The organism is Brevundimonas faecalis, assembly GCF_040549405.1.
Lineage (GTDB): Bacteria > Pseudomonadota > Alphaproteobacteria > Caulobacterales > Caulobacteraceae > Brevundimonas > Brevundimonas faecalis.
This window is the reverse complement of the sequence record NZ_JBEPTF010000002.1, coordinates 325,368-381,361: the sequence shown is the minus strand read 5'-3', so window position 1 is coordinate 381,361 and position 55,994 is coordinate 325,368. Positions and strand designations below refer to the sequence as shown.

The following is a 55,994-nucleotide window of genomic DNA, read 5'->3' as shown; positions in this document are numbered from 1 at the left end:
CCTGGCGCCACTGGTGACGGAAGAGAGCGACAAGCTGCTGGATCAGGAAAGCCTGACCAAGGAGGCCCTGCTGCTGGCCGAAAACGAGGGCATCGTTTTCCTGGACGAGATCGACAAGGTGGCGGCGCGTCAGGGCGCCTCTGGCGCCGACGTGTCGCGCGAAGGCGTGCAGCGCGACCTGCTGCCCCTGATCGAGGGCACGACGGTTTCGACCAAGTACGGGCCGGTGAAGACCGACCACGTCCTGTTCATCGCTTCGGGCGCCTTCCACGTCGCCAAGCCGTCGGATTTGCTGCCCGAACTTCAGGGCCGCCTGCCGATCCGGGTCGAACTGAAGGCCCTGACCCGCGACGACTTCAAGCGCATCCTGACCGAGCCCGAGGCCAATCTGATCCGTCAGAATCAGGCCCTGCTGGAAACGGAAGGCGTGACCCTGGTCTTCACCGACGACGCCGTCGAGGCCATGGCCGACGCCGCCGTGGCCGCCAACTCCACCGTCGAGAACATCGGCGCGCGTCGTCTTCAGACGGTGATGGAACGGGTGCTGGAGGAGACCAGTTTCAAGGCCTCGGACCTGTCGGGCCAGACCCTGACCTTCGACGGCGACAAGGTGCGCGAGAAGGTCGGCGACCTGGCCAAGAACGTCGACCTGAGCCGGTTCATCCTGTGACGGCCTGATCCGTTGTCATGGCGGTGCGGGTCAGCCCCGCATCGCCTCCACCGCCTCGACCAATCGCTCCAGATCGGCGGGGCTCGACAGCCGGTGGTCGCCGCCCTCGATCAGGTCGAGGCGCAGGTCGCCGCCGGTCAGGCGTTCGGCTAGTTCGACCTGATGACGCCACGGTACAACATCGTCGGCGCGGCCCTGCAGCACATGGACCGGCGCCGTGATCTCGATCCGGCCGTCCAGCAGCAGCCAGTCGCGGGCCTCCTCGAACATTCGCTGCGTCAGGACGTAGGACCCCAGTCCCTCCTCCGTGATGACCGTCTCGCCTTCGCGCAGGATGGCTTGGCGCTCGTGATCGGCCAGCCCCGGCCACATCAGCTTTTCGGTGAAGTCCTGGGCCGGGTTGACCAGGACCAGGCCCTTCACCCGCTCCGGTCGCGCCAGGGTCGCCAGCAGGGCCGCCCAGCCGCCCATGGACGAGCCGACCGGAATGACGGGACCGTCGAGGCTGTCGATCAGGGCGACGGCGTCCTCGCGCCAACGACCGATGGTCGCCTGCTTCCAGTCGCCGGAGGAGGCGCCGTGGGCGAAGTGGTCGTAGCGGACATAGCTCCAGCCGCGTTCGCGGGCGGCGACATCCAGGGCCAGGGCCTTGGTCCCCTCCATGTCCGAGCGGAAGCCGCCGATCCAGATGACCGTGGGGCCGTCGCCCTTGATCGCCTTGAAGGCCAGGGTCTCGCCGTCGGGGCGGTTCAGGGTCTGGATGTCGGACATGGCTTCCTCTCTCGCGCAACGCTCCCCGGACTGGTAACGAAAAAACCTCAGGGAAGTGAAGGCTGATCCGCGTGTCCGACAACCAGCAAGCATCCGCGTCCGGCGCTCGGGTGCTGTTCGTCAGCCCAAACCGCATCGGCGACAGCGTCATCGCCTCGGGCATCGTGCGCGAGATCAATCGCCAGTGGCCGAACGCCCGGATCACTGTCGCCGCCGGCGGCCCGCCGGCCCCCTTCTTCCGCTCGGCGCCCGGCGTCGAGCGGATCATCGTCGTCAACAAGGGGAAGTGGGCCTCGCACTGGTTCCGCCTGTGGGCCGAGGTCGTGAAACAGCCTTGGGACGTGGTCATCGACACGCGCGGCTCGGCCCTGGGGTGGCTGGTTCGCGCTGGGACGCGGCGCATCTACAACCGCGGCTGGGAGACGGGCGTCCCCAAGGTCGAGGTGGTGTCGCGCCTGATGCAGGCGCCGCATTCCCTGGAGCCCGAACTCTACATCGATGATCGCGCCCAGGCCGAGGCGGCCGCCGTCATCGACCCGCAACTGGCCGGCGGAGCCGGACCCGGTCCCGTCATCGCCCTGGCCCCCATCGCCCACCAGAAGGGCAAGAGCTGGCCGGCCGATCGCTGGGGCGCCCTGGTCGAGATGCTGAAGGCCGAGCCCCGCTTCGACGGTTGGCGCTTCATGCTGGTGGGCGGGCCTGGGGATCATCCGCCCGCGGCGCCGGCCCTGGCCGCCGCGGGAGAGCGCGGGATCGACTTCGTGGGCAAGGGCGACATCCTGGCCTCGGCCGCCGCCATCCGCCGCGCCGCCCTGTTCGTCGGCAATGATTCCGGCCTGATGCACGTGGCCGCCGCCGCGGGAACGCCGACGCTGGGCCTGTTCGGTCCGACGGAATGGTGGCTCTACGGCCCGCGCGGCCCGCGCACCCGCACCGTGGCCTCGAACCAGACGCGCGGCGAGTTCGCGCCCATCGAGGATCTGACCGTCGAAGCCGTCTTCGCCGCCACCCTCGATCTGCACGACGCCTTCATCGGGGCGGAGGCGGGGGCATGAGTGACGGCGCGCCCCAGGTCCTGTTCGTCACCTCCGACCGGATCGGCGACTGCGTCATGTCCTCTGGCGCGATCCGCGAGATCGGCCGCCAGGTTCCGGGCGCGGAGATCACCGTGGCCTGCGGGCCGACGGCGGCGGCCCTGTTCCGCGCGGCGCCCGGCGTGATCAAGGTCATTCCCTGGCGCAAGCAGAAGGCCGCCGGTCACTGGCGCGCCCTGTGGCGGGCCACGGTCGGAACCCGCTGGGCCATGACGGTCGACGTGCGCGGCTCGGGCCTGGCCTATCTGCTGCGCACCGGCGAACGCCGCATCTACAACCGCTCCTGGGAGACGGGCCTGGCCAAGGTCGAGACCTTCTCACGCATGATGAAGGCCGAGCGGACGATGGAGCCGGAAATCTTCCTCGACGACCAGGCTCGGTCGGAAGCGGCGGCGGTCATCGGCGACCACTCCGCGCCGGTTCTGGCCCTGGCCCCGATTTCCACGGCGGCGGATCGTAGTTGGCCGGCGGAGCGCTGGGGCGTCCTGGTTGAAAGGCTGAAAGCCGAACCGCGTTTCGACGGTTGGCGCTTCATGCTGGTCGGCGGGCCGGGCGATCAGCCCGCGGCCGCGCCGGCCCTGGCGGCGGCGGGCGAGCGGGGGATCGACTGCGTCGGACGTGGGGACATCCTGGCCTCGGCGGCGGCCATCGCCCGATCCGCCCTGTTCGTCGGCAATGATTCCGGCCTGATGCACGTCGCGGCGGCGACCGGAACGCCGACGCTCGGCCTGTTCGGTCCAAGCGAGTGGTGGCACAAGGCGCCCTGGGGGGCGAAGGGGCGGGTTCTGGCATCCAGCCCGACGCGTGGCGAGTTCCGGCCCATCACCGACCTGACGGTCGAACGCGTGTTCGAGAGCGTCCTGGCGCTCCATGACGCCTTCATCGGCGGCGCAAACCCCGACCAGCCTTGAATTCAGGGCCTTCTATCGTCATATTCCCGCCGCCGGAGACGGAGCGCCCAGTCGCGCGCCTATCGCGGCGTGAAATTTCGCCTGTCATCTGACCACATAAGGAAACGACGCCCATTCGCCGTCCCATGCAAGCGCCGCCCGTGAAGGACGGGCCGCCCATCAACCAGGAAATCCGCGCCACCCGCGTTCTGCTGATCGATCAGAACGGCGAAAAGCAGGGCGTGATGCCGCTGTCCGCCGCGCTGGAAGCCGCCGAGGAAGCCGGTCTGGATCTGGTCCAGATCGTCGCCAACGCCGAGACGCCGGTCTGCAAGATCCTGGATTACGGCAAGCATCGTTTCCAGGAGCAGAAGAAGAAGGCTGAGGCGCGCAAGCGTCAGAAGATCGTCGAGCTCAAGGAAATCAAGCTCCGCCCGAACATCGACACCCATGATTATGAGGTGAAGGCCAAGGCGATGCACCGCTTCTTCGACGAGGGCGACAAGGTCAAGGTGACCCTGCGTTTCCGCGGTCGTGAAATGGCGCACCCGGAACTGGGCATGAAGCTGCTCAACAAGGTTCAGGCCGACTTCGACGAAGTCGCCAAGGTCGAATACGCCCCGCGTATGGAAGGCCGCCAGATGATCATGATCCTGGCCCCGCGCTGATCGCATTTGAATCCGCACTGAAAAGCCCCGGTGAAAGCCGGGGCTTTTTTCTTGCCCGTGGCTGATGGGCATGCTGGATTTCGGCGCATTTGAAAGATCGGCGTTCTGGAGCGTGATGTCGGGATTGCGAATGGCGGCGACTGTGTTTGCAGTCGTCCTGGCCATGGGGACGGCGGGTGCGAGCAAGGCGGAAGCGCCGTCGATCGAGGCCTATGGCGCGTCTCCAGCCATCGACAATATGGAATTGTCGCCCAGCGGCGAACTGATCGCCCGGATCGTGGTCGTGGACGAAGTCCGCGCCCTGGCCGTCACACGGGTGAAGACGGGCGAGCATCTGTTCACCGCATCGATAGGCGACGCGAAGGTGCGCGACCTGCGCTGGATCGGGGATCGGCATGTCCTGATCGTTTCATCCCAGACGCAGAGCATTCCTGACCTGGGGGTGCCGCGTTCCGAGCTTTTCTACGGAATGATCCTGGACTTGGAGACGAAGACCCTCGCCCAGGTTCTCAGTCGGACGCCGGACGTGCTGGCGTCGCCCTATGGAGGCGTGGAGGTCCGCAGGACGTCTCGGGGCGAGATCGCCCTCGCACGCGGCGTCAATGTCGTCACGGGTCGGATCGATCTCTACCGGATCGACCTGAGTACGGGGCGCGGACGCTTGGCGGAGACCATGGATCGGGACGCTGACGACTATGTCCTGGACGGTGAAGGCGCGGTGATCGCCGTTTCACGATATGCCGAACGTAGCGGGCGATGGTCTCTGCGTCTGCCGGATGGAAGGGGGTTTCGTGAAGCTTGGGCGGTCGACGCTCTTTTGGACAGGCCTTCCTTCCGTGGACTGGGACGCACGCCGCGCACGATCATCGTCAATGCGGAACGCCCCGACCTGACGGCGGACGACGTCGAATCCGAGACGGGCTTCCTGTTGTTCGAAGTGAACGTGGACACAGGGGAATGGAGCCGCCTGCCGTTCAAGCGACATCCCGACTTCCTGTTCCATCATCCGCGAACCGGTTTGTTGATCGGGAGCGGAAACATCGAGGCGGAGGGCGTCCGCTATGACTTCTTTGACGTGGAGGCGGGGCGACGGTGGCGAGGCGTCGAAAGAGCCTTTCCGGGCAAGGCGCTTCGCCTGGTGTCCTGGAGCGACGATCTGAAGTCGGCGGTGGTCTTCAGCGACACGAGGGAATCCGGCGTCTACCATCTGGTCGACTTCGACGCCGGCGTGGCGAATGTGGTCGGCGACGCCTACCCGTCTATTCCTGAAGCACAGGTCGGGGAGGTTCGTCCCATCCGTTATTCGGCTGCGGACGGTTTGGATATCCACGGCTATCTGACCTTGCCGCCGGGCGCCGATGAACCGACGAACTTGCCTCTGGTGGTTCTTGCCCACGGCGGGCCGGCGTCACGCGACGTGGCGGGTTTCGACTATTGGGCGCAGGCCATGGCGTCGCGTGGCTATGCGGTGCTTCAGGCGAATTTCCGAGGCTCCCTCGGGTATGGCCGCGCTTTTCTTGAGGCCGGTTACGGCGAGTGGGGCCGCAAGATGCAGACGGACCTGTCCGACGGCGTCCGCTGGCTGGTCGCGGAAGGGATCGTGGATCCCGCCCGGGTCTGTATCGTCGGCGCCAGCTACGGCGGCTATGCGGCGATGGCGGGGTTGACGCTCGACAAGGGCGTCTATCGCTGCGGGGTCTCTGTCAGCGGCGTTTCCGATCTGCGCCGCATGGTCAATCGGGAAGCCTATCTGGACGGCGAGCGGAACAGTCCGACAGTTCGCTACTGGAATCGGTTCATGGGCGCCGCCAGGTTGAACGACAGAAGTCTGGACGCGCTTTCCCCCGCCATGCTGGCCAGTGCGGTCGATAGCCCGCTGCTGCTGATCCACGGCAAGGACGACACCGTTGTTCCGATCGAGCAAAGCCGCTTTATGGCCGAGGCCATGCGGCGCGCCGGCAAGCCGGTCGAGATGATCGAATTGCCAGGGGAAGATCATTGGATGTCGCGCGCCGATACGCGTCGGTGGATGCTGCGTGAGACGGTGCGCTTTCTGGAGGCTCACAATCCGCCTGTTGAAGGCGGAGCGGCCATGATGCTTTCCGGCGGTGCAACGTCGCGCTAAGGCGACGACATGACCATGTCCTCGCCCGCCGCGCCGCAAGCCCGAACGCCGACCTTGGCGGTCCTCTTCGTCGTGGTCTTCATCAACCTGGTCGGGTTCGGCCTGGTGGTGCCCCTGCTGCCTTTCTTCGCCCGAAGCCTCCAGGCCGAGCCGTGGCAGATCACCCTGCTGTTCTCGGCCTACTCCCTGGGTCAGTTCTTCGCCGAGCCCTTCTGGGGGCGGTTGTCGGACCGGATCGGGCGCAAGCCCGTTCTTCTGATCACCCTGGTCGCCAACATGGTCGGCTACCTGCTTCTGGCCTTCGCTCCCAATATCTGGGCGGCGGTGCTGGTGCGGCTGTTCACCGGCCTGGGGGCGGGCAATATCTCGACGGTCCAGGGCTATATCGCGGACGTCACGCCGCCTGAACGCCGGGCCGGGAGGATGGGATTGATCGGCGCGGCCTTCGGCCTGGGCTTCATCGTCGGACCTGGGGCGGGCGGCTTGCTGGCTCAGCCGCAACTCGGCCATGTGGGCTATCAACTGCCGATCTTCGTCGCCTCGGCCGTGGCGGCTCTGGCGGCCCTGGGCGTCTTCTTCTTCCTGAAGGAAAGCCGGATGAAGGCCGATCCGGCGACGCCGCGTCCCGCCTTCCTCTCAGGCCTCAAGGCGGCGCAGGCGGACCAGGTGATCTCGCGAGTCCTGATGGTCAGTCTGATCTATCTGGCGGGCTTTTCGGCCATGGAGAGCGCCTTCGGCCTGTGGGCCGAGCATCGCTACGCCTGGACCGCGCGCGAGGTTGGGCTCAGCTTCATGATCGTGGGCCTGGTGTCGGCGCTGAACCAGGGAATCTTCGCCGGGCGGCTGGCGCGGCGCTTCGGCGAGGCGCGGGTGCTGGCGATCGGCATGCTTCTGTTCGGCGCCTCGCTGGTGATGCAGACCCTGGCGCCTGTCGCCTGGTTCCCGGGCTTCGTCCTTGATCTGGGGCTGTTCCGCCTGCCGATCAGCCAGGGGTGGATCATTCCCGTCATCATGGCGATCGGCGCCTGCGGCATGTCCCTGGCCATGCCCAATATCGCGGCCATGATCAGTCGTTCGGCGCCGCCCGATCGTCAGGGCACCATGCTGGGGCTGAACATGGCCGCGGGTTCGGTGGCGCGCATCTTCGGTCCTATCGTGGCGGGCCTGCTCTATTCGGGCCTCGGACCGGACTGGCCCTTCCTGGTCGGAGCGATGCTGACGATCCCGGCGGCGATCATGGCGGTCAACGCCGGACGGGCTGCAAGGCGTCGGGCGGCCGCATGACTCTGCTTGCTTCACGCGGGCGTTTGGCGTAGAAGCCGCGCCTTCGCGTACCGGACCGCCGGGCGAACAGGCATGCCTGGGCGGGACGTTCAAGCGCCGAACTTTGGGCTCAAGCAGTCCGAAGGACGGTAGCCCACTTAAGATAGAGAGAGTGAAAATGCCGAAGTTGAAGACGAAGTCGGGCGCCAAGAAGCGCTTCAAATTCACGGCCACGGGCAAGGTCAAGGCCGGCGTCGCCGGCAAGCGCCACCGTCTGATCAGCCACAACTCGAAGTACATCCGCCAGAACCGCGGCACTTCGGTCATGGCCGACGCCGACGCCAAGAAGATCAAGTCCTACATGCCGTACGCCTGATCGGCGCACGCAGACTGATCTCTCCACGCATCTGAATTTGAACTTAAGCCTCTGAAGCAGTGAGCCGCCGCGCGGCGAACGTTAGAGGCTTCCCGAAGGGAAATACAAAATGGCTCGCGTTACTCGGGGCGTTACGTCCCACGCCAAGCACAAGAAGGTTCTGAAGCAGGCCAAGGGCTTCTACGGCCGCCGCAAGAACACCATCCGCACCGCCAAGGCCGCCGTCGATCGCGCCGGCCAGTACGCCTACCGCGACCGTCGCAACAAGAAGCGTTCGTTCCGCGCCCTGTGGATCCAGCGCATCAACGCCGCGGCCCGCATCGAAGGCTTCACCTACTCGCAGTTCATCCACGGCCTGGACAAGGCCGGCATCGTCCTGGACCGCAAGGTCCTGGCTTCGATCGCCGCCGATGAAGCCGGCTTCAAGGCCATCGCCGACAAGGTCCGCGCCGCTTTGGCCGCCTAAGTCACGCGACTGCGCTCAAGCAGCGAGGCTCCGCGAGCTGAGCGCTAGTGCAAGAAACAACGCCCGTCCCGTTCTCGGGGCGGGCGTTTTTCATGGTCGGGCCTGACCTTTTCGCCGGATCGAGCGTTGGGATTCGACCGCCGGTTCGATTGGCGACCCGGCGGTTCAGGAGGCTTCGCCGATGTCCATCGCTCGCGTCACCGAAATCACCGCGTCGTCCACCGTCAGCTTCGACGACGCCATCGCCCAGGGGATCGCCCGCGCCGACAAGACCCTGCGTCATGTCGAAGGCGCCTGGATCCAGGATCAGAAGGTGGTCGTCCGCGACGGCAGGATCGCCGAGTACCGGGTCAACATGAAGATCAGTTTCATCCTGGCCGACTAGGCTGATCGACGCTGAAGGCTTTGCCTGAGGGCCGTGTCGGGCTAGACGCTGCGGACCATGACCGATCTCGCCCAACTGGAACTCGACCTGATCAACGCCATCGGGACGGCGCAAAGCGTCGCCGCGATCGAGGAGGTGCGCGTCGCCGCCCTCGGCAAGACAGGAACCGTCTCGGCCCTCCTCAAGGGCATGGGGGCGTTGAGCCCTGACGAACGTCGCGAACAGGGGCCGATCATCAACGGCCTGCGCGACCGCGTCAGCGCCGCCATCGCTGCAAAGAAGGCCGAGCTTGAGGCCGCCGAGCTGGACGCCCGCCTGCTGGCCGAACGGATCGACCTGACTCTGCCCAGCCGCCCGCGTCGCAAGGGCGGGGTGCATCCGACCATGCAGGTCATGGACGAGATGATCGCCCTCTTCGCCGAGATGGGCTTCGCCGTGGCCGAGGGGCCGGACATCGAGGACGACTTCCACAATTTCACGGCCCTGAACTTCCCGCCCAAGCACCCGGCGCGGGAAATGCACGACACCTTCTTCCTGAAGCCTGATCCGGAAACGGGCGAGCGCAAGGTGCTGCGCACCCACACCAGCCCGGTGCAGGTGCGGACGATGATGACGCAGAAGCCGCCGATCCGGATCGTCGCGCCAGGCCGCACCTTCCGCAAGGATTCCGACGCCACCCACACGCCGATGTTCCACCAGATCGAAGGTCTGGTGATCGACCGCGACATCCACATGGGCCATCTGAAGACGACGCTGGAGACCTTCATCGCCCGCTTCTTCGAGCTGGACGACGTCAACGCCCGCTTCCGCCCGCACCATTTCCCCTTCACCGAGCCCTCGGCCGAGATGGACATCCGCTGCGACCGTTCGGGCGGCAAGCTGACCCTGAACGAGGGCGAGGACTGGCTGGAGATTCTCGGCTGCGGCATGGTTCACCCGAACGTGCTGCGCAACTGCGGCATCGACCCTGACGAGTATCAGGGCTTCGCCTTCGGCATGGGCGTCGATCGCCTGGCCATGCTGAAGTACGGGATTTCCGACCTTCGCCCCATGTTCGAGGCCGATACGCGCTGGCTGGCGCACTACGGCTTCTCCGCCTTCGCCGCGCCGAACCCGGCCAGCGGCCTCAGCTGATTTTCAAGAGCGACATCATGACCGACGCGACCAACGCCGCCGCCGAACCGATCACCCTGGAACTGCTGGGCCCAGGCCCTGACTATGTGAACAAGAGCGTCTGGCTGCCGCAGCTCTTCATGGAGACGGCGCGCGCCGGTTCCATGATCGTCGAGAACCGCCGCTTCGAAAACTGCCTGATCGAAGGTCCGGCGGTTCTTCTGCCGGTCGAGGGCTGCAATTTCGACGGCTGCAACATGGGCGACGCCCATGGCGACCCGCGCAATCTGATGCTGGCGCCCCAGGGCGCGCAGCGCGTGACAGGGCCCATCCCGTTCAAGAACTGCCAGTTCATCAACTGTCGCTTCCTCGGCGTCGGGTTCACCGGTTCGCCCGCCTTCCTCGACAATATGGCGCAGGCGCTGGCTGCTCCGCAGTCCGGGACCGCACAATGAAGTTCACGCTTTCCTGGCTGAAGGAACACCTCGACACGACCGCCGAGGTCGATCAGGTCGCCGAAGCCATGACCATGGCGGGTCTGGAGGTCGAGGACGTCCACGACCCCATCGCCGGCCTGGCGCCCTTTACCGTGGCGCGGATCATTTCGGCCGAGCGTCATCCGAACGCCGATCGTCTTCAGGTCTGCCAGGTCGAGACCGTCGACGGGATGAAGGAGATCGTCTGCGGCGCGCCCAATGCGCGAGCCGGTCTGACCACCATCTACGCTCCCATCGGCGCCTATGTGCCGGGCCTGGGCGTGACCCTGGTCGAGAAGCCGGTGCGCGGCGTGATCTCCAACGGCATGCTTTGCTCGGGCGCCGAACTGGAGCTGGCGGACGACAGCGACGGCATCCTGGAACTGAGCGACGAGCTGCAGGTCGGGACGCCGGCCGCCGGGGTCTTCGGCGCCGAGCCGGTGATCGACTTCGAGGTGACGCCGAACCGGCCCGACTGGCTGGGCGTGGCGGGCATCGCCCGCGATCTGGCCGCGACGGGTCTGGGTCGTCTGACGACGCCGACGATCAATCCGACGACGGGAAGCTTCGCCTGCCCGGTCACGGTGCGGATCGAGACGCCCGAGCTCTGCCCCGTCTTCGCCGGGCGGGTGATCCGAGGTGTCCGGAACGGACCTTCGCCGGAATGGCTGCAGCAGCGTCTGACGGCCATAGGCCTGCGTTCGATCAACCGTCTGGTCGATATCACCAACCTGATCGCCTATGATCGGGCGCGTCCCCTGCACGTCTATGACCTTGCCAGGCTGTCGGGCGCCGAGATCGTGGTGCGCGGCGGTCGCGGGGATGAGCCGCTTCTGGCCCTGGACGGCAAGACCTACAGCCCGACCGCAAGCGATTGCGTCATCTCCGACGACGGCGGCGCGCGCGTCATCGGCCTGGGCGGCGTCATGGGCGGCGAAAGCACGGGGTGTTCCGACGACACCACGGACGTCTTTGTCGAAAGCGCCTGGTTCGATCCGATCGCGACGGCCCAGACCGGTCGGGCGCTGAACATCAGTTCGGACGCTCAGTACCGTTTCGCGCGCGGCGTCGATACGGCCTCCGTGGTTCCCGGCGTGGAGTTGGCGACCCAGCTGATTCTCGAACTGTGCGGCGGCGAAGCGTCCGATGTCACGATTGCGGGACAGGCGCCGGCTGCGCCGGAGGCCTTCGCCTTTGATCCTGCCTATGTAAAGCGCCTGTCGGGTCTCAGCCTGTCGGACGATCGCATCTTTGAAATCCTGTTCGCCCTGGGCTTCACGGTGATGCGCGGCTCGACCTGGTCGGCGACGCCGCCGTCATGGCGTCGCGACGTCGAAGGTCCGGCCGACCTGGTCGAGGAGGTCGCTCGCATTGAGGGCTTCGCCGCCCTGCCGCACGCGCCCCTGCCCGAGGTCGCCCGCGCGCCCGGCGGCGTGCTCAACCCGCGTCAGGCTCGCGTCCGTACGGCGCGGCGGGCGCTGGCGGCTCTGGGCTATGCCGAGGCCGTGACCTGGTCCTTCACCAAGCAGTCGACGGCCGCCCTCTTCGGCGGCGGCGACGAGCGTCTGGTGCTGGAGAACCCGATCGCGGCCGATCTGGACTGCATGCGGCCCTCGGCCTTGCCGAACCTGATTCAGGCGGCGGCCCGCAACGCCGCCCGAGGCCATGCCGATGCGGCCCTGTTCGAAGTCGGACCCGTCTATCTGGACGATCAGCCGACCGGCCAGCGGACGACGATCACGGGTCTGCTCGCGTCGCATCCCGACCGTCACTGGGGCGGGACGGGCGAAGATCCTCTCTTTGAGCTCAAGGGCGACCTGTTCGCCCTGCTGGAGGAGATCGGCGCGCCGGTCGCCTCCCTGCAACTCGTGCAGGGGCAAAACCGCGACTGGTGGCATCCGGGCCGTTCGGCGCGCCTGCAACTGGGACCCAAGAACGTCATGGTCGAGTTCGGCGCCCTGCATCCGCGGGTGCTCAAGGCTCTGGACTCCGACGGTCCCATGCTGGCCTTCGAGATCGTTCTGGACGCCGTGCCGGAACCGCGCGGCAGGTCGAAGGCGCGGGGCGCCGCCGACCTGCCCAACCTGATGCCGCTGAGCCGCGACTTCGCCTTCCTGATGGATGAGGCCAAGGCGGTCGGCGACCTGACCCGCGCCGTGGCCGGGGCGGACAAGACCTTGATCGCCGAGGTGCGCGTCTTTGACGTCTACCGCGGACAGGGCGTGCCCGAAGGCCAGAAGTCAGTCGCGATCGAGGTGGATATCCAGCCGCGGGCCGCTACCCTGACCGATGCGGAGATCGAAGCCCTGACGACCAAGGTGATCGCTGCGGCGACCAAGCTCGGCGCGACCCTGAGGGCCTGAGATGACGGACAAGAAGCCCTGGGCCGAGACGGCCTTCGAGCGGAACCTGTTCCGCGCCCGCTGGCTGATGGCGCCCTTCTATCTGGGCCTGGTTCTGGCCCTGGTGATGCTGCTCGTCGTCTTTGTCCGTGAGCTGATCTATTACCTGCCCCAGGCCTTCATCATCGGCGAAGGCCATATGGGCTCGGACGGCGCCATCCTGGCCATCCTCAGCCTGGTGGACCTGTCCCTGGCGGGCAATCTGCTGCTGATCGTCCTCTATTCCGGCTACGAGAACTTCGTCTCCAAGCTGGATCTGGACGAGAACCATGTGGACCGGCCGCCTTGGATGGGGTCGGTGGACTTTTCAGGTCTGAAGATGAAGCTGATCGCCTCCATCGTGGCGATCTCGGCCATCTATCTGCTCAAGAGCTTCATGAACATCGGCAAGCCCGGCTATCCGCTGGATCAGGCGGCCCTGATGTGGGCGGTGATCATCCACCTGACCTTCGTGGCCTCTGGCGTTCTGCTGGCTCTGATGGATTGGATCGCCGCCAAGACCGACAAGCACTAGGGCGAAGCCGGAGCGACAGCTCCGGCTTTTTTCTTGGGTCTGTCGTTTCTGACGCCTGCTGAGGGGCAACGCCCTCGCGGGGGTTTGAGACCGGTTCTGGGCGGATAGGCCGTCGAAGCAAGGTTCGGTTAACCTTAAAGCCGCAAGGCTGCCGTAAAAGACAGGGACGGTAGTCCAAGCCCGCGACGCCGGGCGGACCGTCCTCTGCCCGGAGTCTCGATCATGCATCGCCGCCAACTGATCCGCACCAGCCTTGGTCTCGCCGCCGCCGGCGCCTTGCCTGTCGGCCTGGGCGCCTGCGCCACGCGCCAGCCGGTCGATCCCGCCTATCCCATCGCCTCGGACCAGACGGCCCAGGCCTATACCTTCGACGAACTGGTGGCCGCCGGTTCGCGCGAGATGGGCATAGCCGCCGAAACCATGGGGTCGGCCATCGAACGCATCTTCGCCGAACAGGGCGATCGCCCGACCGCCTATATCGCCGGTGAGGAAGCGGCGGGCGCCGCCGCCGTGGGCGTGCGCTATGGTCGCGGCGCCCTGCATATGAAGGACCTGTCGGCTTCCCAGGAAGTCTTCTGGCAGGGCCTGTCCATCGGTTGGGACGTGGGCGGCAACGCCAGCCGGGTCTTTACCCTGGTCTACGGCCTCTATCACCCCGACATGCTCTATCGCCGCTATCCAGGCGTCGAAGGGTCGGCCTATCTGATCGCCGGCCTGGGCGTGAACTATCAACGCGCCGACGGCATCGTCCTGGCTCCGATCCGCACCGGCGTCGGCCTGCGCCTGGGCGCCAACGTCGGCACCATGAGCTACAGCCGCCAGCGCAACCTGCTGCCGTTCTGAGGCGAAGGGGCGCAGATAGGTCCGCTAGCGTTGGTGGGCGCCTTGTGACGATTATGGCTGGGGTGATGACTTGAGAAGGGATTCGATCCCTTCTCGCCAGGTCGGATACTTTGGCCGCCAGCCCAGTTCCCCCTTGGCGCGGGCGTTCGATAGACGCTTGGAGTCGTTATAGAAGCGCCGCATGGCGTCGGACACGGATGGGTCGTCCAGATCGACTTCGGGCGGCTTGGGCAGTCCCAGACGAGCCGCCGTCCATTCCAACACCACATCGGCCGGCGCCGGTTCGTCGTCGGCCAGGGTGTAGGCGCGTCCCGGGTGAGGGCGGGCCATGGAGGCGAAGAAGCCGGACACGGCGTCCTCGACGTGGATGCGGTTGAAGACCTGGCCCGGCTTGCGCACCAGACGCGCGCCGCCGTCCCGCAGTTTCTGCAATGGGGATCGCCCGGGCCCATAGAGGGCGGGCAGGCGGAATATCTGGACGGTCAGGCCCATGCCGCGTCCGGCGTCCAGCCAGTCGCGTTCCGCTCTCACGCGCCGCGCGCCCTCCAGGCTGGCGGCGTTCAATTCATCGTCCTCGAAGGCCCAGCCGCCCGCGCGATCGCCATAGACGGCGGTCAGGGAGACGTAGCCGATCCAGTCGGGATAGGCGGCCGAGGCCGTGATCGCCGGGATCAGCGCCTTCAATCCGGGGCAGCCGGCGGCGTCCGGTTGGGCCGTGACGAGTATGGCGTCGGCCTGGGCGACCGCCGCGGTCAGGGCATCGGGGTCGGTCGGATCGAGAGCGACGACGCCCGCAGTCGCCATCTCTGTGCGTCGCTCCGCGCTTCGCGACGTGGCGAAGGCGCGGCCGCCGCGTCGGATCGCTTCACGCGCCGCCTCGAACCCCAGATAGCCGCCGCCGAAGACCAGAAGCGAGGGGGAGCGGGAGGCGGGATCGGTCATGATGATTCAGTCAGGCGATGCGGACGACGGCGGACGGCGGCTCAGCGTCTGAAGGCGACAGCGCTTCGGCCCGCGCCTCGTTCCAACTGGAGACGCAAGGGATGCGCGCGTGATCGACCCGATCGGCGTAGCGGCGCGCGATGTCGGTTACATCGGCCATCAGGCCTTCGGCTAGGGTGACTGGGTTCAGGCCCAAGGCGCGGAACTGCTCATTGGCGACGACCAGTTCGTTTTCGTCCGCCTCCTGGCGCGGATTGGGGACGTTGCGGACCTCGGCCCCCGTCATGTCGGCGACCATCCGAGCCAGGTCGCGAACCCGTCGGCTTTCGGTCATCTGGTTCAGGATCTTGACCCGTTCGCCGCGCAAGGGCGGATTCTTCAGCGCCAGTTCGACGCAGCGCACGGTGTCCTGGATGTGAATGAAGGCCCGCGTCTGGCCGCCGGCCCCGTGAACGGTCAGGGGGTGGCCCACGGCCGCCTGGATCAGGAAGCGGTTCAGCACCGTGCCGTAGTCGCCGTCATAGTCGAAGCGGTTGATCAGGCGTTCGTCCTGCCTGGTCTCTTCGGTCTGGCAACCCCAGACGATGCCCTGATGCAGGTCGGTGATCCGAAGGCTGTCGTTCCGAGCGTAGAACTGGAACAGCAGGGCGTCCTGGGTCTTGGTCATGTGATAGATGCTGCCCGGGTTGGGCGGGAACAGGATCTCCTGCTCGGTCGGACCGTGGTCGGTATCGACCGTGACCTTCAGATAGCCTTCCGGGATGCGCAGGCCCGCCGTGGTGTAGCCATAGACGCCCATGGTCCCAAGATGAGCCAGGTGGACGTCCCGTCCGCTCTCGACGATGGCCGCCAACAGGTGGTGGGTGGCGTTCAGGTTGTTGTCGACGGTGTAGAGCTTGTGCCGCGCCGACTTCATCGAATAGGGGGCCGCGCGCTGTTCTGCGAAATGGACGACGCTGTCGGGTTTCCAGTCGCGGATCAGGGCGACCAGGCGGTCGAACTCCTGGCCGACCGTCATGTTGACGAAGTCGACGGTCCGACCGGAAACCGCCTTCCAGGCGGACAGGCGTTCACCCATGGGCCGGATCGGCGTCAGGGACTGGACCTCCAACTCATTGTCGATGTTGCGGCGGCTCAGGTTGTCGACGATCAGCACATCCCAGCCTCGCGCCGACAGGTGCAGGGCCGTGGGCCAGCCGCAAAAGCCGTCGCCGCCGAGGATGATCACGCGCATGGTCGAAGTCCGTATGGTCCGTCTCGTTTGCTAGCCGATGACGAAGGTCGGTGAAAGCGTCGCCGTCAGGGACGGTCCTGCGACGAAAGCGCCATCAGGATCAGGGGATAGGGTCGCCCTGCGTCGTCGGTTTCGGCTCTCCCCACGGCGTGGAAGCCCATCCGCTCATAGAAGGCGAGGGCGCCGGGATTGGCCTGGTTGACGCTCAAACGGCGTGCGCCCCGTTCAACAGCATGATCGACCAGTTGTCGTCCCACGCCGGCGCGATGCAGGGCCGGGTCGACGAACAGGGCGGCCAGTTCATCCCCGGAAAGGCCCAGGAAGGCGACGGGCCTTCCGCCCTCCTCGAAGGCCCACAGACCTGGATCGCCGCTGGACAGCCAGGCGGCCACGTCCTTCTCGATGTCGTCGATGGCTTTCGGCGTCAGGAAGTCGTGCGTCGCCTCCACCGCGCGTCGCCAGACGGCGGTCAGGGCGGGCGCGTCCTCCGGCGTCAACGGCCGTATCACAGCAGGCTTTGCAGGGCCGCGCGCGCGGCGCCCTTCAGGTCCGGCCGCTTCAACGCCAGGGCGACATTGGCGCGCAGCAGGCCGATCTTGTCGCCGCAGTCATGGGTCACGCCTTCGTATTCATAGGCGGTGAAGGCCTGGCTCTGCATCAGGCGGCCCATGGCGTCGGTCAACTGAATCTCTCCGCCGGCGCCAGGCGTCTGGTTCTCCAGGATGTCGAAGATCTCCGGCTGCAGGATATAGCGGCCCGAGATGGACATGTTGGAGGGGGCTGTGCCCTGGGGGGGCTTTTCGACCATGCCCTTCATGGCGAACCGGCGGCCCTCATGGGCGGCAGGGTCGATGATGCCGTACTTGTGGGTTTCGGATTCCGGCACGGCTTCCACGCCGATGACGTTGCCGCCGACCTCGGCGTAGAGGTCCGCCAACTGCTTCAGGGCGCCGGGTTGGGAGTCCACGATCACGTCGGGCAGGATGACGGCGAAGGGCTCGTGGCCGATGATGTCGCGGGCGCACCAGACGGCGTGGCCCAGACCTTTGGGCTGCATCTGGCGGGTGAAGCTCATCTCGCCGGCCTCTGCCAGTTCGGCGTTCATGATCTCCAGAATCTCGGTCTTGCCCTTGGCCAGAAGCTGGGCTTCCAGCTCGATCTGGTGATCGAAATAATCCTCGATCGCCTGCTTGGCGCGACCGGTGACGAAGACGATGTGTTCGATCCCCGCCTCACGCGCCTCTTCTACGATGTAGGAGAGGATGGGCCGGTCGACGACGTTCAGAAGTTCCTTGGGCGTCGTCTTGGTGCCGGGCAGCACGCGCGTGCCGAGGCCGGCCACGGGCAGGACCGCCTTGCGCAGGCGGGCGGGAGGGGTCGTCATGGATCGTCCTGATCAGGCTTGGGACGCCCGTCATAGGCGCAATTGGTCAAGCCTCCAAACGCCCCGCAGCCGATTTGGGACGACTATTCCACCGTCACCGACTTGGCCAGGTTGCGCGGCTGGTCCACGTCCGTCCCCTTCTGGACGGCGGTGTAATAGGCCAGGAGCTGCACGGGAACGGCGTAGACCAGGGGGGCGATCAGGGCAGGGCAGTCCGGGGCGCTGACGCGGCGAATGCCTGCGCCATGCGGGTCGGGCGCCTTTTCCGGGGCGATCATGATGACGGGTCCGCCGCGCGCGGCGACTTCCTGCAGGTTGGAGGCGGTCTTTTCGAAGATGTCGTCCAGTGGAGCCAGGGCCACCGTCGGGGTCGCCTCGTCGATCAGGGCGATGGGGCCGTGCTTCAGTTCGCCGGCGGCGTAGCCTTCAGCGTGAATGTAGCTGATCTCCTTCAGCTTCAGCGCGCCTTCCATGGCCAGGGGGAACATGGAGCCGCGCCCCAGGAACAGAACGTCGCGGGCCTTGGCCAGGTCGAGGGTCAGGGCGTGGATGCCGGCGTCCATCTGCAGGGCTTCTGAGATCAGGCGCGGCGCCTCGAACAGGGCCTTGACCAATTCGGTCTCCTGGGCGGCGTCGATCCGGCCGCGCGCCACGCCCGCAGCCACGGCCAGCGACAACAGGGCGGCGACCTGGGCCGTGAAGGCCTTGGTCGAGGCGACGCCGATCTCCGGCCCGGCATGGGTCGGCCACAGGACTTCAGCTTCGCGCGCCATCGATGAAGAGTGGACATTGACCACGGCGGCGGTCTTCAGCCCCTGGGCCTTGCACCATGTCAGGCCGGCCAGGGTGTCGGCGGTCTCGCCCGACTGGCTGACGGCGACGGCCAGGGTTCCCTTGGTCACGGCCGGATGGCGATAACGGAACTCCGAGGCGATCTCGACGTCGCAGGGCAGACCCGCATAGCGTTCGAAGGCGTATTTGCCGATCTGGCCGGCGTAGAAGGCGGTGCCGCAGGCGATGATCTGGATGCGTTCGATCGCGGCGAAGTCCACGGCCTGGACCTTGGCCTTTCCTGAGACGAGGTCGAGGTATTCCGACAGGGTATGTTGAACGCTGTCGGGCTGCTCGTGGATCTCCTTCTCCATGAAGTGACGGTACTCGCCCTTCTCGACCAGGGCCGACGAGGCGGAGACCTGGACCACGGCGCGGTCGGCTGGGCGGCCCGAGGCGTCGAACATGTGCGCGCCGGTGCGGGTCACGGCGACGTAGTCGCCTTCCTCGAGATAGGAGATCTTCTGGGTGAAGGGGCCGACGGCCAGGGCGTCCGAGCCCAGATACATCTCGCCCTCGCCCCAGCCGACGACCAGGGGGCTGCCGCGACGGGCGCCCAGGATCAGTTCATTCTCGCCCTCGATCAGGACGGCGAGGGCATAGGCGCCGGTCAGCCGGTCCAGCGTGGCCTTGAAGGCGTCCAGCGGGGCCAGACCCGCCGTCAGCTTGTGGTCCAGCAGATGGGCGACGACCTCGGTGTCGGTCTGGCTCTCGAAGACGCGGCCCTCGGCTTCCAGTTCGGCCTTCAGTTCGGCGAAGTTCTCGATGATGCCGTTGTGGACCAGGCAGACGCGGCCGGCCTTGTGCGGGTGGGCGTTGGCCGTGGTGGGGGCGCCGTGAGTGGCCCAGCGGGTGTGGCCAACGCCGACGGTTCCGGCGACCGGATCAGCGGCGAGAACCGCTTCGAGCTCACGAATCTTGCCTTTGGCGCGGCGGCGTTCGACGCCGCCCTCGCTCTGGACGGCGATCCCGGCCGAGTCATAGCCCCGGTATTCCAACCGCTTGAGGCTGTCGATCAGGCGAGGGACGACGGGGCCGGTTCCGGTGACGCCGATAATGCCGCACATGGGTCTGCTCCGATCGAGGAAGGCTGCGTCACGCTTTGCGCGCGGCGATGAAAATGGGGTAAGCGAAAGGGTTCAGCCTGTCGCCTTGATCCTCGCATCTAGGAAATCATCGGCCCGGCGACATCAAAAAATGGGTTTCGGAAGGTTTCTTTGCAAACCCGACGGGGCCGCCAGCGAAGGACGACGCCCTTGGGCGAGAGAAAATACTTCGGCACCGACGGCATCCGCGGCCGGGCCAACACCCATCCGATGACGGCCGAGGTCGCCCTGCGGGTGGGTCTGGCGGCGGGCAAGCTGTTCCGCACCGACGACGACCGTCGGCACCTGGTGGTGATCGGCAAGGACACCCGTCTGTCCGGCTACACGATCGAACCTGCGCTTGTCGCCGGGCTGGCCAGCGTGGGCATGGACGTGCGGACCTTCGGGCCCCTGCCGACGCCGGGCGTGGCCATGATGACGCGCTCGATGCGCGCTGATCTGGGCATCATGATCTCGGCCTCGCACAACGACTATGCGGACAACGGCATCAAGCTGTTCGGGCCGGACGGCTACAAGCTGTCGGACGAGATCGAGTTGAAGATCGAGGCCATGATGGACGAGGGCCTGGACCAGGATCTGGCCCCCGCCAACAAGCTGGGTCGGGTCAAGCGCATCGACGACGCCCCGCCGCGCTACATCGAGATCGCCAAGTCGGCCTTCCCCAAGCGGCTCAGCCTGAAGGGCCTGCGCATCGCCATCGACTGCGCCAACGGCGCGGGCTACCGCGTGGCGCCGACCACTCTGTATGAGCTGGGAGCCGAGGTCTTCCCTGTGGGGGTCGAGCCGAACGGCCTGAACATCAACGCCGACTGCGGCTCCACCCATCCGGCCACGGTGTCGGAGGCGGTGAAACGCTACCGTTGCGACATCGGCATTGCGCTGGACGGCGACGCCGACCGGGTCATCATCTGCGACGAAAAGGGCCATGTGATCGACGGCGACCAGATCATGGCCCTGATCGGCCTGGACTGGGCCAAACGCGGTCGGTTGAACGGCAAGGGCCTGGTCGCCACCGTCATGTCCAACCTGGGCCTGGAGCGCCGCCTGAAGGCCGAGGGCCTGACGCTGGAGCGCACCAAGGTCGGCGATCGCTACGTCATGGAGCGGATGCGCGAGGGCGGCTTCAACATCGGCGGCGAGCAATCGGGTCACATCATCCTGAAGGACCACGCCACGACCGGCGACGGCCTGATGGCGGCTCTGCAGGTGCTGGCTGTCCTGGTCGAGCAGGATGTGCCGATGAGCGAACTGGCGCGTCAGTTCGAGCCGGTGCCGCAACTGCTGCAGAACGTCCGTTACACCGCCGGCAAGCCGCTGGAAGACGACAAGGTCAAGGCGGCCATGGCCGAGGCCGAGGCCGCCTTGAGCGGTTCGGGGCGCCTGCTGGTGCGCCCGTCTGGCACCGAGAAGCTGATCCGCGTCATGGCCGAGGGCGACGACGAGGCCTTGGTCAAGCGTGTGGTCGCCGATGTGGCGGCGGCGGTGAAGGCGGCGGGCTAGACCGCCAGCAGGTCCGTCAGAGCCTCGATGCGCTGACGGATGTCGGGCACGGCGATGGTTTCCCAGAAGGCGGCGCGGGCGGGCGGGCCGAGGACATAGAGGTCCGGGTCCGGCGTTCCGTCGGCGCAGCGGACGCGACCGGTCTGATCCAGGTCGAGGCCCAGCTTCAGCGGGTCGAGGCGGGCGCGGCCCTCGGCGATGAGGGCGGCCGTCAGCGGCGTCGACGCCGCGTCATGGCCGGGACCAGTGCAGTCGATCAGCCAGGGCGCGGACAGGGTCTGGTCGGCGTTGTTTGCGGTCAGATGCACCGCGACGCTGTCGGCCGAGGGGGTGACCTTGCGGATGCGTCCGGCGCGGACCGTGAGCCGGTCTTCCTTGATAAGTTGATCCAGTTCGGCAGCGATCTCGGGGGCGAGGCGGTGGCGGTGAACGTCCCACCAGGGCCGCAGATGACGCAGGAAGCGGCCGCGTTCGGCTTGGGTCGCGGCGCCCCACAGGTCGAGCGTGATGGGACGATAGCCTTCCATGACCCGTCGCCAGCCGTGCGCTGTCGCCAGCCGGCGAACTGTGGCTAGACGAGCGGACAGGGGGCCGTTCAGGGCCTCGGGCGGCAGGTCGATGGGGGCGTCGTGATGCGGGCCGTGGGCGCGAGGCAACAGGCCGCGACGTGACACTGCCGTCGCCCGGCCGCGCCAGCCCTGGCTGGACAGCGTCAGCAGAACGTCGACCATGGTCAGTCCCGCGCCGAGGATCAGGACGTCGTCGTCGGGCCGGATGGGCGTCAGGGCGTCAGGCGTCCAGGGGTTGGCGATGATACGTCCGTCTTCGCCGGTCGAGGTGGTGCGCGGCGCAGGGTTGCCGGTGGCCAGGACCACGGCGCGGCCTTCGATCCGCTCGCCCGTGGACAGAATGGCGGAGCGTCCTTCGACGGCGATGACGGCGCCGGTCACGCGACGGATCAGTCCGGGATGCGCCGCTTCGGTCTTGTTCAGCCGGTAGCGGACATAGAGGCCGTAGAGACGGCGCGGAGCGAAGTCGTTGGCGTCCGCCTGATCGGGATGATGCGTCGCCAGCCAGTCGGTGAAGTCGGCAGGGCGGTCGGCCACGGCGCTCATCCGTCCGGCGCGGACGTTCAGGCGATGGGCGTCGTTGCTGGTGGAATAGGCGACGCCCGGGCCGAAGGCGTCGCCGCGCTCGATCAGGGTCGAGATCTGTCCTCGCTCGGCCAGCCGCGCGGCCAGCATGGCTCCAGAAAAACCCCCGCCGACGATGACCACGGGGAGGGAGGAGGCGGCGTCGTTCATCGCTTCACCTCGCCCGAGGCCGGGGGAGAGGTCAATCGTTCGATTATCCTCTCCCTATTTCGCGCTTGGTCAGATTTCCTGGTTGAAGGCGCCGATTTCGGGGTGGGCGGCCAGGCGCGGCTTCACCTCTTTGCGGAACAGGTCGCGCATGTCGTCGGCAGAGCGCATGCTCTCGACCACCACCACCAGCTCCGGCTTGTTGGAGGAGGCGCGGATCAGGACCCACGAGCCGTCTTCCAGATGGACGCGCACGCCGTTGACGGTGATGGCCTCGACGATCCTGCGGCCCAGGATCGAGCCGCCGCTGGCGGCCAGATCCTCGTATTCCTTCACGATCTTCGCCAGGACGCCGTACTTCAACTCGTCGTCGCAGTGCGGCGACATGGTCAGAGAAGTCCAGGCGTCGGGCAGGGCGGACTTCAGTTCCGACAACGACTTGCCGGGGTTGCGGTCCAGCATGGCCAGGACGGCGCCCGCCGCCACCAGGCCGTCGTCATAGCCGTGGCCCAGATCGCCCGACAGGAAGAAGTGGCCCGACTTCTCGAACCCGGCCAGGGCGCCCAGTTCGGCGGTCTTGCGCTTGATGTAGGAGTGACCGGTCTTCCAGTAGACCGTGGTCGCGCCGTTGGCCTTGAGCACTTCGTCGGTCTTGTAGAGGCCGGTCGACTTCACATCGACGACGAAGGTCGCGTTCGGATGGAGGGCCGACAGGTCGCGGGCCAGCATCAGGCCGATCTTGTCGGCGAAGATCTCTTCGCCCGTGTCGTCGACCACGCCGCAGCGGTCGCCGTCGCCGTCGAAACCTAGGGCCAGGTCGGCGCCCGTTTCCTTCACCTTGGCCGCCATCTGCACCAGCATGGCGTGATCTTCCGGGTTCGGATTGTATTTGGGGAAGGTGTAGTCGAGGTCGGTGTCCATCTCGATCACCTCGGCGCCCATCAGGCGCAGAACCTCGGGGGCGAAGGCGCCGGCGGTGCCGTTGCCGCAGGCGGCCACGACCTTGAGCGGGCGAGACAGCTTCACCTTGGAGGCCACGTCCTTGATGTAGGTGTCACGGAAGCCTTCGACGCGCTCCAGTCGGCCGCCGGGGCGGGCCAGGCCCTGACCGTTCAGAACGATCTCCTTCAGGCGGCCCATTTCGTCGGGGCCGAAGGTCAAGGGCGCCTGGGCGCCCATCTTCACGCCGGTCCAGCCGTTCTCGTTGTGGCTGGCGGTGACCATGGCGACGCAGGGGCAGTCGAGCGCGAACTGGGCGTAATAGGCCATGGGCGACAGGGCCAGGCCGATGTCCAGCACCTCCATGCCGCCTTCCAGAAGGCCCAGGATCAGCGCCTGCTTCACCGACAGGGAATAACCGCGGAAGTCATGCCCCACGGCGATCTTCGGCGTCTGGCCGATCTCGTGGACATAGGTGGCCAAGCCCAGGCCAAGAGCCTGGATGCCCAGGAGGTTGATCTCTTTTTCCAGAATCCAGCGGGCGTCGTATTCGCGAAAGCCGGTCGGCTTGACCAGGGGCAGGGTTTCATATTCCGCGGTGTTGGGGCGGACGTCCTGACGGGGCTTTTGCATAGGTCTTCCTAGATGGGCCGCTGGGGAGAGCGGGGCCGTTGTTCGACTTGGGCCTATAGCCTTCCCCTGCTCGCGAGGCCACAACGCCTGACCCGTGTTATCGCTGCGTTCGTAGGAGGCCTGCAGTTCGACGTGCGGCGAAACCTTGACCGCCCCTGCGTCGGGGGCCTAGCGAGGAACGAAGATACGGATGCTCCCGGAGACCTTCATGACCCGCCTGATCCTGCTGCGCCACGGCCAGAGCCAATGGAACCTCGAGAACCGCTTCACCGGCTGGGTCGATGTCGATCTGACGGCTGAAGGCGAGGCCCAGGCGCGGCGCGGCGGCGAGTTGATCGCGGCGGCGGGCTTCAAGCCGGCAGTCATGTTCACCTCGGTCCTGACGCGGGCCAAGCGGACCGGAGCCCTCGCCTTGGCGGCGGCTGGCCTCAAGGATGTGCCGGTTGTCGAGGACTGGCGCCTGAACGAGCGTCATTACGGCGGCCTGACGGGTCTCGACAAGGCTGAGACGGCCGAGAAGCACGGCGAGGATCAGGTCAAGGTCTGGCGTCGCAGCTATGATGTGCCGCCTCCGCCCCTGGCGCCTGGCGGCGAATTCGATTTCACGGCCGACCTGCGCTACGCGGACAAGGAAATCCCCGACACCGAAAGCCTGAAGACCACCCTGGATCGGGTCCAGCCCTATTGGGACGCTGAGATCGCTCCGCGCCTGAAGGCAGGCGAGGACGTGCTGATCGCCGCTCACGGCAACTCTCTGCGGGCCATAGTCAAGCTGCTGTTCGCCGTGCCGGACGACCAGATCGTCGATGTGGAGATTCCGACCGGCAATCCGCTGGAGATTGATCTGGACGCGAACCTGAAGCCGACGGCCGCTCGCTATCTGGACGAGGGGCGGGCCCAGGCCCTGCCGAGCATAGCGTGAGCGGCGTCGGAGACGACGCCGTCCATATGCGCCGGGCCATCGACCTGGCGCTGGCGAGCATGGGCGAGACCTGGCCCAATCCGGCGGTCGGCTGCGTCCTGGTCAAGGACGGTCAGGTGCTGGCGGAAGCCGCCACGGCGCCGGGCGGCCGTCCTCACGCCGAGGAGCAGGCCGTGCCCGCGGCGGGCGAGGCCGTGAAGGGCGCGACCGCCTATGTGACCCTGGAGCCGTGCGGCGCGCGGTCGTCGGGCCGCAAGTCCTGCGCCCACTTCCTGGCCGAGGCCGGGGTGGAGCGGGTGGTGATCGCCGCCCTTGATCCTTCGCCCTTCGCCTCGGGACGAGGCACGGAACGTCTGCGTCAGGCGGGTTTGACGGTCGAGACCGGCCTTCTGGCCGATGAGGCGGCCGTGCTGTGCGAAGGTTTCCTGCACAGGCTCGAGACCGGCCGCCCCATGGTGCGCCTCAGCGAGGATGGAAAGGGTTTCGACGGTCGCTTCGCCGTCTCGCCCCGCGCCGACTTGACGACCGAGCTGAACCGGCTGGGCGAGGCGGGTTATACGCGTCTGTGGACCCAGGAAGGCGAGTTGGCGCAGGCTCTGCGGGAGCAGGGTCTGCTGACCGAACGGATCGGCAGGAAATAGGGGTTTCTGCAAAGCTTCCTTAATGGGCGTCAGCCATGCTGCGCTCATGACCGAAACCGCCGACCCTGTTCGCAGAAAGCTGACGCAGGAAGACGTCGATGCGATCTGCATCAAGCACGACCGCCTGTGGCAGGCGAAGCCGGGCGGCGCACGTGCGGTCTTCGCCTGGATGGACCTGTCGGGCCTGACGCTGCGGGGCCGTAACCTGGCCGACGCCGACTTCGCCGCCGCCTGCCTGATCGGCTGCGACATGACCGGGGCGCGGTTGGACAACGCCAACTTCTTCGGCGCCGACATGCAGGACATCAACCTGACCGACGCCAGCCTGCGCCGCGCCGACCTGCGCGGCGCCTGCCTGCGTGGAGCGGACCTGTCGGGGGCGGACCTGTTCGAGGCCGATCTGCGTGAGGGTGCGATCGCCGCCGCGGATTCCCGACTGGGTTACCGCGTGGTCGAGGCCCAGAGACGCACGGACACCCAGGCCCAAGGCGCCAGCTTGGTTGGGGCCAATCTGCAACGCTCGCGCCTGACTGGGGTCGTGGCGGTCGCCGCCGACTTCACCGACGCGGTGATGAAGGATTGCAAGCTGGTCCGCGCGAACCTGAAGCAGGCCAGTTTCCGGGGCGCCGACCTGGCGGGCGCGGACCTGTCCGGCGCCGACCTGTCCGGCGCGGACCTGACGGATGCCGTCCTGGTCGGGGTGAAGGCCGCCATGTGGCGCACCGATGGGGCGAACATGGAGGGCGCTCTGACCGACAGCCGTCCGGCGGGCGAACCGGTCAGCCGCATGCCCGCCGCCGAAATGCTGCGGGATCACGCCCAGTGGTGCGAAACTGGAGGCGCGGAGGGAAAGCCCTCGGTCTTCGACGGCGTCGATCTACGCCCCCTGGAATCCATTCGGGGCCTGAACCTGACGGCCCTGTCGGCCAAGGGTGCGGTCTTCTACGGCCTGGACATGGAAGGGGTGCAGCTCCAGGGCGCTCAGCTGGAGGGCGCGGACCTACGTTCCGCCAACCTGCGTCGGGCCGATCTGCGCGGCGCTCGCCTGTCTCGGGCCAAGTTGAACGGTGCGGATCTGCGCGAAGCCCAGTTGGGGCCTTTGATGCTGGGCGCCGACAGGCTGCTTCCGGCTGATTTGTCCGGGGCTGTGCTGCGCGGAGCCGATCTGTCGGGGGCCGACCTGCGGCGCGCGGTTCTTTCGGGCGCCGACCTCAGCCGCGCCGTCCTGCACGGCGCCCAGACCAAGCAGGCCGACTTCGCCGGCGCCCAGACCGGCGGCGCGCGCGGGCTGGACCTGTCCGATCTCAGGATTTTCGCCGCCTAGGATCGGACATGAAAAAAGGGGCGACGCGAACGCCGCCCCTTCCTGGTCATGGCTTCAGGCTGCGGATCAGGCCGCCTTCTTCGCCTTTTCGACCTTGGCGGCGCCTTCGATCAGGGGCTTGGCGGTCGTCGCGATATCGATGCGACGGGGCTTCAGGGCCTCGGGCAGCTCGCGCTGGAGATCGATGGACAGGAGGCCGTTCGACAGGTCCGCGCCCTTGACCACCACATAATCGGCCAGTTGGAAGCGGCGCTCGAAGTCGCGCTCGGCCAGGCCGCGATGCAGATAGGTCTTCTGCGGAGCGCCGTCGTCGTTGGCGGCCTTCTTGCCGGTGACGGTCAGGGAGTTTTCCTTGGCCTCGATGTTCAGCTCGTCAGGCGTGAAGCCGGCGACGGCGATCTCGATGCGATAGGCGTTCTCGCCGGTCGTCTCGATGTTGTAGGGCGGCCAACCGTTCTCCTGGCTGGAGCGCGCGGCGCTTTCCAACTGGCGGGCCAAACGGTCGAAGCCGACGGCGGAACGGTAGAGCGGCGAGAAATCATAGGTACGCATGGGTCATCCTTCTGACATTCAGCAAGGTTGAGCCGCCCGGCGATTGCAGCCCCGGACGACGTGGGTTTCAGTCCTGGCGGTCCGCATTCGGCCCCGCCGGGTCTGGAGAGCCCGGGATCGGCGCTCTCGAAGAAAGAGGTAGGCGGGCTTTTTCGTCGCGCAAGGGGCGCGCAAAATCGTCGCTTGCACGCATCCGTGCCTTGCCGAGGCCGCGAAGCGCCGTATGGGTTTCAGGATTCCTTTTTCGGGACAGACCGGAGCCCCCCATGCGACCCCTCGTCCTCGCGGCCCTGCTGACGGCCGCCATCGCTTCTCCCGCCCTCGCTCAGAACGCTCCGGCTGCGACCGCCTTGCCGCACCGCCAGGGCCTGTCGATGGAGATGCCGACGCTTCAGGAGGATGCGGCGCTTCAAGCCGCCGTCGCTTCGACCACGCGTCCGGAAGCCGACCGCGCCCGCGACGGTCAGCGCCATCCGTTCGAAACCCTGACCTTCTGGGGGCTGCACCCGGCGATGACGGTGGTGGAGATCGAACCGGGTCGCGCCGGATGGTGGCGCAACATCCTTGAGCCTTACGCGGCCGCGACCGGCGGCCGCTATGTCGCCGTCGGCCGCCCGACCGAGGGCATGGGCGTGCCGGACGGAACGGCCGACATGGTCGTGGTCGCCCGCGCCTTCCACAATTGGTCGCGCGACGGACGGGTGGAGCCCTATCTGGCCGCCTTCTTCAAGGCCCTGAAGCCGGGCGGCGTCCTGGCGGTGGAGCAGCACCGCAGCAAGGAAGGGGTGAACGTCGCCGAGGTGGCCTCGACCGGATACGTGCCGGAAAGCTGGCTGATACACGCCGCGCGCGCCGCCGGGTTCGAGCTCGAGGCGCGCAGCGAGCTGAACGCCAATCCCAAGGATGATCACGATCACCCCTTCGGCGTCTGGACCCTGCCGCCCACGCGCACGTCCCAGGGCGAGGGGCGAACCCTGACGGCCGAGGAGCGGGCCGCCTTCGACGCCATCGGCGAGAGCGATCGCATGACCCTGCGCTTCCGCAAGCCGGGCGCGGCGGACTGATGACGTCTGCGCTTTTGACGCTGGCGCAGAAGCGCCTTAAGCCCGACCTAGTGACCGGATCGACGAAAGGAGGCGCGCATGTCTGAGCGATCGACGCGACGCGCTGTCCTGGCGGGGGCGTGTATGGCCGCCTTCGCGGGCTTGGCCGCTTGCGGCAAGAAGGAAGACAAGGCGGCGCCGACGCCCGAAGCGCCCAAGGGGCCGCCCGAGGGCTCCCTGGAATGGGCTGTGGCCGGAACCTGGCGTTCGGCCGCCGACAAGGCGCGCGATCCCTGGCGCCATCCGATTGAAACCCTTCGCTTCTTCGGCCTCCAGCCCAAGATGACGGTGGTTGATTTCTGGCCCGGCAGCGGTTGGTACACCGAAATTCTGGCCCCCTATCTGAACAAGGGCGGCGGAACCCTGTATCTGGCCGGCTTCGTCGAAGGTCCCGCCGCCGATCCGGCTCAGATCGCCATCAACAACGCCCTCAAGGCCCGGCTTGAAGCCGACAAGAAGCTGTACGGCCAGGTCCAGTTCAGCGCCTTCGGCCCGGCCACCGGGCCGGTCGCGCCGGCGGGCACGGCCGACATGGTCCTGTTCATGCGTTATATCCACGCCTGGATGGCGGCGGGTCTGGCGGAAAAGGCCTTCGCCGACGCCTACGCCGCCCTGCGCCCCGGCGGGATCTTGGGCGTCGAGCAGCACAGGCTCCAGCCGGACGAGGATCAGGACCCGGCGGCCGCCAACGGCTATGTCCAGGAATCCTTCGTCAAACAACTGGCGGCAGAGGCCGGCTTCACCTTTGTCGAGGCGTCGGAGATCAACGCCAATCCGGCGGACACCAAGGATCATCCGTTCGGGGTCGAGACCCTGCCGCCCACTCGCCTGTCTGCGCCGGCCGGCCAAGTCGGCGACCCGGCCTTCGACCGTTCCAAATTCGAAGCGATCGGCGAGAGCGATCGCATGACCTTGAAGTTCAGGAAGCCCGAGTGAACCGCGCCACCGCCTTCGCCGCCCATGCGCCCCTGATGGGGGTTCCCGGCGCCGCGTCGCCTCCCGGAGGCGAAGGCGACTGGTTCCGCGGGGCGGGCGGGCTTCGCTTGCGCGCCGCCCTTTGGCGGCCGTCGGCCCTGCAGGCCAAGACGCCGCGCGGCACGGTGGTGCTCAGCCCCGGCCGGACTGAACCGCTCGAGAAGTATTTTGAGATCATCGGTAACTTCCTGGCGCGCGGCTTCTGCGTCCTGGCGCACGACTGGCGCGGCCAAGGATTGTCGGCGCGCTTGTTGCCCGATCGTCTGCGGGGCCACGCCCGGGCGGTCGAGGAGTTCCTAGACGACTACGCGCGCCTGCTCGACGCCTATGAGACGCGAGCGCCCAAGCCCTGGATCATGGTCGGCCATTCCATGGGCGGCTGCCTGAACCTGTTGACGCTGGAGTCCGGCGAAAGCCGTTTCGTCGGCGCCGTCCTGTCCAGCCCCATGCTGCGCATCAAGACCGGCAAGCGGTCCATGTGGTCGGTCAAGCTGGCGGTGCGCTGGAACCTGCGGCACGGCAAGGCGGGCGACTATGTGCTGGATGATCCGGACGATCCCTTCGACCATAGCTTCGAAAAGGACGCCCTGACGTCGGATCAGGCCCGCTATGATCTGTGGCGTCAGCAACTCTACGCCTGTCCGCACCTGGCCATCGGCGGCCCGACCTGGGGGTGGCTGGCCTTCGCCCTGGATGCGGGGGAGCGGGCGCTGAAGCCACGCGCCTTGAAGGCGGTGAAGATACCCGTCTGCGTGGTTCAGGCGGGCGAGGACGACAAGGTCTGGAAACAGACCAACCGCTGGGCGGCGCGCCGTCTGGGGCGCGGCCGATATGTCGAGGTTCCGGAGGCCCTGCATGAGGTGATCATGGAGGCGGATCCGTTGCGGAACGTCTTCCTGGAAGAGTTCGACGCCCTGGCCGACTATGTCGCGCCGTCCGCTGGGAAACCTGCGGGGCCGGCTCCGGAAAAGGGCGTCTAGGCGCCCTTCAGCACGGCGAGCGCCTGGTCCGTCAGTGCGGGATCGCCGACGGCCAGGATGCGGCCGTCGCCGTCGGGTGATCGGCCGTCCCAGCCAGTGACGCGCCCACCTGCAGCTTCGACGAGGGGCCACAGGGCCGACCAGTCCCAGACTTTCAACTCGCTTTCGGCCACCAGGTCGATCCGACCCGCCGCGACCATGGCGTAGGCATAGGCGTCGCAACCGAAACGGGCCAGCCGCGTCGCCGCTCTCAACCGGGTCCAGGCCTCGCGATCGGCTCCGACGAAGATGTCGGCGTCGGTCGTGGCGATCAGGGCGTCCGACAGCGCTGGACAGGCGCGGGTCTTGAGCGGGGTCTCCGTCCCGTTCCGCAACATGCGCGCGCCGGATGGCCCGCCCAGGAAGACTTCGCCCAGGTAAGGCTGACCCACGGCGCCGATGGTCGGCCGTCCTTCGCGCCGCAGGGCGATCAGGGTGGTCCACAGGGGCAGGCCGGCGATGAAGGCGCGGGTGCCGTCGATGGGGTCCAGGATCCAGACATGTTCGGCGTCCGGCCGGTCTTCGCCATACTCTTCGCCGATCACCCCGTGGTGCGGGTAGCGCTCAGCGATCAGACGGCGGATGGCGGCTTCGGCCGCGCGATCGGCTTCGGTCACGGGGTCGAAGGCGCCGGGACCGGCCTTGTTCTCCTGCGTGAAGTCGCCGCGGAAAAAGGGCAGGGCCGTGCGCGCGGCCTCTTGCGACAGTTCGACGGCGAAGGATTCCAGTTCGGTCATGGGGGCGGGATACACCGCCCGCCGCCTATGAGCGAGAGGAAGAGGCTTCGTCAGGCCGCTTCCCGACGTCCTGCATGGTTCAGGGCCGGCGTCGGCGCCTCACGCTGGCGGCCGATGGTTTCCGGCAGGCCGTCGTAGAAGTAGCTGACAGGCGTCTCCAGGGCCTCGGCCAATTCCCACAGGCGGGCGGCCGAGATGCGGTTGGCGCCGCACTCGTATTTCTGGACCTGCTGGAAGCGAACGCCGACCTGGACCGCCAGCTGTTGCTGGGTCAGGCCCAGAAGGCGGCGGCGGCGGCGTAGGCGACGGCCCAGATGCAGATCGATTTCGGCGGCCATCAAGGCCCTCCCTTGTCACGCCCTGTGCCGGATCGGCACGTCAGGACGAAAACCTGCAAACCGCGCGCCGACTTCGCCTGTCGCGCGAATGGTCGAGCTTATTCGAACGCAAAGAGCAACCGTGCGTCGTGCGGCGCATTAACGGTCAAGACATCCTGTCATATCGAAACGGAGGGATCGCATGAGCGGATTTGGATTCATCGCCTGGATCATCATCGGCATCGTCGCCGGATGGCTGGCTGAAAAGATCATGAAACGGAACCACGGCCTGGTCACCAACCTGGTGGTCGGCGTCGTCGGCGCCCTCATCGGCGGCTTCCTGGCCAATAATCTTCTGGGCGTGGACGCGGCGGGGAACTGGATCGTGGGCATCATCGTGGCGACCGTGGGCGCCGTGGTGCTGCTGTTCCTTCTGGGCTTGATCAAGAAGCGGGCCTGACCCGCCTGGTTCGACCAGCAAAAAAGGGGCGGCCCTTGGGACCGCCCCTCTTCAATTCGTTCGCCAAAGCTTGAAGGATCAGGCGTGAGGCTTGTCCGGGGTGGGCGCGGCGGCGTCCGGATCGGTCGGATCCGTGGGCTCCGTCGGCTCATTGGAATCGACCGGCGGGGTCGCGGCCGGGGCTTCGCCTTCAATCGGGGCGGCGGACTGGAAGTCGCTCAGGCTGGCGTTGACCACGATGTCCGAGCCTTCCTGGCGGATGCCGGCCACGGGGACGGGACGCACGACGCCGTCGGCGCCGCGGACGGTCAGTTCTTGACCATTGGCGCCGTTGCGCGCGCCGACCAGCTTGCCGAGTTCCGAACCGTCGGCGCTCTTGACCGTGGCACCTGGATTCAGCGTCAGGCTCTGGGGTTGGGCCGGGGCTGCTTCAGCGGGGGCGGGTTCGGTCTGCGTCGCAGCGTCCTGGGCGAGCACGGGAGCGGCGAAGAGGAATGCGCCGGCGATGCCTGTCAGCAGGGCGGTTTTACGGATCATGAAACTACTCCGGGATAGACGAGCGACGTGCTCGCGAAAAGGTGAACACGTCACGTTCCGGATTGTTTCGACCGTCCAGAAATGACCTTTTCAGCGCCATAAACGACCGATTCTCGGTCTATGACGGATCATGAGCCTAGGACTGGATGAATGAGCGGCGGGAAGCGAAAGAGCGGAGGCTTGGCGCGGATCGTCCAGCGGTTGAGCGGACTGGCCTATGAGCTGACGCCTCAGGTCTTCGCGGTCGCCTCCTTCGCCCTGGGGGCGGTGATGCTGCTGTCGGCGGTGACGCCGGCCTTCAGCGGGCGGCTGCAGGCCCTGGATCGCCTCACCCCGCCCCTGTTGATCGACCTGTCCCACTTCGCCGCCAGCGTGACGGGCTTCATGCTTCTGCTGATCTCGGCCGGGCTGTGGCGACGCCGACGCGGCGCCTACTACGCCGCCCTGTTCGGCCTGATGCTGGGCGCGGTGTTTTCCCTGCTGAAGGGCCTGGACTGGGAGGAGGCGGCCGAACTGACCCTGGCCGCGACCCTGCTGTTGCCGTGCCGCGAAGCCTTCAATCGCCGGTCGCGTCTGGGCGAACCCCTGCGGCCGGGCTGGCTGTTGATGCTGGCGGCGGCCGTGGCGGCCATGCTGTGGCTGGGCTTCTTCGCCTATCGCGATACGGCCTACACCGATGAGCTGTGGTGGACCTTCCTGACGGACAAGCAGGCCTCGGGCTTCCTGCGCGCCGGGGCGGTCCTGGCCATACTGACCCTGGCCGTGGCGGTGCGCTCCCTGCTGACGGCGCCGGGCGCGCGCAGTCACCGTCCGGCCGGTCCGGTCGATGTCGAACGCGCCGGCGCCGCCCTGGCCCAGGCCGACATGGCGACGCCGGAGGCCGGTCTGGCCCTGCTGGGCGACAAGGCCCTGTTGTTCAGCCCGTCGGGGCGCAGCTTCATAGCCTATCGCGTCCGGGGACGGCGGTGGATCGCCATGGGCGAACCGGCGGGATTGAGGGAAGAACGTCTGGAGCTTCTGTGGTCCTTCGCCGAAATGGCGGACAGCTACGGCGGGGCGCCGGTCTTCTACTCGGTCGGCGAGGGCATGCTGGCGGACCTGGCCTCCCTGGGCCTGGCGGTTCGCAAGGTGGGCGAGGCGGCGGTGATCGACGCCGCGAGCTTCTCGACCGAGGGCAAGGGCAAGCAGAATCTGCGCACGGCCGTGAACCGGGCCGAGCGCGAAGGCGCGAGCTTCGAGGTCCTGGCGCCCGGCGCGGTGCGTCCGCTGGAGGCGGAACTGCGCGCTGTGTCCGACGCCTGGCTGGACCACCACAACGGGTCGGAGAAGGCCTTTTCCCTGGGGCGGTTCGACATCGACTATCTGGATCGTTCGCCGGTCGCCGTGGCGTGGGAGGAAGGGCGCATCGTCGCCTTCGCCAACCTGCTGGTCGGGGCGCAGGGCGAAGAGGCGATGATCGACCTGATGCGGCATGACCCGGAGGGGCCGCACGGGATCATGGACTATCTGTTCACCCGTACGGCCCAGTGGGCGCGAGAGCAGGGCATGGCGCGGCTGGACCTGGGCATGGCGCCCCTGTCGGGCCTGGAGAACCGTCGCCTGGCGCCCGTCTTCGCCCGCGTCGGCGCCCTGGTGTTCGAGGAGGGCGGGGCTGTCTACGGCTTCCAGGGTCTACGCGCCTACAAGGCCAAGTTCAGCCCGGATTGGCGGCCGAAATTCATCGCCGCGCCCACGACTACGCCCCTGGCCATGGCCTTGCTGGACGTCGCCCTGCTGACCAGCGGCGGCTGGTTGGGGCTGCTGGGATTGAAGAAGTAGGGGTCTGTCATCCCTCTCCCATCGGGAGAGGGAATAGGGCGGGCCTCAAGCAGCCCGAAGGTCGGTAGGCCCCAAAAAGAAAGGCGGCCCGGGCGGGCCGCCTTTGCATTTTCAGCAGGCTTGTCGGGATCAGTCCGGCTTGACGCGCTTCTTGCGGAAGGAGGGGTTCAGCACCTGCTTGCGCAGGCGGATCGACTTGGGCGTGACCTCGACCAGCTCGTCTTCCTCGATGTAGGCGATGGCCTGTTCCAGCGACATCTGACGCGGCGGGGTCAGGCGCACGGCCTCGTCCTTGCCGGCGGCGCGGACGTTGGTCAGTTGCTTGCCCTTGATCGGGTTGACGTCCAGGTCGTCCCAGCGGCTGTTCTCGCCGATGATCATGCCCTGATAGGTCTTCTCGCCGGCGCCGACGAACATGACGCCGCGGTCTTCCAGGTTCCACAGGGCGAAGGCGGCGGTTTCGCCGTCCGAGTTCGAGATCAGCACGCCCTTCAGACGGCCGTCGATGGCGCCCTTGTGCGGCTCGTAGTGGCTGAAGACGCGGTTCAGCACGCCCGAACCGCGCGTGTCGGTCAGGAACTCGCCCTGGTAGCCGATCAGCGAGCGCGACGGGCACTTCAGCTGGATGCGGGTCTTGCCGGCGCCCGACGGACCCATGTCGGTCATCTCGGCCTTACGGGCCGACAGCTTCTCGATGACGATGCCCGAGAACTCGTCGTCCACGTCGACCATGACGTCTTCGATCGGCTCCAGCTTCTCGCCGTTCTCGCCGGTCTGGAAGACCACGCGCGGACGCGAGATCGAGACTTCGAAACCTTCGCGACGCATGTTCTCGATCAGGACGCCCAGTTGCAGTTCGCCGCGACCGGCGACCTCATAGGCGTCGCCGCCTGCGGTGGTCGTGACACGGATGGCGACGTTGGCCTCGGCTTCCTTCAGCAGGCGGTCGCGGATGACGCGCGACTGGACCTTGTCGCCTTCGCGGCCGGCCAGGGGGCTGTCGTTGACCGAGACGGTCATGGAGATGGTCGGCGGGTCGATCGGCTGGGCGTCCAGCGGCTCGGTGACTTCCATGGCGCACAGGGTGTCGGCCACGGTCGCCTTGGACATGCCGGCGATGGCGACGATGTCGCCCGCTTCCGAACCTTCGTCCAGGGGCTGACGCTTCAGGCCACGGAAGGCCAGGACCTTGGTGATGCGGCCGCGCTCGATTTCCTTGCCGTCGCGATCCAGGGCGTGGATGGCCATGCCGGGAACGGCCTTGCCGCTTTCGATGCGGCCGGTCAGCAGGCGGCCCAGGAAGGGGTCGCTTTCGATCAGCACGTCCAGCATGCGGAAGGGCTTGTCGCGGTTGGCCTGAACGGCGGGGGCGGGCACGTGGTCGACGATCAGGTCGAACAGGGGCGCCAGGTTGTCGTTGGGCTGGTTCAGATCCAGCGTGGCCCAGCCGTTGCGGCCCGAGGCATAGATGTGCGGGAAGTCGAGTTGCTCGTCCGTGGCGCCGATGGCGGCGAACAGGTCGAAGGTCTCGTTGTGGACGCGGTCCGGATCGGCGTGGGCGCGGTCGACCTTGTTGATGCAGAGGATGGGACGCAGGCCCATCTTCAGCGCCTTGGTCAGCACGAACTTGGTCTGGGGCATGACGCCCTCTTCGGCGTCGACCAGAATGACGCAGCCGTCCACCATGCCCAGGATGCGCTCGACCTCGCCGCCGAAGTCGGCGTGGCCGGGGGTGTCGATGATGTTGATGCGGGTTTCGCCGGCCTTGCCGTTCCAGAGCACCGAGGTGCACTTGGCCAGGATGGTGATGCCGCGCTCTTTTTCCTGGTCGTTGGAGTCCATCGCCCGTTCGGTCGTGGCCTCATTGGCGCGGAAGACGCCGGACTGGGCCAGCAGCTGATCGACCAGGGTCGTCTTGCCGTGGTCAACGTGGGCGATGATAGCGACGTTACGAAGGTTCATTTCGGGCTCGGGCGGACTGTGTTCGGTCACGGAAGGTCCGCGCCGCTGCAAAAAGATTGCAGGATAGGGAAGGGTTCGGGCCGCCTCTTACAGGGATGTGCGTCGAAACGCCAGAGCAGGCCCTTCAGGTCGTCGATCCGAGACGCCAGGCGGTGTCCTAGCCCAGGGGCAGGACGGCGATGGCGATCAGGGCCAGGGCGCCGATCATCAGGGCCGACAGGGCGGCGACCGCGGCTACGCGCGGCCCGGCCCGGACCACGGCCCGGGGATCGACCGTCAGACCCAGGGCGGCCATGGCGATCAGGGTCATGGCCGTGACGCCGCTCTGCAGATGCGGCAGGGCCGTCTCGGGGATCATGCCGGCCGAGCGCAGACCCAGCAGGGCCAGGAAGACCAGGATGAACCAGGGCGCCATATGGTGCAGTTTCGGTCCGCGACCGGTTTCGCTTTTCTTCGAGCGCATCAGGCCCAGGGTCAGGCAGATCGGACCCAGCATCAGGACGCGAACCAGCTTGACCACGGCGCCGGTCTGGATCGCAGCCAGGCCGGCGGGAGCTGCGGCGGCCAGAACCTGGGGCACGGCGTAGACGGTCAGGCCCGCCAGGACGCCGACACGCGTCGCGTCATAGCCCATCAGGGCGCCGACGGCGGGAACCAGCAGGACCACGGCTATGCCCAGGACGGCGGTGAAGCCGATGGCGGCGGCCACGTCCTCGCCCTCGGCCTCGATGACCGGGGCGACGGCGGCGATGGCCGAGTTGCCGCAGATGGCGTTGCCGCAGGCGACCAGCAGGGCCATGGCCGGCGGCAGGCCGAAGGCTCGGCCCAGGGCGTAGCCGCCCAGGACCGCCAGGATCACCACCCCGACCACGGCCAGCAGCATGACAGGGCCCAGGGCCATGACCGCGGCGCCGGAGACGGTGGCCCCCAGCAGGGCGACGGCGACCTCCAGCAGGGTCTTGGCGCTGAAGGCGACGCCCGGCGTCCATAGGCTGGACGGCGTCCAGAACAGGCGCAGGACCGCCCCGCCCAGGATGGCCAGGACCAGGCCCTCGACCCAGGCGCGGCCGAACAGGTTCGCCTCGACATGTTGCAGTCCGAAGGCCGCGGCGGCCACCGTCGCGCTGAGCAGGACGCCCGGCGCCAGGCGGGCCGGCAGGCTCAAGGGGCCGTTGAGGGGCAGGCGCGTCGGAGCAGGATGAAGGGCGGTCGACATGACGCCGCATCCTCTGCTCCGTTAGCTGATCAATCCAACGGATAGTTCTGGACTTAATAATCGACAAAAACGATCAATAGCTCATGACTCTGGAACAACTTCGCATCTTCGTCGCCGTGGCCGAGCGCCAGCACATGACGCGGGCGGCCGAGGCCTTGAACCTGACCCAGTCGGCGGTCAGCGCGGCGGTGGCGGCGCTGGAGGCGCGGCATGGCACGCCTCTGTTCGACCGGGTCGGGCGGGGTCTGGCCCTTAATGCGGCGGGCGCGGCCTTTCTGCCTGAGGCGCGGGCGGTTCTGGCGGCGGCCGAGGCGGCGAGCCAGGCCCTGGATGATCTGGCCGGGTTGAAGCGCGGCGCCGTGCGGCTGTTCGCCAGCCAGACCATCGCCGCCTACTGGCTGCCGCCGCGCATGGCGGCCTTTGCTCGCGCCCATCCCGAGATCGAGCTGCACCTGTCCATCGGCAATACGCACCGAGTGATGGAGGCCGTGCTGGACGGCGAAGCCGAACTGGGCCTGATCGAGGGAGCGGTCGAGGCGGCCCGGATCGGCAAGGTCCGGATCGACGCCGACCGGCTGGCGGTGGTGGCGGCGCCGGATCATCCGCTGGCCGGGCGAGGAGAAGCCCTGACCGGCGCTGAGCTGAAGGCCCTGGACTGGGTGCTGCGTGAGGAGGGGTCCGGCACCCGCAGTGAGTTCGAGGCGGCTCTGCCGCGCGGCGTGGCGGCGTCCAGCCTGAAGACCGTCCTGACCCTGCCGTCCAACGAGGCCATCCTGTCGGCGGTGGCGGCGGGCGGCTTGGTTACGGCGATTTCGGAACTGGCCGCCCAGCCCCTGATCGAGGCGGGGCGGCTGGTTCGTCTGCCGCTCGATCTGCCCGAGCGGCCGTTTCATCTGCTGCGCCACCGCGAACGGCGGCCCAGCCGGGCAGCGGAGGCTTTCGCCTCCGCGCTCTAGTCAGGTCAGACCTTGGCGGAGCGGCTGCGCACCCATGAATAGAGGGCGAAGGTCAGGACGGCGAAGGCGGCGAGCCCCGCCCACATGGCCGGCCAGCCGCTGCCCTCGGGCAGCAGGGCGAAGGGGGCTTCGTTCTTCGAACTGACGATGACGGCGGCGGTGAAGACGCCGAACAGGCTTTCGCCCACGATCAGGCCCGAGGCCAGGAGCACGCCCATGCGGCGACCCACGTCGGCGAAGCGGGTCGTGGCGATCCACTTCTCATAGGCCCAGCCGCAGACGGCGCCGACGACCAGCATGGTGGTGACGGCGGCCGGCAGATAGACGCCGATGCCGGCGGCCAGAGGCGGCAGCTTGACCTTGTCCTTGGTGGCGCGGCGCAGGACGACGTCGAGGATGATGACGGCGACGCCGACCAGGGCGCCGAGGCCGATCAGGTCCCAGCGCAGCTCGCCGCTGATGACGCCCTTGGCCAGGGCCGAGATCAGGGTGGCCTGGGGCGCGGCCAGGGTCTGGGCGCCCTGAACAATGGCGGGCGGGCCGCCTTCGAAGCCGAAGGCCTGGTTCATCATGTCCAGGACGAAGGGGATGACCAGGGCGCCGGCGACGACGCCGACCAGCAGGGCCGTCTGCTGACGCCAGGGCGTGGCCTCGACCAGTTGGCCGGTCTTGAGGTCTTGCAGGTTGTCGTTGGAGATGACGGCCACGGCGAAGACCACGGCGGTGACGATCAGGGCGAAGGCGATGATCGAGGGATCGGCGGGCACGCCGGCGATCGCCATGACGCCCAGCATCAGCAGGGAGGCGATGATGATGGCCAGGATGCCGACGCCCGAGACGGGGCTGTTGGACGAGCCGATCAGACCGGCCATGTAGCCGCAGATGGCGGCCACGGCGAAGCCGATGACCACGACATAGATCAGGCCGCCGACGACCAGCAGGGGGGTCGAACCCGCCAGGGCCGTGCCCTGGGCGAAGACGGCCAGCAGGACGGCGATGCCGACCAGGGCGGCGATCGACAGGAGGCCGACGAACTTGATCGGAATGTCCTGCTCGGTCAGCTCCAGGGTCTCGCCGTGGGCGCGACGCGACTGGGCCGAAATGGCCGAAGCCAGGCCGGCGACCAGGGGCTTGGCCAGCTTGGCCAGGGTCCACAGGGCGGCCACGCCGATGACGCCGGCGCCGATGAAGCGGACTTCCTTGGCCCAGACGGTCATGGCCAGGCCTTCGGCGCCGGCCTCGGCCGGAACCGTGGAGGCGATGGAGGGCAGGCCGTGGGCGGCGGCCCAGGCGACGAATTCCGGAGAGGACAGGATGGGCACGAAGATCAGCCAGGCCAGGACCAGGCCGAACAACTGGGTCAGGCCGACGGCCAGGCCGATCAGGTGGCCGGCGCCCAGCAGGGCGAACTGCATGGAGAAGCCGATCCCCGTCGCACCGCCGCCGAGGGCGGCGGGCAGGCGCAGGAAGGCGGTGGTTTCGGCGGCGAAGACGCGAGCGGCGGCCAGGAAGGCGAAGAAGGCGGAGGCGACGGCGCTGCCGATCACCACGAACAGGCCCGAGCGGTTCTCGCGCACGGCCTCGGCGGATTCATCGGCCCCGGGTGAGCCGACCTTCAGCACCTCGGCGGCGGCGACGCCCTCGGGGTAGGGCAAGCCGCCCTGGACCACCAGGGTCCGACGCAGCGGAATGGAGAAGGTCACGCCCAGCACGCCGCCGAGCACGCAGATCAGCACCGATTCCCAGAAGGGGAAGTTCATCCACCAGCCGATCATGACCAGACCGGGCAGGACGAAGATGATGGAGCTCATGGCGCCGCCGACCGAGGCGACGGTCTGAACCGTCATGTTCTCCCAGATGGTCGAACCCTTGAAGGCGCGCAGCAGGGCCATGGAGATGACCGCCGCTGGGATGGCCGAGGCGAAGGTCAGGCCGACCTTCAGGCCCAGATAGGTGTTGGCCGCCGTGAACACCGCCGCCAGCAAGCAGCCCAGGATCAGGGCCCGGATGGTCAATTCGATGCGTTTGCCGGCGCCGGCGGGTCTGTCTGTCATGCGTGGTTCTTTCGGTTGTCGCGCGGAGGTAATCCCGAAAGCGCCGCCGTGACAACGGGGTGCGTGAGGAGAGAGGCGAGAGGCCTCTTCTCTCGCGTCCCTTCAGGCCCTACGTCTTCCTTCATGCCTGAGTTGCCCGAAGTCGAAACCGTCCGTCGCGGCCTGGAGCCGGTGCTGGAGGGCGCGCGCCTGAGCGCGACGCGTCAGAACCGGCCGGATCTGCGCTTTCCCTTCCCTGAGCGCTTCGTCGAGCGGCTGGACGGCGCGACGGTGCTGCGTCTGGACCGGCGCGCCAAGTATCTGCTGTTCCCGTTGTCGACCGGCGAGACCTGGGTGACGCACCTGGGCATGACGGGGCGGTTTACTCTGGAGGGTGCGGCGCCTGGCCGGTTCGAGACGGATGCGCCGGTCGCCGGCAAGCATGAGCACATGAGCTTGACTGCCGAGAGAGATGGGGCGCTTACGCGGCTGGGATACGCCGACGCCCGGCGGTTCGGCTTCATGGGCCTGATCCCGACCGAGGCGGTCGAGGGGCACGCCTGGTTCGCAGAGCTGGGGCCGGAGCCGATGGGCAACGGTTTCTCCGCCGCCCATCTGGCCGAGGCCTTCGCGGGCAAGGCGCAGAACATCAAGGTCAGCCTTCTGGATCAGAGGATCGTGGCGGGTCTGGGCAATATCTATGTGTGCGAGGCCCTGTATCGCGCCCGCATCTCGCCGCTGACGGCGGCGGGCAAGGTCAGTCGGCCTCGGCTGGAACGGTTGGCGGCCGAGGTGAGGAATGTGCTGGCGGACGCCATAGCGGCGGGCGGCTCGACCCTGAAGGACTTCGCCAATGTCGAGGGCGGGCAGGGCTATTTCCAGCATCGCTTCGATGTCTATGGCCGCGAACATGAGCCCTGCCGCACCGAGGGGTGTCGAGGCGTGGTGGCGCGCGTAGTCCAGGGCGGGCGCTCCACCTTCTTCTGTCCGGTCTGCCAGAAGGCGTGACGTGTCGGAAAAATCCGACGTCATGTAAAAAATAATAGACACAATGTCCGCTCTATGCGACATCGCCTCATGGCTTGGGATCATGAGGAAGGGGCGGCGATGTCGTTCAGGGAAAAACTGTCATGGGGCGTGCTGCTGGCCACCTCGGCGGTGTGGAGCTTCTATTTCGTGCGGCTGGGGCTGAAGGCGGCCGACGGCCTGCTGACCCAGGATCTGGTGCTGTGGACCATGGCGGTCTGCATCGGCTTCAGCGTCGCGGCCCATGTGGGCTTTTCCATCCTGGCGGCGGTCAGCACCTCCAAGGCGGAGCGCGGCATTGTCGATGAGCGCGAGCAGGGCGTGGCGCTGAAGGCCAGTCAGGCGGCGTTTCTGACGATGAGCGCGGTGCTCGGCGGGCTGGCGGCCTTCGCCTATGTCTATGCGCGCAAGCATCCCGACCTGTTGGGCGCGGACGCCCTGGCGCCCGCCATGCTGTTGGCGGCCAATGGCGTGATCTTCGCCCTGGCCCTGTCGGAGGTGGTGCGTCACGCGACCCAGATCACCCTGTTGCGCCGGGTCGGCTGAGCCGGAATATAAAGGAGCACGTCATGAGCTTTCGCGAGAAGCATCTATGGGTGGCCATCATCGCCGGCTTGGCGGTCTGGGGCGCCTATGGCTGGAAGTTCGGCGAGCGGGTGCTGGCCGGCGGGCTGAAACAGCCCGACTTCGCTGCCGACATGGGTGGACTGTTCATCCTGGGTCTGATCGTCGTGGTGGCCCTGGAGGCGGGGCTGACGGCCCTGGCCATGCTGACGACCTCCAAGGCCGAGCGCCGGGCGCGCGACGAGCGTGAGGGGCTGGCGACGCTGCAAGCCAGCCATGTTTCGCTGATGCTGCTGATCGGTTTGCTGGTGACGGTCTCGGCGGTCGCCTATGGCGTCGGCTTCTGGGGAAGCGTGAAGCCCGAGGGACTGGCGCGTTGGATGATTCCGGGCAACGGCCTGGTGCTGGTCGCCAATGCGGTGCTGGGCTGCATCATGCTGTCGGAACTGGCGCGCTGGGCCCTGTCCTTGGCCTTGTTGAAGCGGGGGCGGTGATGGGCAAGACGCCGCCGCCTATAAGGAACCGCATCCGCGAGTTGCGCTTCCACGCCGATGAAATGACCCAGGCTGACCTGGCCGCGCGCATCGGCATGACGCGTCAGACCATCGTGGCCATGGAGCAGGGCAAGTATTCGCCCAGCCTGGAGGCGGCCTTCCGCATCGCCCAGGTCTTCGGCGTCGAGATCGGCGAGGTGTTCCAGTGGGAGGGCTGAGGCGCTAGACCTCCGCCTGAAGATATATAGAGGAGCGCCCGATGGCCGACGCCTATTCCACCCTGCTGATCGAACGTCATGCCGACGGCTATGCGGTCGTCACCCTGAACCGGCCCGAGGCGCTGAACGCGCTGAACACCACCCTGACAGGCGAGTTGGGCGACTTCCTCGAGAGCGTGGCCGACGATGACTCCGTCAGGTGCGTGGTCCTGACCGGCTCGACCAAGGCCTTCGCCGCTGGCGCAGACATCAAGGAGATGGCGGATCAGGCCTATGCCGACATGTATCGCGGCAACTTCTTCGCCCGCGCCCACGACCGGGTGGCGGGCTTCCGCAAGCCCATCATCGCGGCGGTCTCGGGCTATGCCCTGGGCGGCGGCTGCGAACTGGCCATGCTGTGCGACTTCATCATCGCCTCGGAGACCGCGAAGTTCGGCCAGCCCGAGATCAACCTGGGCGTGGCGCCCGGCATCGGCGGCTCGCAGCGCCTGACCCGCGCCGTGGGCAAGGCCAAGGCCATGGACATGTGTCTGACCGGCCGGATGATGGATGCGGCCGAGGCCGAGCGTTCCGGCCTGGTGTCGCGCGTGACGGCGGCCGACGCCCTGCTGGACGAGGCGCGGGCTGCGGCGGCCAAGATCGCCGCTCAGTCGATCCTGGCCGTCATGGCGAACAAGGAACTGGTCAACGCCGCCTTCGAGACGACCCTGGCGCAGGGCGTGGTGTTCGAGCGCCGCCTGTTCCACTCCCTGTTCGCCTTCGAGGACCAGAAGGAGGGGATGGCGGCCTTCGTCGAGAAGCGTAAGCCGGCCTTCACGGGGCGCTAAACCCGGCGGCGACTCAATTCCGGCCGGTTCGCGTTGACCGGCCGGAGGCTTTCCGCTATAGCCGCGCGCTCTTGAGATTTCCTCGCCGTGGACATGTGGTCTACGGCGTTTTCGTTCGAAGGTTTTACCCGATGGCCAACAATCCCGGCGCCCGCAAGGCGATCCGTAAGATCGAAGCGCGGACCGCAGTGAACAAGGCCCGCCGCACCCGCGTCCGCACCTACCTGCGCAAGTTCCAGGAAGCCCTGACGGGCGGCGACGTCGAAGTCGCCAAGGCCGCCTTCATCACGGCCCAGTCGGAACTGATGCGCGCCGTGTCCAAGGGCGTGGTTCACAAGAACACCGGCTCGCGCAAGGTCAGCCGTCTGGCCGCCCAGCTGAAGAAGCTGTCGGCCGCCTGATCCAGGCGGGGACGCGGACGGGGTTTCACGCCTTTGTCAAACACTGTCACATGACGCGTCCTGACGGCCTGTAACAGGGTTGTCGCAAGGAAAATCCAAGGATTTCAACGGCGAGGAAGCGCAAGCTCCCTCGCCGTCTTGCTGTCTGGCGCTAAGCTGCAGGTAGAATCCAGCGTTCGAAAATGGGGCGAAACGGCCATTTTCCCAAGCCCTGCCGAGGTTTGTCGGAGTCAATCAATTTAAGTGCGAATCTCGACTCGAATCAGCGTTGATCTCCGGCGCGCGGGGGGTAAGTTGAGCGGGTGACGCGCTTCCATCCTTTTGGATGAAGGCGAGGGAAATCAACGGTTTCCCTCGGCGCGAGATGTCTGTCTGCGAGTACGGCCCCACTCGCGAAGCCCCCGCTTCGCGAGACGAGAGAAGTCGTTCCCGGATCTTCGTCTCGAAGGGCGTCCGTCGGTGATTTTTACTTGATGGCGGGTGTTCTTCTGATGATCGGGGGCGCAGCAATGGCGAGCATGACGGATCCGGACCGTATCTGGACTGAGGCGGCGGGCCGCCTGAAGACAGAGATCGGGGACGGGCCCTTCAGCAGCTACATCGCCCCTTCGGCCGTGCGTGTGGACGCGAGCGGCAATCTGATCCTGGTGACGCCGACCGCCTATGCGCGCGATTGGGTGCGCAAGAACGCCCTGCGTCGCATGAACGAGCTGTGGCTGGGCCTGGACGGCCTGTCGCGCCGTCTGGACGTGCGGTGTCGCGCCGAGGTGGGCTCGGTCCCGCCGGCGACGGCCTTCCCCGCCGGCGAAGCGCCGCGCCTGGCGTCCGTGGGCGGCGTCCAGCCCCAGGCCGCCTCTTCGACCTTCGCGCCTTCGACCGACGGCGCTCGCGCCGTGCGGGCGGCTGGACTGCAAGAGCGGCTGACCTTCGACAGCTTCGTGGAAGGTCACGGCAACGCCTTCGCCCTGGCCATCGCCAAGCAGGTGGCGAGCTGGGCGGACGGTCACTTCAATCCGGTCTTCTTCTGCGGCCCCTACGGCTACGGCAAGACCCACCTGCTGAACGCCATCGCCTGGGAGGCGCAGCGCCTGCGTCCGGACGCCAAGGTGGTCTATCTGACCGCCGAGCGTTTCCTGTCGACCTTCGTGCGCGCCATGCAGGACCGCTCGACCGCAGCCTTCAAGGAGAGCCTGCGCTCGGCCGACATGCTGCTTCTGGACGACGTCCAGTTCGTCGGCGGCAAGACCAGCACCCAGGAAGAATTGCTGAACACCCTGACGGCCCTGATCGAGGACGGAAAACGCATCGTCCTGTCGGCCGATCGCGCGCCTACCGCCCTGACCGACGTCGAGCCGCGCCTGCGCAGCCACCTGGCGGCCGGCCTGACCTGCCCGGTCGAGGCGGCGGACCGCCCGCTGAAGATCGCCGTGGCCCAGTCGCGTCTGAACGCCCTGGCCAAGCTGGGCGTGGTGACGGGCCAGGCGCGTTCCGAGGTGCTGGAGCATCTGGTGGACCGCACCCCCGGCTCGATGCGCGAACTGGAAGGCGCGGTGAACACCCTGGCCGCCGTCGCCGGCGCCCGCCTGTCGGCTTTGACGGTCGATGAAGCTCAGAGCCTGCTGGGCGTCGCCCTGCGCGGCGGCCCCGAGCGCCGCATCACGGTGGACGAGATCCAGAAGACGGTCGCCGACCACTTCAATCTGAAGCAGGCGGATCTGCTGAGCGAGCGCCGTACCCGCGCCATCGCCCGCCCCCGCCAGATCGCCATGTATCTGTGCAAGCAGCACACGACCCGCTCCTATCCCGACATCGGCCGTCGCTTCGGCGGGCGCGATCACACGACCGTCCTGCACGGCGTGCGCAAGATCGAGGAGCTGATGCCCAAGGAAGAGCAGATCGCCCGCGACGTCGAGGCCCTGACGCGCAAGCTGCGCGGATAAAAGGCGAAGCGACGCGCAAGCTGCGCGGCTGATCCTCCACCGAGGGCCTGTGGATAGCGGGGGCAGACGGCGCATGACGTCAGGCCCCCGTTGCCCCCGCCGCTCAATGCGCTAGTGTTCACGACCATACTTACGGCGACGCTGAACGACGGCGTCGCGGCCCGGGCGAGACCACATGCAGCTGACCATCGAACGTTCCGCGCTCCTGAAGGCCCTCGGGCATGTTCAGAGCGTGGTCGAGCGCCGCAACACCATTCCGATCCTGTCCAACGTGCTGTTGAGCGCCGGACGTGACCGCCTGTCCTTCGCCGCTACCGATCTCGACATGGAGATGGTCGACGAGGCCGAGGCCCAGGTGAACGTCGAGGGTCAGATCACGGCCCCGGCCCACACCCTGTATGAAATCGTCAAGAAGCTGCCGGACGGCGCCGAGGTCTCGCTGACCTATTCGGGCGACGATCCGCGTCTGCTGATCTCGGCGGGCCGGTCCAGGTTCAATCTGCCGGTTCTGCCGGCCGGCGACTTCCCGGTCATGTCCACGGAAACCTCGGGCGCGCGCTACACCCTGCCCAAGGAAGATCTGGCGCGCCTGATCGACAAGACCCGCTTCGCCGTCTCGACAGAAGAGACGCGCTACTATCTGAACGGCCTCTACCTGCATACGGTGGCCGAGGGCGGCATTCCGCTGCTGCGCGCCGTAGCCACTGATGGACACCGTCTGGCCCTGGCTGAAACTCCGGCGCCGGAAGGGGCTGCGGGCGGCCCCGGCGTCATCGTGCCGCGCAAGACGGTGGATCAGGTCCGCCGCCTGCTGGACGACGGAAACGGTCCGGTCGAAATTCAGGTTTCGGCCCAGAAGATCCGCTTCGAGTTCGGCGAGGCCAGCCTGACCTCCAAGGTCATCGACGGCGCCTTCCCTGACTATCTGCGCGTCATTCCCAAGGGCAACGACAAGCAGGCCGACATCGACAACGCCCTCTTCTCCAAGGCCGTCGACCGCGTGGCCACCATCTCGGCCGAGAAGAGCCGCTCGGTGAAGCTGGCCTTCGACAACGACCGGGTGAAGCTGACCGTCCGCAACATGGAAGCCGGGCAGGCCGAGGAAGAGGTCGAGATCGGCTATTCCGAGGAGCCCTTCGAGATCGGTTTCAACGCTCGCTATCTGCTGGACGTCGCCGGCCAGATCACCGGCGAGACCGCCCACTTCAAATTCGCCGACCCGGCCAGCCCGACCCTGGTCCTCGACCCGGCCGACGTGGGCGTGCAGTACGTGCTGATGCCGCTGCGGGTGTGACTTGCAGTGGCGAGTGATTAGTGGCGAGTGGCGAGCAAGCCGCTCTGGAAATCTCGTCACTCGCCACTCGATACTCGCCGCTATCCCTTGATCCGCTCCCTCGCCCTCACCGACTTCCGTTCCTATGTGAGCGCCAGCCTGCCGGTTTCCGGCGGGGCCGTGGTGCTGCATGGGCCGAACGGGGCGGGCAAGACCAATCTGCTGGAGGCGATCAGCCTGCTGACCCCTGGCAAGGGACTGCGCGGCGCGACGGCGCAGGAGATGGGGCGGCGCGAGCCGGGCGAGGCCGTGGGCCGCACCTGGGCCGTCATGATCACGCTGGATGAAGACGGCGAGGAGGTGCGTCTGGGCACGGGGGTGCAGACGCCGGGGGCGGCAAGGCGCATCGTCCGCATCGACGGCGAGACGGCGCCGCCGGGGCGGCTGTTGGATCACCTGCGGCCGGTCTGGGCCACGCCCGAGCAGGACCGGCTGTTTTCCGACGCGCGGGCGGCGCGGCTGAGGTTCTTCGATCGGCTGGTCTTCGCCGCCGATCCCGACCATGCGGCCACGGTCTCGACCTATGAGAAGGCGCTGCGCGAGCGGTTGAAGCTGCTGACCGACGGGGCGGAAGGGCGTCCTGCCGACCCTCTGTGGCTGGATGCCCTGGAGGCGCGTCTCTCAGAGAGCGGAGCCCGGGCGGCGGCGGCGCGGACGCGAGCGTTGGAGGCGTTGCAGGCGGGCATCGACGCGCGCGATGATCGCCCCTTTCCCCAGGCCGATCTGGGCCTGACAGGGCCGGCCGAGGAGATGGCGGCGACGGGAGCGGATGAGGCGGACGTTCTCGGGATGCTGGGCGAGGGCTTCATGCGGGCGAGGGCGCGCGACGCGGCGGCGGGACGGTCGCTGTTCGGCCCGCATCGCTCGAACCTGACGGCGCTGCATCGTGAGAAGAACCGCCCGGCCGCCGAAGGCTCCTCGGGGGAGCAGAAGGCTCTCGTGCTGAACCTGATCCTGGCCCAGGTGGCGCGCCTCGCCGACCAGCCCGCTCGTCCGGTCCTGCTGCTGGACGAGGCCCCGGCCCATCTCGACGAAGCGCGCCGCGCCGCCCTGTTCGACGAGATCGAGGCGCTGAAACTTCAGGCCTTCATGACGGGAACGGAACGGGGCCTGTTCGCCGCGCTGGAGGGGCGCGCCCAGTTCGTGGCGGTCGAGGGCGGCGGCCTGGCGAACGGGTGACGGCCAGGTCCGTCGGAACGGCGTTAGAAGGCTTAAAGGCTCGCTTTTCCCGGCGAATTTCCTATATGTTGCCTGCTTCGGAACGCGTTGAATCGCGTGCCGAGACGGGCGGACGCCGCGCCGCCGTTTTCCCTGTCCCCACGCGGACCCTGAGTCGACGTTTTCATGACCGAACAGATTGACGCCTCGCCGGAATACGGCGCTGATTCCATCAAGGTTCTCAAAGGCCTGGACGCCGTGCGCAAGCGTCCTGGGATGTATATCGGCGACACCGACGACGGCTCGGGTCTGCACCACATGGTCTATGAGGTGGTGGACAACGCCATCGACGAGGCTCTGGCCGGTCACGCCGACCTGGTCCAGGTCATCCTCAACGAAGACGGCAGCGTCACCGTGACCGACAACGGCCGCGGCATTCCGACCGCCATCCACGCCGAGGAAGGCGTATCCGCCGCCGAGGTCATCATGACCCAGCTGCACGCCGGCGGTAAGTTCGACCAGAACTCCTACAAGGTTTCGGGCGGTCTGCACGGCGTCGGCGTTTCGGTCGTGAACGCCCTGTCCGACTGGCTGGAGCTGGTCATCTATCGCGACGGCCAGAAGCACCACATGCGCTTCGAACGCGGGGACACGGTCAAGTCGCTGGAAGTCGTGGGCGTGGCTCCGACGCGCCAGGACACGGGCAAGGTCCTGACGGGCACTGAAGTCACCTTCTATCCGTCGATCTCGACCTTCAGCCACATCGATTTCGATCTGAAGACCCTGGAGCATCGCCTGCGCGAGCTGGCCTTCCTGAACTCCGGCGTGGTCATCAAGCTGAAGGACAATCGCGGGCCGGAGCCCATCGAAATCCTGCTGCACTACGAAGGCGGGGTCGAGGCCTTCGTGCGTCACCTGGACAAGTCCAAGCAACCGCTGCTGAAGGACGTCATCACGGTTCAGGGGACCAAGGACGGGATCGAGCTGGACCTGGCCCTGTGGTGGAACGACTCCTACCACGAGACCATGTTGTGCTTCACCAACAACATCCCGCAGCGCGACGGCGGCACCCACCTGTCGGCCTTCCGCGCCGCTCTGACGCGGGTGATGTCGAGCTATATCGAGCAGGCCGGCTCGGCCAAGAAGGAGAAGGTCTCCGTCTCGGGCGAGGATGCGCGCGAAGGCCTGACCTGCGTCCTGTCGGTCAAGGTGCCGGATCCGAAGTTCAGCTCCCAGACCAAGGACAAGCTGGTTTCGTCCGAGGTGCGTCCGGCGGTCGAGAACCTGTGCAGCGAAGGCCTGTCGATCTGGTTCGAGGAGCATCCGGCCGAGGCCAAGATGATCGTCTCCAAGATCGTCGAAGCCGCAGCCGCCCGCGAGGCCGCGCGCAAGGCGCGTGAGCTGACCCGCCGCAAGTCTGCACTGGAGATCAGCAGCCTGCCGGGCAAGTTGGCGGACTGCCAGGAACGCGATCCGGCCAAGTCCGAACTCTTCATCGTCGAGGGCGACTCCGCAGGCGGTTCGGCCAAGCAGGCGCGCAACCGCGAGAACCAGGCCGTCCTGCCCCTACGCGGCAAGATCCTGAACGTCGAGCGCGCCCGTTTCGACCGGATGCTGTCTTCGGATCTGATCGGCACCCTGATCCTGGCGCTGGGCACCGGCATCGGCCGCGACGACTTCAACGCCGACAAGCTGCGCTATCACAAGATCATCCTGATGGCCGACGCCGACGTCGACGGCGCCCACATCCGCACCCTGCTGCTGACCTTCTTCTATCGTCAGATGCCGGAGCTAATCGAACGCGGCCACGTCTATATCGCCCAGCCGCCGCTCTATAAGGTGTCGAAGGGCAAGCAGCACCGCTACGTCAAGGATCAGGCGGAGATGGACGCCTATCTGATCGAGGAAGGCTGCGCCGACGCCGAGCTGGATCTGTCGACCGGCGAACGCCGCACCGGCCTGGACCTTCAGGCGCTGGTGCGTGAAGCCAAGGCCTTCAAGGCCCTGGTCGACCGTCTGGCCGCCCGCGCGCCGGCCTTCGCCATTGAACAGGGCGCTTTGGCAGGCCTGTTCACCGAGAGCGCCGGCGAGCTTGAGACGCGCGCCGCCAACGCCGCCGCGCGCCTGAACCTCTATGCCGAGGAAGGCGACGGGGACTGGTCCGGCGAACGCGCCGAGCAGGGCGGGGTAGTGTTCAGCCGTGTCCGTCGCGCCGTCAGCGAGACCATCGTCCTGGACGAACAACTGGGCCGTTCGTTGGACGCCCGCCGTCTGGCCGAGCGCGCCGCCGCCTTCGAGGGTTTGTTCGACACGCCGGCCGTCTATCGTCGCAAGGACAAGGCGACCACGATCCGGGGGCCTCTGGACCTGCTGAACGCCGTCCTGGACGCGGGCAAGAAGGGCATCGCCATCCAGCGCTACAAGGGCCTGGGCGAGATGAACCCGGAGCAGCTGTGGGAGACCACCCTGGACGCCAACGCCCGCACCCTGCTGCAGGTCAAGGTCGAGCACGGCGACGACGCCGACGATCTGTTCGCCAAACTGATGGGCGACGTAGTCGAGCCGCGCCGCGAGTTCATTCAGGACAACGCCCTAGACGCCGCCGTCGACGCCTGACGCGGATCGGAAGCAGTCAAAAGCCCGAGACGGGAGACCGTCCCGGGCTTTTCCTTAGTCAGTCTTCGGGCGCCCTGCTTCGATGAAGGCGCGAATGGACGGATAGGTGCCGGCGGCGCGCTCGTCCTTGCAGAGGACACCTTGGATGAAGGAATCCAGGGAGCCGCGCGCGATGGCGTCAAAGTCATAACCGTCGTCGATTCGCTCCTGTTCGGCGCCGTCTGGGCCGTAGACAGTCTCGGGTCCTGGCTTCGATTGGTTGGCGGTGCAACGGATGAAGACTTCGCCCGCACTGTAGGACAGGTCGGTCGCAGCGCCGTTGGCGGGCACACGCGCCAGGACGGCGCTCTTGGCGCCGTCGCCTTCCTTTATCGAGTCCAAGTCGAGCATGTAGACCGTCTGCGAGCTCCGCGAGATGACGTTCCAGTTTTCAGCCAGAGCGGGCGAGCCGATCAGGGCCAGGCCGACGGTGATAGTGACGAGTTTGGTTTTCATCGCATCCTCCCCAGGATGAAGGGAGTTTCACTCCTGTCCGCGGGAAAATTCAATAACCGCGCAGGTTGTCGGATGCGCCGAGGTTTCGCCGCTTTGAAAAGGCAGATTCGAATTATGCGGGGTTCGCTTTTCGTTGGAATGCTGTCGATCGCGTTTTTCAGCGCGGCGAACCCGGTCATGGTTCGGGCTGAACCGGCGACGATGTCCGCGTTTCCAGCAAGGCCGGCGCCTGTCTTCCTGTCCGATCGGATCGTGGTGGAGGCGAAAGGGCGAGGGCCGGACGTCATCCTGATCCCGGGCCTGGCCTCGACCTCGGCGGTCTGGACGCGGACGGCGAGCGCGCTGGAAGGGCGTTATCGGGTGCATCTGGTTACGGTGCGCGGCTTCGGCGACCTGCCGGCTGAAGCCAATGCGAACGGCCGCATCAGCGGCCCGGCGGCGGATGAGATCCGGCGCTACATGGATGAGCAGGGGCTGAGCCGTCCTGCCTTGATCGGTCATTCCATGGGCGGGCAGATCGCGCTCAGGGTGGCGGCGGAATCCGGATCGGCCGTGGGCCGGGTCATGGTTGTGGACGCTTCGCCCTTCTTTCCTTCCCTGATCAGTCCCGGGGCGACGGTCGGGGACGTGGAGCCGCTGGCGCGCCTGGCCTTCCAGGGGATCATGTTGCTGGGCGATCAGGCTCTTCGGACCCAGGCGGGCAGCCTGGGGCTAGACATGGGCGGGGCGGGCGACAGCCTGTTCGACGGCCTGGGCTGGCAGGGCGGGGATCGCCGCACCCTGGCTCAGGGGGTCTATGAGGTGATGACCACGGATCTGCGATCCCGCCTGCCGTCGATCACGGCGCCGGTCACGGTCGTCTATGGCTGGAGCGCCGACGACCGCAGCCCGCGGGGCCATATCGACGGCCTGTTCCGGGGCGGCTATCGCTCCCTGTCGCGACCGGCGACCTTCGAACGGATCGAAGGGGCTGAACACATGGTGATGATCGACCGCCCCCGTCAGTTTCAGGCGGCGGTCGACCGTTTCCTGCGTTGACGCCTCAGCGTGGCTCCAGGCTGCGGATGAAGGCCTGAAGCGCGGCTTCGTCGGTGATGTCGCCCTGATACACATGGGCCGGCCGCTGAGGCACGTTGTTGCCGCGCGCGCGGCCGCGATAGACCTTCATCGGCACGGCGATCTCGGCCAGGCCGCTGGGCAGGACGGGTTCTCGGATTTCCATGTAGACGGTGTCGGCCGAGGTTTCGCGACCGACCTGGATAGCGCCCACGGTCTTCCACAGGTCGACGGCGTCGAGACAGGCGGAACCGCAGCTGGAGTCAGTCAGGACATAGACCCGGCCGGCCATCAATTGCGGCGCGGGCGGCGGCGGGGCGGCGTCCTTCGGCGCTTCGTCATCGACGCTGCGCCAATAGACCTGACCGGCAGCCTGGGCCGCCTTCATGCCGTTGACGGCGTCCTCGGCCCAGGTGATCAACTCAGGTTGGCCGTTCGTGGCGCGCAGTTTGTCCAGAAAAGCGGAAATCTCGGCGATGTTGCCGTCCGAGGCGCGCCAGTCGACGGACTCGATCGCCGGTTCCGGGTGGGCGGCCATCCAGTCGTCGCCCCAAAGGACCTGAGCCATCAACTGGCTCCAGTGCGAGGAGCCGCCGCCGTTGCCGCGCAGGTCCAGCACCACATAGGGGGCGGCGCGCAGGGCGTCCTGCTTGGCCTTCATGTCGGCGACCAGGGCCGTCAGCTCGGCGTAGTTCTCGCTGGAAGGGTCGCCGTTGAACGTGGGGGTCGAGATCCAGAAGCCGCCGTCATCGAAGTGCTTCAGGGCGAAGTCCGGCTTGACGCTCTGCATCAGCCTGGTGCGGCGCTCGCTCAGATCGTCGGGCGTGGCGCGCCAGTCGAGGGCGTAGGTCTTTGTCGAACCAGCGGCCTCGAACCGGCAGGCCTTCATCTCGGTCTGCCAAGGGTTTTGGGCGCTGAGGAACATCCAGTCGCCAAAGCGGGCCTGGATCGCCTCCAGGAACCAGCGGCCCCGGAACTGGCCGATGCGCTGTTCGGCCAGGGTCGCGGCGTCCACGCCGTCGCAGTCGATCAGCCTAGCGTCCAGAGGCGGGGCGGCGGGGTCGGCGTCATCGCGGTTCGCCACCACCTGATCGGCGCCGCGATAGACGGTCAGGAAGCCGGGCCAGCGGGTCGGGAAGCCGAAATCCCTCTGGGTCATGCTGATCTGGACGTGGCCGTCCTCGAAGCTGGCGACATAGGCGCGCAGCGCCCACCACCAGCCGCCCACGTCCGTGGTCGTCTTGGCACGCTCCAGCGCGGCCGCCAGTCCCTGATCCAGGCGGGCGCGGAACTGGGGATTGAGCGGATCATGCACTCCGGGGTGACTGTCGATCATGATGTCGTGCAGGCCGGTCGCGTCTTGAACCAGGGTGGCGGACCAGTCGCGTGGCTGACTCATCGGCTTGGGCGCCTCGGCTGTCGGCGCCTCTTGAGCCAGAGTCTGCGTCGCGCTCATCATCGCCAGACAGGCGACGCCCGCCGTCAGAAACCGCTTCATGACCAATCTCCTCCCACAATACAGAGGCGAGACATCGCAGAGCGGCGAGGGGGCTTCCAGTTACGCTTTGGTCATGGAGCGCGGATCAGTCCGTCGCGCGCAGCGCCTCCAGCACGCCCTTGCCGTATCGTTCCAGCTTGCCTGCGCCGACGCCGGAGATGAGGCCGAGGGCGTCGAGGGTGCGTGGTTCGCTCAGGGCGATCTCGACCAGAGTCTTGTCCTGGAAGATGACATAGGGCGGGACATGCTGTTCGGACGCTCGGTCGCGACGCCAGGCGCGAAGCACCTCGAACCGGGCGCGGACATCGGCGTCCAGGCCCTCGACGGCCAGGTTGCGGCCTGCGTTGCGGCGCGGACGCTCGGCCTCGACCACGCGAACCGGCGCCTGGCGCACCCGCACCGGGCGCTCGCCGCGATAGACGGCGCGGACAGCTTCGGGATCGCCCAACTGGATGATGGGCTTGCCCTCGTTCGGATCCTCGACCAGCAGGCCTTCGAACATGAGATGATCGATCACGTCGCGCCAGCCGGTCAGCGACAGGTCGGCGCCTATGCCCCAGGTGGAGAGGCCGGCTTCCCACGGCTGGACGTCCTTGGTCTTGCCCAGCAGGTGGTCGACGACGCGGGTCCGACCGAAGCGTTCGCCCAGGCGCTGCACCGCCGCCAGGGCCTTCTGCGCCGGGACGACGGCGTCGAAGGTGGCGGGCGGGTCGCCGCAGATGTCGCAGACGCCGCACGGCTGGGCGTCCTGTTCGCCGAAGTAGCGGCGCACGGCCTGGGGACGGCAGGTCGCCCCGTCCAGCATGGCGAACAACTGGCGGACCTTGCGCGTCTGGACCTGCTTGACCTCCTCGGCCATGGGGCGGCCTTCAAGGCGGCGCAGCGACCAGGCGATGTCGGAGGGGCCGTAGAGGGTGATGCCCTCGGCCGGTTCGCCGTCGCGCCCGGCGCGGCCGATTTCCTGCCAGTAGGCCTCAAGGCTGCCGGGCGGGTCAGCGTGGATGACGAAGCGGACGTCGGGCTTGTCCACCCCCATGCCGAAGGCGATGGTGGCGACCATGACGGCGCCGTCCTCGGCCAGGAAGCGCTCCAGCCGCTTGTCGCGTTCGCGGGCGTCGAAACCGGCGTGATAGGCGATGGCGTTGGTCCCCGCGTCGCGCAGGGTCTGGGCCACGCGCTCGCAACCGTCGCGGCTGCCGCAATAGACTACGCCCGACTTGCCCCGCCGCTCGCGCACCAGTTCGACCACGGCGGCGTCGGTGCGGGCGCGGCTGCCGTTGATCTTGCGCTCGGCGGACAGCTGCAGATTGGGGCGGGCGAAGCTGTCGACGAAGACGCGGGCCGCGCCCAACCGCAGCGAGGCGAGGATGTCGTCACGGGTGCGGGCGTCGGCGGTGGCGGTGACGGCGATGCGCGGGACGCCGGGGAAGACTTCGGCCAGACGGCCCAGAGTGCGATAATCCGGTCGGAAGTCGTGGCCCCACTGACTGACGCAGTGGGCTTCGTCGATGGCGATCAGGCTGAGCTGGAGCTCGGACAGACGCTCCAGCATGGCGCCCGAAGCAAGGCCTTCGGGCGAGACGTAGAGCAGGTCCAGTTCGCCCGAACGGGCGGCGCGCCAGATGGCGGAACGTTCATCCATGCCCACGCCGGAATCGAGGCGAGCGGCGGCCACGCCCTGTTGCTTCAGGGCCTCGACCTGGTCGGTCATCAGGGCGATCAGCGGCGACACCACCAGGCCGACGCCGGGGCGCAGGATAGCTGGGATCTGATAGCAAACGCTCTTGCCGCCGCCGGTCGGCAGAACGGCCATGACGTCGCGTCCGGCCAGAACCTCGGCCACCACCTGGGCCTGCAGACCGCGAAAATC

The 55,994-nt window shown here is 67.3% G+C and carries 52 protein-coding genes and 1 pseudogene (2 of these 53 cut by a window edge); 35 read left to right on the top strand and 18 right to left on the bottom strand.

Features of this window, described 5'->3' with window-relative positions; genetic code table 11:
- Positions 1-670: the 3' portion of an ATP-dependent protease ATPase subunit HslU gene (gene hslU, locus ABIE19_RS09855; RefSeq protein WP_354088997.1), read on the top strand. The gene continues 632 nt to the left of window position 1, outside the view; only the last 670 of its 1,302 coding nucleotides appear in the window; its start codon lies off the left edge, out of view; the stop codon is at positions 668-670.
- Between the two features lie 30 nt (positions 671-700).
- Here the strand turns inward: hslU and ABIE19_RS09850 are convergent, their stop codons facing one another.
- Entirely contained in the window at positions 701-1,441 is a 741-nt protein-coding gene (locus tag ABIE19_RS09850) for an alpha/beta fold hydrolase (RefSeq protein ID WP_354088996.1), read from the bottom strand.
- A 71-nt stretch (positions 1,442-1,512) separates the two neighbouring features.
- Here ABIE19_RS09850 and ABIE19_RS09845 point away from each other — a divergent pair, with 71 nt between their 5' ends.
- The 13 genes from ABIE19_RS09845 (at position 1,513) to ABIE19_RS09785 (ending at position 14,056) form a co-directional block, all read left to right on the top strand.
- Entirely contained in the window at positions 1,513-2,496 is a 984-nt protein-coding gene (locus ABIE19_RS09845; protein WP_354088995.1) for a glycosyltransferase family 9 protein, read from the top strand.
- Entirely contained in the window at positions 2,493-3,446 is a 954-nt protein-coding gene (locus ABIE19_RS09840; RefSeq protein WP_354088994.1) for a glycosyltransferase family 9 protein, read from the top strand. The genes ABIE19_RS09845 and ABIE19_RS09840 overlap by 4 nt, the downstream gene beginning before the upstream one ends.
- Positions 3,447-3,571: 125 nt before the next feature.
- Positions 3,572-4,093, top strand: coding sequence for a translation initiation factor IF-3 (gene infC, locus ABIE19_RS09835; RefSeq protein ID WP_354088993.1), 522 nt, complete (start codon positions 3,572-3,574; stop codon positions 4,091-4,093).
- A gap of 130 nt (positions 4,094-4,223) precedes the next feature.
- The gene (locus tag ABIE19_RS09830; RefSeq protein ID WP_354088992.1) at positions 4,224-6,218 is read left to right on the top strand and encodes an alpha/beta hydrolase family protein; all 1,995 of its coding nucleotides are present in this window, start codon (positions 4,224-4,226) and stop codon (positions 6,216-6,218) included.
- Positions 6,219-6,233: 15 nt separating this feature from the next.
- The gene (locus tag ABIE19_RS09825; protein WP_354089236.1) at positions 6,234-7,502 is read left to right on the top strand and encodes an MFS transporter; all 1,269 of its coding nucleotides are present in this window, start codon (positions 6,234-6,236) and stop codon (positions 7,500-7,502) included.
- 157 nt (positions 7,503-7,659) lie between these two features.
- Entirely contained in the window at positions 7,660-7,857 is a 198-nt protein-coding gene (rpmI, locus tag ABIE19_RS09820; RefSeq protein WP_003166435.1) for a 50S ribosomal protein L35, read from the top strand.
- Between the two features lie 109 nt (positions 7,858-7,966).
- Positions 7,967-8,323, top strand: coding sequence for a 50S ribosomal protein L20 (gene rplT / locus ABIE19_RS09815; protein WP_354088991.1), 357 nt, complete (start codon positions 7,967-7,969; stop codon positions 8,321-8,323).
- Positions 8,324-8,504: 181 nt separating this feature from the next.
- Positions 8,505-8,708 carry a dodecin family protein gene (locus tag ABIE19_RS09810; RefSeq protein WP_354088990.1) on the top strand — a complete coding sequence of 68 codons (204 nt, stop codon included), beginning with the start codon at positions 8,505-8,507 and terminating at the stop codon, positions 8,706-8,708.
- A 57-nt stretch (positions 8,709-8,765) separates the two neighbouring features.
- Positions 8,766-9,842: a phenylalanine--tRNA ligase subunit alpha gene (gene pheS / locus ABIE19_RS09805; protein ID WP_354088989.1), complete on the top strand. Its 1,077-nt coding sequence runs from the start codon at positions 8,766-8,768 to the stop codon at positions 9,840-9,842.
- Between the two features lie 17 nt (positions 9,843-9,859).
- A complete protein-coding gene (locus ABIE19_RS09800) occupies positions 9,860-10,276 on the top strand; it encodes a hypothetical protein (RefSeq protein WP_354088988.1) in 417 nt (138 codons plus the stop codon).
- Positions 10,273-12,660 carry a phenylalanine--tRNA ligase subunit beta gene (gene pheT / locus ABIE19_RS09795; RefSeq protein WP_354088987.1) on the top strand — a complete coding sequence of 796 codons (2,388 nt, stop codon included), beginning with the start codon at positions 10,273-10,275 and terminating at the stop codon, positions 12,658-12,660. The genes ABIE19_RS09800 and pheT overlap by 4 nt, the downstream gene beginning before the upstream one ends.
- 1 nt (position 12,661) lies before the next feature.
- Positions 12,662-13,213, top strand: a complete 552-nt coding sequence (locus ABIE19_RS09790) for a TIGR00645 family protein (RefSeq protein WP_354088986.1) — start codon at positions 12,662-12,664, stop codon at positions 13,211-13,213.
- 222 nt (positions 13,214-13,435) lie between these two features.
- Complete coding sequence (locus ABIE19_RS09785) at positions 13,436-14,056, top strand: EipA family protein (RefSeq protein ID WP_354088985.1); 621 nt, start codon at positions 13,436-13,438, stop codon at positions 14,054-14,056.
- 51 nt (positions 14,057-14,107) lie between these two features.
- Here the strand turns inward: ABIE19_RS09785 and ABIE19_RS09780 are convergent, their stop codons facing one another.
- The 5 genes from ABIE19_RS09780 to glmS form a co-directional block, all read right to left on the bottom strand.
- The gene (locus ABIE19_RS09780) at positions 14,108-14,998 is read right to left on the bottom strand and encodes a Rossmann-fold NAD(P)-binding domain-containing protein (protein ID WP_354088984.1); all 891 of its coding nucleotides are present in this window, start codon (positions 14,996-14,998) and stop codon (positions 14,108-14,110) included.
- Between the two features lie 10 nt (positions 14,999-15,008).
- Entirely contained in the window at positions 15,009-16,232 is a 1,224-nt protein-coding gene (locus ABIE19_RS09775) for an NAD-dependent epimerase/dehydratase family protein (protein WP_354088983.1), read from the bottom strand.
- Between the two features lie 65 nt (positions 16,233-16,297).
- A complete protein-coding gene (locus ABIE19_RS09770) occupies positions 16,298-16,729 on the bottom strand; it encodes a GNAT family N-acetyltransferase (protein ID WP_354088982.1) in 432 nt (143 codons plus the stop codon).
- An 8-nt stretch (positions 16,730-16,737) separates the two neighbouring features.
- The gene (gene galU / locus ABIE19_RS09765) at positions 16,738-17,616 is read right to left on the bottom strand and encodes a UTP--glucose-1-phosphate uridylyltransferase GalU (RefSeq protein ID WP_354088981.1); all 879 of its coding nucleotides are present in this window, start codon (positions 17,614-17,616) and stop codon (positions 16,738-16,740) included.
- 83 nt (positions 17,617-17,699) lie between these two features.
- Entirely contained in the window at positions 17,700-19,514 is a 1,815-nt protein-coding gene (gene glmS / locus ABIE19_RS09760; RefSeq protein ID WP_354088980.1) for a glutamine--fructose-6-phosphate transaminase (isomerizing), read from the bottom strand.
- A 189-nt stretch (positions 19,515-19,703) separates the two neighbouring features.
- On the opposite strand from glmS, the gene glmM reads away from it, so the two are divergent.
- Positions 19,704-21,053 (top strand): phosphoglucosamine mutase, encoded by a 1,350-nt coding sequence (gene glmM, locus ABIE19_RS09755; RefSeq protein ID WP_354088979.1) that lies wholly within the window; start codon positions 19,704-19,706, stop codon positions 21,051-21,053.
- Here the strand turns inward: glmM and ABIE19_RS09750 are convergent.
- Together ABIE19_RS09750 and ABIE19_RS09745 are read right to left on the bottom strand one after the other, a co-directional pair.
- Positions 21,050-22,357 carry an FAD/NAD(P)-binding protein gene (locus ABIE19_RS09750; protein ID WP_354088978.1) on the bottom strand — a complete coding sequence of 436 codons (1,308 nt, stop codon included), beginning with the start codon at positions 22,355-22,357 and terminating at the stop codon, positions 21,050-21,052. The genes glmM and ABIE19_RS09750 overlap by 4 nt on opposite strands.
- Positions 22,358-22,426: 69 nt before the next feature.
- Entirely contained in the window at positions 22,427-23,926 is a 1,500-nt protein-coding gene (locus ABIE19_RS09745; protein WP_354088976.1) for a phosphomannomutase/phosphoglucomutase, read from the bottom strand.
- Between the two features lie 208 nt (positions 23,927-24,134).
- On the opposite strand from ABIE19_RS09745, the gene gpmA reads away from it, so the two are divergent.
- Genes gpmA through ABIE19_RS09730 form a run of 3 tightly spaced genes read left to right on the top strand, consistent with a single transcriptional unit; the run spans position 24,135 to position 26,813 of the window.
- The gene (gene gpmA / locus ABIE19_RS09740; RefSeq protein ID WP_354088975.1) at positions 24,135-24,848 is read left to right on the top strand and encodes a 2,3-diphosphoglycerate-dependent phosphoglycerate mutase; all 714 of its coding nucleotides are present in this window, start codon (positions 24,135-24,137) and stop codon (positions 24,846-24,848) included.
- Positions 24,845-25,489, top strand: coding sequence for a bifunctional diaminohydroxyphosphoribosylaminopyrimidine deaminase/5-amino-6-(5-phosphoribosylamino)uracil reductase RibD (gene ribD, locus ABIE19_RS09735; protein ID WP_354088974.1), 645 nt, complete (start codon positions 24,845-24,847; stop codon positions 25,487-25,489). The genes gpmA and ribD overlap by 4 nt, the downstream gene beginning before the upstream one ends.
- Before the next feature lie 46 nt (positions 25,490-25,535).
- Positions 25,536-26,813, top strand: coding sequence for a pentapeptide repeat-containing protein (locus ABIE19_RS09730; RefSeq protein WP_354088973.1), 1,278 nt, complete (start codon positions 25,536-25,538; stop codon positions 26,811-26,813).
- Between the two features lie 66 nt (positions 26,814-26,879).
- Here ABIE19_RS09730 and ABIE19_RS09725 read toward each other — a convergent pair whose 3' ends face one another.
- The gene (locus ABIE19_RS09725) at positions 26,880-27,365 is read right to left on the bottom strand and encodes an Hsp20 family protein (protein ID WP_354088972.1); all 486 of its coding nucleotides are present in this window, start codon (positions 27,363-27,365) and stop codon (positions 26,880-26,882) included.
- 266 nt (positions 27,366-27,631) lie between these two features.
- Here ABIE19_RS09725 and ABIE19_RS09720 point away from each other — a divergent pair, with 266 nt between their 5' ends.
- The 3 genes from ABIE19_RS09720 (at position 27,632) to ABIE19_RS09710 (ending at position 30,423) form a co-directional block, all read left to right on the top strand.
- Positions 27,632-28,429, top strand: coding sequence for a class I SAM-dependent methyltransferase (locus ABIE19_RS09720; protein WP_354088971.1), 798 nt, complete (start codon positions 27,632-27,634; stop codon positions 28,427-28,429).
- A 78-nt stretch (positions 28,430-28,507) separates the two neighbouring features.
- Positions 28,508-29,404, top strand: coding sequence for a class I SAM-dependent methyltransferase (locus ABIE19_RS09715; protein ID WP_354088970.1), 897 nt, complete (start codon positions 28,508-28,510; stop codon positions 29,402-29,404).
- Positions 29,401-30,423, top strand: a complete 1,023-nt coding sequence (locus ABIE19_RS09710; protein WP_354088969.1) for an alpha/beta fold hydrolase — start codon at positions 29,401-29,403, stop codon at positions 30,421-30,423. Before ABIE19_RS09715 ends, ABIE19_RS09710 begins: the two co-directional genes overlap by 4 nt.
- Here ABIE19_RS09710 and hisN read toward each other — a convergent pair.
- Both hisN and ABIE19_RS09700 read right to left on the bottom strand, forming a co-directional pair.
- Positions 30,420-31,199, bottom strand: a complete 780-nt coding sequence (hisN, locus tag ABIE19_RS09705; RefSeq protein WP_354088968.1) for a histidinol-phosphatase — start codon at positions 31,197-31,199, stop codon at positions 30,420-30,422. The two genes, ABIE19_RS09710 and hisN, sit on opposite strands and share 4 nt — an antisense overlap.
- Before the next feature lie 116 nt (positions 31,200-31,315).
- Positions 31,316-31,537, bottom strand: a pseudogene (locus tag ABIE19_RS09700) (helix-turn-helix domain-containing protein); the annotation flags it as partial.
- Between the two features lie 181 nt (positions 31,538-31,718).
- On the opposite strand from ABIE19_RS09700, the gene ABIE19_RS09695 reads away from it, so the two are divergent.
- Positions 31,719-31,976 (top strand): GlsB/YeaQ/YmgE family stress response membrane protein, encoded by a 258-nt coding sequence (locus ABIE19_RS09695; RefSeq protein ID WP_354088967.1) that lies wholly within the window; start codon positions 31,719-31,721, stop codon positions 31,974-31,976.
- Positions 31,977-32,054: 78 nt separating this feature from the next.
- On the opposite strand, the gene ABIE19_RS09690 is transcribed toward ABIE19_RS09695, so the two are convergent.
- Positions 32,055-32,513 carry a superoxide dismutase gene (locus tag ABIE19_RS09690; RefSeq protein WP_354088966.1) on the bottom strand — a complete coding sequence of 153 codons (459 nt, stop codon included), beginning with the start codon at positions 32,511-32,513 and terminating at the stop codon, positions 32,055-32,057.
- 180 nt (positions 32,514-32,693) lie between these two features.
- On the opposite strand from ABIE19_RS09690, the gene ABIE19_RS09685 reads away from it, so the two are divergent.
- Complete coding sequence (locus ABIE19_RS09685) at positions 32,694-34,331, top strand: phosphatidylglycerol lysyltransferase domain-containing protein (RefSeq protein ID WP_354088965.1); 1,638 nt, start codon at positions 32,694-32,696, stop codon at positions 34,329-34,331.
- A gap of 129 nt (positions 34,332-34,460) precedes the next feature.
- On the opposite strand, the gene typA is transcribed toward ABIE19_RS09685, so the two are convergent.
- Both typA and ABIE19_RS09675 read right to left on the bottom strand, forming a co-directional pair.
- Positions 34,461-36,293, bottom strand: a complete 1,833-nt coding sequence (gene typA / locus ABIE19_RS09680) for a translational GTPase TypA (protein WP_354088964.1) — start codon at positions 36,291-36,293, stop codon at positions 34,461-34,463.
- A gap of 157 nt (positions 36,294-36,450) precedes the next feature.
- The gene (locus ABIE19_RS09675) at positions 36,451-37,509 is read right to left on the bottom strand and encodes a YeiH family protein (protein WP_354088963.1); all 1,059 of its coding nucleotides are present in this window, start codon (positions 37,507-37,509) and stop codon (positions 36,451-36,453) included.
- An 83-nt stretch (positions 37,510-37,592) separates the two neighbouring features.
- On the opposite strand from ABIE19_RS09675, the gene ABIE19_RS09670 reads away from it, so the two are divergent.
- Positions 37,593-38,465 (top strand): LysR family transcriptional regulator, encoded by an 873-nt coding sequence (locus ABIE19_RS09670; RefSeq protein WP_354088962.1) that lies wholly within the window; start codon positions 37,593-37,595, stop codon positions 38,463-38,465.
- A 5-nt stretch (positions 38,466-38,470) separates the two neighbouring features.
- On the opposite strand, the gene ABIE19_RS09665 is transcribed toward ABIE19_RS09670, so the two are convergent.
- Complete coding sequence (locus ABIE19_RS09665) at positions 38,471-40,519, bottom strand: OPT family oligopeptide transporter (protein WP_354088961.1); 2,049 nt, start codon at positions 40,517-40,519, stop codon at positions 38,471-38,473.
- A gap of 123 nt (positions 40,520-40,642) precedes the next feature.
- Between ABIE19_RS09665 and mutM the strand changes: the two genes are divergently transcribed.
- The 10 genes from mutM to gyrB all read left to right on the top strand — a co-directional run bounded on the left by mutM (position 40,643) and on the right by gyrB (position 51,075).
- Complete coding sequence (mutM, locus tag ABIE19_RS09660; protein ID WP_354088960.1) at positions 40,643-41,506, top strand: bifunctional DNA-formamidopyrimidine glycosylase/DNA-(apurinic or apyrimidinic site) lyase; 864 nt, start codon at positions 40,643-40,645, stop codon at positions 41,504-41,506.
- A gap of 99 nt (positions 41,507-41,605) precedes the next feature.
- Positions 41,606-42,070 (top strand): hypothetical protein, encoded by a 465-nt coding sequence (locus ABIE19_RS09655; RefSeq protein WP_354088959.1) that lies wholly within the window; start codon positions 41,606-41,608, stop codon positions 42,068-42,070.
- 23 nt (positions 42,071-42,093) lie between these two features.
- Positions 42,094-42,582 carry a hypothetical protein gene (locus ABIE19_RS09650; RefSeq protein WP_354088958.1) on the top strand — a complete coding sequence of 163 codons (489 nt, stop codon included), beginning with the start codon at positions 42,094-42,096 and terminating at the stop codon, positions 42,580-42,582.
- Positions 42,582-42,800, top strand: a complete 219-nt coding sequence (locus ABIE19_RS09645; RefSeq protein ID WP_354088957.1) for a helix-turn-helix transcriptional regulator — start codon at positions 42,582-42,584, stop codon at positions 42,798-42,800. The genes ABIE19_RS09650 and ABIE19_RS09645 overlap by 1 nt, the downstream gene beginning before the upstream one ends.
- A 41-nt stretch (positions 42,801-42,841) precedes the next feature.
- Positions 42,842-43,627, top strand: coding sequence for an enoyl-CoA hydratase (locus ABIE19_RS09640; RefSeq protein WP_354088956.1), 786 nt, complete (start codon positions 42,842-42,844; stop codon positions 43,625-43,627).
- A 131-nt stretch (positions 43,628-43,758) separates the two neighbouring features.
- On the top strand, positions 43,759-44,028 hold the full coding sequence (rpsT, locus tag ABIE19_RS09635; protein ID WP_354088955.1) for a 30S ribosomal protein S20: 270 nt from the start codon (positions 43,759-43,761) through the stop codon (positions 44,026-44,028).
- A 509-nt stretch (positions 44,029-44,537) separates the two neighbouring features.
- Positions 44,538-45,968 carry a chromosomal replication initiator protein DnaA gene (dnaA, locus tag ABIE19_RS09630; protein ID WP_376854109.1) on the top strand — a complete coding sequence of 477 codons (1,431 nt, stop codon included), beginning with the start codon at positions 44,538-44,540 and terminating at the stop codon, positions 45,966-45,968.
- 175 nt (positions 45,969-46,143) lie between these two features.
- Positions 46,144-47,262 (top strand): DNA polymerase III subunit beta, encoded by a 1,119-nt coding sequence (dnaN, locus tag ABIE19_RS09625; RefSeq protein ID WP_354088953.1) that lies wholly within the window; start codon positions 46,144-46,146, stop codon positions 47,260-47,262.
- Positions 47,263-47,349: 87 nt separating this feature from the next.
- Positions 47,350-48,480: a DNA replication/repair protein RecF gene (recF, locus tag ABIE19_RS09620; protein WP_354088952.1), complete on the top strand. Its 1,131-nt coding sequence runs from the start codon at positions 47,350-47,352 to the stop codon at positions 48,478-48,480.
- A gap of 165 nt (positions 48,481-48,645) precedes the next feature.
- Complete coding sequence (gene gyrB / locus ABIE19_RS09615; protein ID WP_354088951.1) at positions 48,646-51,075, top strand: DNA topoisomerase (ATP-hydrolyzing) subunit B; 2,430 nt, start codon at positions 48,646-48,648, stop codon at positions 51,073-51,075.
- Positions 51,076-51,129: 54 nt separating this feature from the next.
- On the opposite strand, the gene ABIE19_RS09610 is transcribed toward gyrB, so the two are convergent.
- Positions 51,130-51,570, bottom strand: a complete 441-nt coding sequence (locus ABIE19_RS09610) for a hypothetical protein (protein ID WP_354088950.1) — start codon at positions 51,568-51,570, stop codon at positions 51,130-51,132.
- A 201-nt stretch (positions 51,571-51,771) separates the two neighbouring features.
- On the opposite strand from ABIE19_RS09610, the gene ABIE19_RS09605 reads away from it, so the two are divergent.
- Positions 51,772-52,608 carry an alpha/beta fold hydrolase gene (locus ABIE19_RS09605; protein ID WP_354088949.1) on the top strand — a complete coding sequence of 279 codons (837 nt, stop codon included), beginning with the start codon at positions 51,772-51,774 and terminating at the stop codon, positions 52,606-52,608.
- Between the two features lie 4 nt (positions 52,609-52,612).
- Here ABIE19_RS09605 and ABIE19_RS09600 read toward each other — a convergent pair whose 3' ends face one another.
- Together ABIE19_RS09600 and recQ are read right to left on the bottom strand one after the other, a co-directional pair.
- Positions 52,613-54,124 (bottom strand): S41 family peptidase, encoded by a 1,512-nt coding sequence (locus ABIE19_RS09600; protein WP_354088948.1) that lies wholly within the window; start codon positions 54,122-54,124, stop codon positions 52,613-52,615.
- An 85-nt stretch (positions 54,125-54,209) separates the two neighbouring features.
- On the bottom strand, positions 54,210-55,994 hold the 3' portion of the coding sequence (gene recQ, locus ABIE19_RS09595) for a DNA helicase RecQ (protein WP_354088947.1). It continues 90 nt past the right edge of the window; only the last 1,785 of its 1,875 coding nucleotides appear in the window; its start codon lies beyond the right edge, outside the window; its stop codon occupies positions 54,210-54,212.

Bases quoted from the DNA above. Each gene is read 5' to 3' on its own strand.
- ABIE19_RS09850 (WP_354088996.1), bottom strand. From the start codon at position 1,441: ATGTCCGACATCCAGACCCTGAACCGCCCCGACGGCGAGACCCTGGCC.
- ABIE19_RS09840 (WP_354088994.1), top strand. From the start codon at position 2,493: ATGAGTGACGGCGCGCCCCAGGTCCTGTTCGTCACCTCCGACCGGATC.
- infC (WP_354088993.1), top strand. From the start codon at position 3,572: ATGCAAGCGCCGCCCGTGAAGGACGGGCCGCCCATCAACCAGGAAATC.
- ABIE19_RS09830 (WP_354088992.1), top strand. From the start codon at position 4,224: ATGGCGGCGACTGTGTTTGCAGTCGTCCTGGCCATGGGGACGGCGGGT.
- ABIE19_RS09825 (WP_354089236.1), top strand. From the start codon at position 6,234: ATGTCCTCGCCCGCCGCGCCGCAAGCCCGAACGCCGACCTTGGCGGTC.
- rpmI (WP_003166435.1), top strand. From the start codon at position 7,660: ATGCCGAAGTTGAAGACGAAGTCGGGCGCCAAGAAGCGCTTCAAATTC.
- rplT (WP_354088991.1), top strand. From the start codon at position 7,967: ATGGCTCGCGTTACTCGGGGCGTTACGTCCCACGCCAAGCACAAGAAG.
- ABIE19_RS09810 (WP_354088990.1), top strand. From the start codon at position 8,505: ATGTCCATCGCTCGCGTCACCGAAATCACCGCGTCGTCCACCGTCAGC.
- pheS (WP_354088989.1), top strand. From the start codon at position 8,766: ATGACCGATCTCGCCCAACTGGAACTCGACCTGATCAACGCCATCGGG.
- ABIE19_RS09800 (WP_354088988.1), top strand. From the start codon at position 9,860: ATGACCGACGCGACCAACGCCGCCGCCGAACCGATCACCCTGGAACTG.
- pheT (WP_354088987.1), top strand. From the start codon at position 10,273: ATGAAGTTCACGCTTTCCTGGCTGAAGGAACACCTCGACACGACCGCC.
- ABIE19_RS09790 (WP_354088986.1), top strand. From the start codon at position 12,662: ATGACGGACAAGAAGCCCTGGGCCGAGACGGCCTTCGAGCGGAACCTG.
- ABIE19_RS09785 (WP_354088985.1), top strand. From the start codon at position 13,436: ATGCATCGCCGCCAACTGATCCGCACCAGCCTTGGTCTCGCCGCCGCC.
- ABIE19_RS09780 (WP_354088984.1), bottom strand. From the start codon at position 14,998: ATGACCGATCCCGCCTCCCGCTCCCCCTCGCTTCTGGTCTTCGGCGGC.
- ABIE19_RS09775 (WP_354088983.1), bottom strand. From the start codon at position 16,232: ATGCGCGTGATCATCCTCGGCGGCGACGGCTTTTGCGGCTGGCCCACG.
- galU (WP_354088981.1), bottom strand. From the start codon at position 17,616: ATGACGACCCCTCCCGCCCGCCTGCGCAAGGCGGTCCTGCCCGTGGCC.
- glmS (WP_354088980.1), bottom strand. From the start codon at position 19,514: ATGTGCGGCATTATCGGCGTCACCGGAACCGGCCCCGTCGTCCCTCGC.
- ABIE19_RS09750 (WP_354088978.1), bottom strand. From the start codon at position 22,357: ATGAACGACGCCGCCTCCTCCCTCCCCGTGGTCATCGTCGGCGGGGGT.
- ABIE19_RS09745 (WP_354088976.1), bottom strand. From the start codon at position 23,926: ATGCAAAAGCCCCGTCAGGACGTCCGCCCCAACACCGCGGAATATGAA.
- gpmA (WP_354088975.1), top strand. From the start codon at position 24,135: ATGACCCGCCTGATCCTGCTGCGCCACGGCCAGAGCCAATGGAACCTC.
- ABIE19_RS09730 (WP_354088973.1), top strand. From the start codon at position 25,536: ATGACCGAAACCGCCGACCCTGTTCGCAGAAAGCTGACGCAGGAAGAC.
- ABIE19_RS09725 (WP_354088972.1), bottom strand. From the start codon at position 27,365: ATGCGTACCTATGATTTCTCGCCGCTCTACCGTTCCGCCGTCGGCTTC.
- ABIE19_RS09720 (WP_354088971.1), top strand. From the start codon at position 27,632: ATGCGACCCCTCGTCCTCGCGGCCCTGCTGACGGCCGCCATCGCTTCT.
- ABIE19_RS09715 (WP_354088970.1), top strand. From the start codon at position 28,508: ATGTCTGAGCGATCGACGCGACGCGCTGTCCTGGCGGGGGCGTGTATG.
- hisN (WP_354088968.1), bottom strand. From the start codon at position 31,199: ATGACCGAACTGGAATCCTTCGCCGTCGAACTGTCGCAAGAGGCCGCG.
- ABIE19_RS09695 (WP_354088967.1), top strand. From the start codon at position 31,719: ATGAGCGGATTTGGATTCATCGCCTGGATCATCATCGGCATCGTCGCC.
- ABIE19_RS09690 (WP_354088966.1), bottom strand. From the start codon at position 32,513: ATGATCCGTAAAACCGCCCTGCTGACAGGCATCGCCGGCGCATTCCTC.
- typA (WP_354088964.1), bottom strand. From the start codon at position 36,293: ATGAACCTTCGTAACGTCGCTATCATCGCCCACGTTGACCACGGCAAG.
- ABIE19_RS09675 (WP_354088963.1), bottom strand. From the start codon at position 37,509: ATGTCGACCGCCCTTCATCCTGCTCCGACGCGCCTGCCCCTCAACGGC.
- ABIE19_RS09670 (WP_354088962.1), top strand. From the start codon at position 37,593: ATGACTCTGGAACAACTTCGCATCTTCGTCGCCGTGGCCGAGCGCCAG.
- ABIE19_RS09665 (WP_354088961.1), bottom strand. From the start codon at position 40,519: ATGACAGACAGACCCGCCGGCGCCGGCAAACGCATCGAATTGACCATC.
- mutM (WP_354088960.1), top strand. From the start codon at position 40,643: ATGCCTGAGTTGCCCGAAGTCGAAACCGTCCGTCGCGGCCTGGAGCCG.
- ABIE19_RS09655 (WP_354088959.1), top strand. From the start codon at position 41,606: ATGTCGTTCAGGGAAAAACTGTCATGGGGCGTGCTGCTGGCCACCTCG.
- ABIE19_RS09650 (WP_354088958.1), top strand. From the start codon at position 42,094: ATGAGCTTTCGCGAGAAGCATCTATGGGTGGCCATCATCGCCGGCTTG.
- ABIE19_RS09645 (WP_354088957.1), top strand. From the start codon at position 42,582: ATGGGCAAGACGCCGCCGCCTATAAGGAACCGCATCCGCGAGTTGCGC.
- ABIE19_RS09640 (WP_354088956.1), top strand. From the start codon at position 42,842: ATGGCCGACGCCTATTCCACCCTGCTGATCGAACGTCATGCCGACGGC.
- rpsT (WP_354088955.1), top strand. From the start codon at position 43,759: ATGGCCAACAATCCCGGCGCCCGCAAGGCGATCCGTAAGATCGAAGCG.
- dnaA (WP_376854109.1), top strand. From the start codon at position 44,538: ATGGCGAGCATGACGGATCCGGACCGTATCTGGACTGAGGCGGCGGGC.
- dnaN (WP_354088953.1), top strand. From the start codon at position 46,144: ATGCAGCTGACCATCGAACGTTCCGCGCTCCTGAAGGCCCTCGGGCAT.
- gyrB (WP_354088951.1), top strand. From the start codon at position 48,646: ATGACCGAACAGATTGACGCCTCGCCGGAATACGGCGCTGATTCCATC.
- ABIE19_RS09610 (WP_354088950.1), bottom strand. From the start codon at position 51,570: ATGAAAACCAAACTCGTCACTATCACCGTCGGCCTGGCCCTGATCGGC.
- ABIE19_RS09605 (WP_354088949.1), top strand. From the start codon at position 51,772: ATGTCCGCGTTTCCAGCAAGGCCGGCGCCTGTCTTCCTGTCCGATCGG.
- ABIE19_RS09600 (WP_354088948.1), bottom strand. From the start codon at position 54,124: ATGAAGCGGTTTCTGACGGCGGGCGTCGCCTGTCTGGCGATGATGAGC.